Raw genomic sequence first — 56,337 nt, 5'->3', positions numbered from 1 at the left:
TCGAAGCCGTCGGCGTCGATCTGCAATGTCGATCCGCGGATGATCGGGAGCAACAAAAACGGGATGCCCACCCCGCATCCGATCGCACCCAGCCACATGAAGAAGCGTTCCAGGCCGCTGAAGTCCCAGTAGAGCGCCATCCATAACAGGCAACCGCCGAACAAGATGGTGGCAAGCAGGGTGAATATCTGCTTGCGGCGCGGCGTCCTGAGTTTGGCCGGTCCCGGAAACCGACTCGATATCGTCGCAGGTGCGATGAACCGACCCTCGATCACTTCCGGCCACAATTCGTGAACCGCCATCCCCACGACGAATCCAAAAAAAGCGACGACGAGCCATCCGCCTGAATCGCGCGTCACGGCAATGAAAAGCCCCGCCAGCACGAATGCGATTCCGATCGCGAGGGCGCCATACCATTTGAGGCGATACCAGTCGGGCATGTCCGGGGCTCGGAGCGGAAATGATGCTACGGCCGATGTTAGACGCAACAACCCGCAACGAAAAAGGGCGACCCACCGGGCCGCCCTTCAATTTCTCCGTGAACAGCAGCCTTGCGGATGCTATTCGGCGCCGCCGGCGGCTGCTTCCGGCTCCTTCTCGCGCTCGGCCTTCTGCTTGGCCTCGAGGTCCTCGCCAGTCTCCTGATCGACGACCTTCATCGACAGCCGCGTCTTGCCGCGATCGTCGAAGCCGAGCAGCTTGACCTTTACCTTGTCGCCTTCCTTGACGACGTCGGAGGTCTTCTGCACGCGGCCCTGCGCGAGCTGGCTGATATGGACGAGGCCGTCCTTGGAACCGAAGAAGTTCACGAACGCGCCGAAATCCATCACCTTCACGATGGTGCCGTCATAGATCTGGCCAACTTCCGGATCGGACGCGATCGACTTGATCCACTTGATCGCAGCGCGGATCTGCTCGCCGTTGGCGGAGGCGACCTTGACGGTGCCGTCGTCCTCGACGTTGATCTTGGCGCCGGTCTTTTCGACGATCTCGCGGATCACCTTGCCGCCGGTGCCGATCACTTCGCGGATCTTGTCCACCGGAATCTTCAGGGTCTCGATGCGCGGAGCGTGTTCGCCGAGTTCGGCGCGCGCTGCGGTCAGGGCCTTGGCCATCTCACCGAGGATGTGGACGCGACCGTCCTTGGCCTGGGCAAGCGCGGTCTTCATGATCTGCTCGGTGATGCCAGCGATCTTGATGTCCATCTGCAGCGAGGTGATACCGGCTTCGGTGCCGGCGACCTTGAAGTCCATGTCGCCGAGATGATCCTCGTCGCCGAGAATGTCCGAGAGAACGGCGTATTTTTCGCCCTCGAGGATTAGGCCCATGGCGATGCCCGCGGTCGGCCGCTTCAGCGGCACGCCCGCATCCATCAGCGCGAGCGACGAACCGCACACCGTCGCCATCGACGACGAGCCGTTCGATTCGGTCACTTCCGAGACGACGCGGATGGTGTAGGGGAAGTCGTGCTTGGCCGGCAGAACCGGATGGATCGCACGCCAGGCCAGCTTGCCGTGGCCGATCTCGCGACGCTTGGTGCCGCCGAGACGGCCGGTCTCGCCGACCGAATAGGGCGGGAAGTTATAGTGCAGCAGGAAGTGTTCCTTGTAGGTGCCCTGCAGCGCGTCGATCCACTGCTCGTCCTCGCCGGTGCCGAGCGTGGTGACCACCAGCGCCTGGGTTTCGCCGCGGGTGAACAGCGCCGAACCGTGGGTGCGCGGAAGCACGCCGACTTCGCAGACGATCGGACGAACGGTGCTCAGGTCACGTCCATCGATGCGCTTGGAGGTGTCGAGAATGTTCCAGCGAACGATCTTGGCTTCCAGTTCCTTGAACACGCCGGCAATACGCTGCTTGTCGTATTTCGGCTCCGCGCCTTCCGGAAAGAAATGCGCCAGCATCTTTTCCTTCACCGCGCCGACGGCGGCATAGCGATCCTGCTTCTTGGAGATCGAATAAGCCGACCGCAGGTCCTTCTCGAACAGCCCGAGCATTTCCTTTTCGATCTCGGAATTGTCGATGACCTTCAGCTCGCGCGGTTCCTTGGCGGCCTTCTCGGCAAGCTGGATGATCGCCTGGATCACCGGCTGGAAATGCCGATGGCCGAACATCACGGCGCCGAGCATCACATCTTCCGACAATTCCTTGGCTTCGGATTCGACCATCAGCACCGCATCGGCAGTGCCGGCGACCACGAGATCGAGGTCGGTGTCGGTCATCTCGTCGACCAGCGGATTCAAGACATATTCGCCGTTGATGAAGCCGACCCGGGCGGCGCCGATCGGGCCCATGAACGGCACGCCGGACAGTGTCAGCGCGGCAGACGTGGCGACCAGCGCGAGGATGTCGGGATCGTTCTCCATGTCATGGGAGAGCGTGGTGACGATCACTTGCGTCTCATTGCGCCAGCCGTCGGCGAACAGCGGACGGATCGGACGATCGATCAGGCGCGAGACCAGCGTTTCCTTTTCGGTCGGACGGCCTTCACGCTTGAAATAGCCGCCGGGAATGCGGCCGGCGGCGTAATACTTTTCCTGGTAATCGACGGTCAGCGGCAGGAAGTCCACGCCTTCGCGCGGCGACTTGGCCGCGACCACGGTCGCGAGCACGGTGGTTTCGCCATAGGTGGCGACGACGGCGCCATCGGCCTGGCGCGCGACCTTGCCGGTCTCGAGGGTGAGCTTGCGCCCGCCCCAGTCGAGTTCAACGGTATGCTTTTCGAACATTTTGCTTTTCTCTCATCGGTTCGGACTGAGGGAAAAAGCCATGTGCAAGACGGCGAGATATTGCCGGCGCGATGTGAGACGCGCTCAAGCGGCAATATCCGGCGATCCTGCCATGGCTCATCCCTCCGGGATGCGAGCGGGCCAATCCGTATTGTCACCGCTCGGGGTCCGGCAGATTTCGCTACCGGTCGTACAAGAACGCGATGCTTCGCGTTCGCTCAAGATTGAGCGGACGCCACAATGCGTCCGCGACAGTTGAGCACGATGTCGTCCGAAAACCGCATCACGCTTTTCGGCACCGCGCTCCTTGGAGCATGACCTTGTCCGAAACCGTTTCGCGCTTTCGGGGTCATGCCTTTTCCGCACAATGGATGCGGCAGCAATCAGCGGCGGATATTGAGCCGCTCGATCAGTTCCTTGTAGCGCGCCTCGTCCTTGCGCTTGACGTAGTCGAGCAATTGGCGGCGCAGCGACACGAGCTTGAGCAGCCCGCGGCGGGAGTGGTTGTCCTTGGTATGGGTCTTGAAGTGGTTGGTCAGGTTGTTGATCCGCTCGGACAGGATCGCGACCTGGACCTCCGGCGAACCGGTGTCGCCGGACTTGCGTGCAAACGTCTTGATGACTTCGGCCTTGCGGCCGGCTTCGATCGACATCGTCAGGTGCCTTTGTCTTTGCCGGCGCTGCCAGTCAGGCCGGCGAGGTTGAACACGCGCTTGGGAACGATCTGGCCCTGACCGGTCTCGGCAAGGGCGATCAGATCGCCCGCAACCGTGACGTAGACCAGGCCCTCAAGGATGGGAGCGTCCCGTCCGCGCAGGATGACGGCCTGGCCTCTCTGGAGCCTTGCCGCATCGGACCTGCTAACGGCCAGCGCCGGGATGTCGTCCAGCGCGGTCTCAACAGGCCATAACGCGTCGGCGAGGCTTGCCTCGCCGGCGGCGGCTCTATCGCACAAAGCCTGCAGTTGTTCCAGCGAAATCATTTCGCCCTCGCCAAAGGGGCCGACCGAGGTCCGCCGGAGCGCCGACACATGGCCCTTGCAGCCGAGGAGGCGGCCGAAATCCCGTGCCAGCGCCCTTACATAGGTACCTTTGCCGCAATCGGTCTCGAATACCGAATGGTCCGGGTCGGGGCTCTCCACCAGTTCCAGCCGGTCGATTTCGACCTCGCGGGGCTGCATCTCCACCACTTCGCCGTCGCGGGCGATGTCATAGGCGCGCTCGCCGTCGATCTTGATGGCGGAGAAGCGGGGCGGGGTCTGCTGGATGACGCCCAGAAAGGAGGGAAGGATCGCCTGGATCTGCTCGGCGGTCGGCCGGGCATCGCTCACTTCGACCACGCGGCCTTCCGAATCGTCGGTATCGCGCTCCTCGCCCCATCGCACGGTGAAGCGGTAGGTCTTGGTCGAATCCATGATGAACGGCACGGTCTTGGTGGCCTCGCCCAGCGCGATCGGCAGGCAGCCTGTCGCCAGCGGATCAAGTGTGCCGGCGTGGCCCCCGCGTCTGGCCGTGAACAGGCGGCGGATCACGGCGACCGCGTGCGTCGAGGTCATGCCGATCGGCTTGTCGAGCACCACCCAGCCGTGCACGTCGCGCTTGTCGCGGCGGTGCTGCTGCTTGCGTTTGTCCTTCGGTCTTGCACCGACGTCAGCACCTTGTTCCGACGGCCCCATCCCCCCTTGCGGGGGAGGGTTGGGGAGGGGGGTGGATTCCGAATTCGACAATGAAGAATACCCCCCTCCCGACGCGCTTCGCGCGTCGACCTCCCCCGCAAGGGGGGAGGTGACCGAATCTGTGGCGCGATTTGAATTACTCATCGTCGCTCTCCAGATCGCGCCGTACCTGCGGTGTTCGCAAAAGCTTCTCGATCCGTTCCGCTTCGTCGAATCGTTCGTCGGCGCGGAATCGAATGTCAGGTGCGAATTTCAGGTTAACGCGATGCGCGATCTCGCCACGCAGGAAGCGCTTGTTGTCGTTCAGCGCCTTGATGACTTCGGTCACGTCCTTGCCGCCGAGCGGCATCACGTAGATGGTCGCGAGCTTGAGGTCCGCAGTCATGCGCACTTCGGGGACCGTGATCATGTGTCCTTCGATGACAGGGTCATGAACCTCTCCGCGCGACAGCATCTCGGCTACCGCATGGCGGATCAGTTCGCCGACCCGGAGCTGGCGTTGCGAGGCGACCGCGGGGCCTGACTCGCGTTTCGGTTTTTTGTTTCGCATCAAAAATCTCGAACGTGGTCATGCCCGGGCTTGACCCGGGCATCCATCCATCTTCCTGAAAATGCTTCTTTGCAGATGGATCGCCGGGCCTTCAGAGCGAAGACGCGCTTCGCGCTTTTGCCCGGCGATGACAGATTGATACCGAAGCCGTGAGACTTGGACTCACAGGCTGCGCTGGATCTGCTCCACCCGGTAACACTCGATCACGTCGCCTGCGCGCATGTCCTGGTAGTTTTCGAACGCCATGCCGCATTCCTGGCCGGCCTTCACTTCCTTGGCGTCTTCCTTGAAGCGCTTGAGTTGCGACAGCTTGCCTTCGTGAACCACGACGTTGTCGCGGATCAGCCGGACATCGGCGCCGCGCTCCACGGTGCCGTCGGTGACGATGCAGCCGGCGACCTTGCCGACCTTCGACACGTTGAACACTTCCTGGATGCGGGCATTGCCCAGCATGGTCTCGCGTCGTTCCGGCGTGAGCAGGCCGGACATCGCCGCCTTCACGTCATCCACGAGATTGTAGATGATGTTGTAATAGCGGATCTCGATGCCGTCGCGCTCGGCGGCTTCGCGTGCTTCCTTGTGGGCGCGCACGTTGAAGCCGATCACCGCGGCGCCGATCGATTCCGCCAGCGTGATATCGGATTCGGTGATGCCGCCGACGCCCGACAGCACCACCCGCGCGCCGACTTCGTCGGTGCCGAGCTTGTCGAGCGCGCCGATGATCGCTTCCATCGAGCCCTGCACGTCGGCCTTGATCACCAGCGGGAATTCCTTGCGGCCCGCGGTCTTGACCTGCGCCATCATCTCTTCGAGCGAGCCGCGCATGCCGGTCTGGCGGGCGGCCTGCTTGTCGCGCTTCTGGCGCTCGCGATAGGACGTGACCTCGCGGGCGCGGGCCTCGTTCTCGACCACGGCGAGACGGTCGCCGGCAGCCGGCGTGCCGTTGAAGCCCAGAATCTCGACCGGCACCGAAGGACCTGCCTCCTGCACGGTGTCGCCCTTGTCGCTGACCAGCGCACGGACGCGGCCCCATTCGGCGCCGGCAACGATAATGTCGCCGATATGCAGCGAGCCGCGCTGGATCAGCACGGTCGCGACCGGTCCGCGGCCGCGATCGAGCTTGGCTTCGATCACGGTGCCTTCCGCCGCGCGCGACGGATTGGCCTTCAGATCCAGAAGCTCGGCCTGCAGGCCGATGGTCTCGAGCAGCTTGTCGAGATTCATCTTCTTCAGCGCGGAGACCTCGACGTCGAGCACGTCGCCGCCCATCGATTCCACCTGCACCTCGTGCTGGAGCAGTTCGGTGCGCACGCGCTCCGGCTTGGCGTCCGGCTTGTCGATCTTGTTGATGGCGACGATCATCGGCACCTTGGCCGCCTTGGCGTGCTGGATCGCCTCGATCGTCTGCGGCATCACGCCGTCATCGGCCGCAACCACCAGCACCACGATGTCGGTGACCTTGGCGCCGCGCGCGCGCATCGCGGTGAAGGCCGCGTGGCCTGGCGTGTCGATGAACGTGATCTTGCCGTGATTGGGCTCCTCAACCTGATAGGCGCCGATATGCTGGGTGATGCCGCCGGCTTCGCCCGACACAACATTCGCGGAGCGGATGGCGTCGAGCAGCGAAGTCTTGCCGTGGTCGACATGGCCCATGATGGTGACGACCGGCGCGCGCGAAACCATCGCCTCGGGATCGTCGGCTACGTCGAACAGGCCTTCTTCCACGTCGGATTCGGCGACCCGCTTCACCGTATGCCCGAGTTCTTCGGCGATCAGCTGCGCGGTATCGGCATCGATCACGTCGGTGATCTTGGCCATGTGGCCCTGCTTCATCAGCATCCGGATCACGTCGACGCCACGCTCGGCCATGCGGTTGGCGAGTTCCTGGATGGTGATGGTCTCCGGAATCACCACTTCGCGGATCAGCTTTTCCTTTGGCTCGTCGGCGTGATGGCCTTTCAGGCGCTGGGTGCGGCGGCGGAAGGACGCCACCGAGCGCTCGCGCACCTCGTCGGCGCTGCCGGCATTCACGACCGTCAGCCGCGTGCGCTGTTTCGGCGCCGCCGTACGTGTCGGCTTGACCGGCGCCGCGGGGCGGGCCGGTGCGGTGCTGCCGGGACGGCGCCCGCGTGGTGCCGACGATGATTCTTCCTCTTCGGCCTCGATTACAGGCTTGCGGTCGACGCCCAGCCGTGCGCCGCCAGGGGCGGCGGTGGTCGTCGCGGCCGCGCCGTCGCCAAAACGCTTCTTGGCTTCCTGCTCGGCCTTGCGCTTGGCTTCTTCCTCTTTGCGGTGACGCTCTTCTTCCTCGCGCTTGCGGGCCTCGGCGGCCTCGCGCTCGGCCTGTTCGATGCCTTCGCGGGACTGGCGGCGGCGCGCCTCTTCCTCGGCGATCTTGCGTTCTTCGGCTTCGCGCACGCGCGCGTCGGCCAGCGCATGGGCGCGGGCATTGCGCTCATCGTCGGTCAGCGTGCGCAGCACGACGCCGGATTTCGACGGCGCGGGAGCGGCGGGAGCCGGGGTCCTGGCGGGGGGCGGAGCCGCGCGCTTCGGCGCCACGGGCTCGGCGACGGGCTCCGGCTTGGTATCGCCGGCGCCACCGATCACACGGCGCTTCACCTTTTCGACCACGACCTGCTTGGTGCGGCCATGGCTGAAGCTCTGGCGGACCACGCCCGTTTCGGTGCGCGGCTTCAGCGTCAGCGTCTTGCCGCCGCCAACCTTCTTTTCGCCAGGTGTCTTCGTGTCGCTCATTCGTATTCCGTTCCCGAATTCGTTATTTTGGGTTCCTTGACCAACGCGCGCTTTGGCCCCGGCATTTCCATTTCGCCGGTGCGAAAGCGCATCATGCGCTGACAACGCGTGAGGAAGCCCTGGCTTGCTGGGCCGGCAAGCAGGGCAGCATGTATCACATTTGACCGCCCTAATGCCAAATCCAATTGCGCGCCCGAAAATGCGCGGATGACCGGTATTTCGGGCGCTCCGTGTTCTTCGTTGCGGCGCAGGAGCGCTTTCAGCTTGCGCAGGCCGTCCTCGGACCCGTCCGACGCATGCAGGAGCGCCGCCGGATTGTCCCGGGTCAGTGCGGCCTCGACCTTCGAGAAGCCGGTGACCACGTCGCGGGCCTTGCCCGCAATCGACAGGGAATCGAGCGCCGCGCGCTCCAGCAGGTGGTCGGTGACAGCGCCGAGATCGGCGCCGCCGCGAAGCTCCCGCTTGAAGCCCTTGGCGAACAGCTTGCGGCGTACCGCAAGATCCACCGCGGCCCGGGTTGCCGTGACCCACAGGCCCCGGCCCGGGAGATTTCGCTTCACGTCCGGCACCACCTCTCCGGTGGGGTCGACCACGAAGCGGATCAGATCCTCGACCGGCTTGACCGCGCGCTCGACCACGCAAAGACGCTCCGCCGCAACCCCCTTGTGGGGGCCGCTGTCGAGCGCCGTATCGTCGTCGAGTGCTGCGAGCATGTCCGGTGTGTCACCTCACGCGCCCGCGGCTTCGGGCTCGGCCGCTTCGTCGGCGGCCTCTTCCTTGGCCAGATCCGCCTCGGTGACCCAGCCAGCCTTCAGGCGGGCCTGCATGATGATCGACTCGTTTTCGTCGCGGGTCGTTTCGAAGCCATCGAGAATGCCGGGCTCGCGCTTGGTTTCGCCGTCCTTGCGCTCGGTCCATCCGGACAGATCGTCGGTGGCGCAGCCGGCGAGGTCCTCGACGGTCTTGATCCCGTTCTCGCCGAAGGCCACCAGCATCTGGGTGGTGACGCCCGGCACGTCCTTCAGGGCATCCTCGACGCCGAGCTCCTTGCGCTTCTCGTCGTATTCGCTCTCGATCCGATTGAGATAGTCCTTGGCGCGGCTCTGCAATTCCTCGGCGGTTTCCTCGTCGAAGCCTTCGATGCCGGCAATTTCGCGCACATCGACCAGCGCCAGTTCCTCAACGGTGGTGAAGCCTTCCGACGCGAGCAACTGACCCACCACCTCGTCGACATCGAGCGCCTCGATGAAGATCTTGGTGCGGTTCTGGAACTCGGCCTGACGGCGCTCGGATTCTTCCTGCTCGGTGAGGATATCGATATCCCAGCCGGTCAGCTGCGAGGCGAGACGCACATTCTGGCCGCGGCGTCCGATCGCAAGCGACAATTGCGCATCCGGCACCACCACCTCGATGCGCTCCTTGTCTTCGTCGAGCACAACCTTGGCGACTTCGGCGGGAGCGAGCGCATTCACCACGAAGGTCGCGATGTCCTGTGACCACGGAATGATGTCGATCTTCTCGCCCTGCAATTCGTTCACGACCGCCTGCACGCGCGACCCGCGCATGCCGACGCAGGCGCCAACCGGATCGACCGAGGAATCGCGCGAAATCACGGCGATCTTGGCGCGCGAGCCGGGATCGCGGGCCACCGCCTTCACCTCGACGATGCCGTCATAGATTTCCGGGACTTCCTGCGCGAACAGCTTGGCCATGAACTGGGGGTGCGTACGCGAGAGAAAAATCTGCGGGCCGCGCGGCTCACGCCGCACGTCGTAGATATAGGCGCGGACGCGGTCGCCGTTGCGGAACACTTCGCGCGGCAGCATCTCGTCGCGCCGCACGATCGCTTCGCCGCGACCGAGATCGACAACCACGTTGCCGTATTCCACACGCTTGACCACGCCGTTGACGATGTCGCCGATGCGATCCTTGTATTCCTGATATTGCCGGTCGCGCTCGGCCTCGCGCACCTTCTGCACGATCACCTGCTTGGCACTCTGTGCGGCGATGCGGCCATATTCCAGCGGCGGCAGCGCGTCGGCGATGGTATCGCCGACCTGTGCCGAGGGGTTCAGACGGCGCGCGTCCTCGACGCTGATCTGGTTCGACGGATTTTCAACCGCCTCGACCACCAGCATGTGACGTGACAGGCGCAGCTCGCCCTTTTTCTGGTCGATCTCGGCGCGGACCTCGGTCTCGCTGCCGTAGCGCGAGCGCGCCGCGCGGGCGATCGCATCCTCCATCGCGGCGATGACAATGCCGCGGTCGATCGATTTCTCGCGTGCCACCGCATCGGCGATCTGCAGCAATTCGAGTTTGTTGGCGCTAACCGCGGCCATGATCACTCTCCTTCGTCATAACCACCGGACCGTGCCTGTTTGGCGCGGTCCAATTGAGCCTGCTTCGGACGGGGAATCGTCCGGTCCGGTTTCTGCTTCGCCCGATCGGGCGAGGCCTTCGATTTGGCTTTCGGCTTCGGCGCGTAGTCGCGCTTTGGTGTGGCTTCCGGCTCGGCCTCGCCGCGCGCTTCGCGCTCTGCAGCCTTGCCCTTGCGCAGCGCCTCCGCAATCAACTCGTCGGTCAGGACGAGCTTGGCTTCGGCCATGTCCTCGATCGGCAGCAAAAACTCGGTCTTGTCGGCGGTCTTGGCGGCCTTGGCATCCTCGAGCCGGATGCGGGCGGCATCGCCCTCGACACCGAGCAGGATGCCGCGAAAGCGTTTGCGGCCGTCGGCCGGGACGTTCATCTCGATCTTTGCGAGATGCCCGGCATGCTTTTCGAAATCGGAGCGCCGCACCAGCGGGCGGTCGATCCCCGGCGAGGAAATCTCCAGCCGGTAGGCGCGATCGACCGGGTCGGCGACATCGAGGACCGGCGACAGCGCGTAAGAAATCTCTTCGCAATCCTCGATGGTCAGGCTGCCATCCGGACGTTCCGCCATGACCTGGACCGTACAGCCCTCGGCCGCCAGGATCCGCACGCGGACCAGGCGATAACCCATGCCTTCGATCACCGGCTCCGCGATCGCGGCGACGCGCGCAGCAAGGCCGGGCTCCGCGATCAGGCGCGGTTCGGCTTCGATCTTGGCATCGGGCAACAGGCTCATGGACGCTGTTTCTAAATCCGCGAAATTCACTTTTGCCCGGGAGTTTCCCGGAGACGCGCCATGCGCGGCTTCCGGCCGTTCAGGTAATAAAAAAGAGCGGGTCCCGGGCGGGGCCCACTCTCAAAAACCGACCCAATCGGATCGTTATGAGGTGTCTTAAGACAGCGGCAATATAGCCGTTTTCCGTCTTTTCGCAAGGGAGAAAGCCGCGGAACCGGCTAACCCTTCGTTCAGACTCAGCCGGTAAATTTTTATCGCTCCCTCTGGATTCGGGGATTTTACCCATTCGATGGCTCCTGGCTCCTCGCTGATTCCCGAACTGGAAAGCGTCGTACGACACGGTTCGGACGAGCGGCGGACGGACGCGTTGCGGCGGATCACCGCGCTGTTTCTGCACGGCTCCAACAGATTTTCCGAAGATCACGTCCGTCTGTTCGACGATGTCTTCGTGATGCTGATCAACGAGATCGAGAGCAAGGCTCGCTCCGAATTGTCGCGTCAACTCGCTCCGGTCGCCAATGCGCCGCTCGCGGTGGTGCGGCGGCTGGCGAAGGATGAGGACATCATGGTGGCTGGCCCCATGCTGGCGCAGTCACCACGGCTCGGCACCGCTGATCTGGTGGAAATCGCCAATTCGATGAGCCCCGAACATCTCTATGCGATTTCGAGCCGGGCCGAGATCGATGAGCCGGTGACCGACATTCTGGTTCGGCGGGGCGACTTTACCGTGAAGCGCAAGCTCGCCAATAATGCCGGCGCGAAGATTTCGGAAACCGGCTTTGCCACGCTCGTGCGGAGCGCCGACCAGGACGGTGTGCTCGCCGAGGCGGTCGCGCTCCGGGGCGATGTGCCCGACCACATGTTTCGCGAATTGCTGTCGCGTGCGACCGATGTGGTGCAGCGCCGGCTCCTGTCGAAGGCCCGTCCGGAGACGCAGGCTGAGATCCGCCGGGTGCTGGCCAGGGTATCCGGCGAGGTATTCGCGCCAAAGCCGGTGCGCGACTTTTCCGAAGCCCAGACGCGGATGCGCGCGCTTGCCGAAGCCGGACAGCTTGGCGAGGCCGAGCTCATGGAATTTGCGAGCAAGCAGTCCTACGACGACGCCGTCGCCGCGCTGGCGCAGCTCACCGGGGTGCCGATCGACGTGGTCGACCGGTTGATGAACGGAGAGCGCCCCGACCCGATCCTGATCCTGTGCAAGTCGGCCGGATATTCGTGGCCAACCGCGCGCGAAATTCTGCTGGCGCGCCTCGGCAGTCGCGGCAAGAGCGCGCCGTCCATCGATGCGGCCAGCGCCAATTTCGACCGCCTGTCGACATCGACCGCGAAGCGGGTGGTGCGGTTCTGGCAGGTCACGCCGGACAGTCTGCAGAGCGCGGTCTGAGCGTCGATCCGCGAAAGCGTCATTTCCTCTGGAACGTTAGATAGCAGGGCGTGCGGCCCTCGCGCTTCGCCTTGTTCTCGTAGCGCGTGCTCTGGAATTCCGGCCACGGTTTGCGCCAGTCATCGGCGCGCTCCGCGGTCCATGCGAAGTCAGGCGCGCGCAGCAGCCGGATCAGTGTCCAGGCTGTGTAGTCCTCGATATCGCTCGCGAAGCGGAATTCGCCGCCCGGCCGCAGTACGCGCGCGATCTCGGCGATGGTGCGCTCCTGTACGAAGCGCCGCTTCCAGTGCCGGCGCTTTGGCCAGGGGTCGGGATAGAGCAGGTAGACCTTGGCGAGCGAGGCATCCGGCAGCCAGGCGAGCAGGTCGACGGCGTCGCCGTGATGCAGGCGGATATTCGTCAGGCCCTTGGCATCGATGGCAGCGAGCGCTTTCGCCATGCCATTGATGAAGGGCTCGACCCCGATGAAGCCGCAATCCGGATTGGCCGCGGCTTGCGCGATCAGATGCTCGGCGCCGCCGAAGCCGATCTCGAGGCGGACCTCGCGGGGCTGGTCCGGGAACAATGCGGCGAGCGACGCCGGCGCCGAAGAATGCAGATCAACGCAGACGGTCGGCAGCAATGTGTCGAATAAACGCGTCTGTCCGGTCCTCAGGGGCCGGCCCTTGCGGCGTCCGAAGAAGGCGCCGGGATGGTCGGGGCCGGGGGGTGCTGAGGTGTCGGAATGCATAACGGCCGCATCCATGATGCGGCCGTTCGCAAAAGACAAGCCTGCCGAATGGCTTACCGGGCCGCCTTGCGGATCTGATCGGCCAGATCGGTCTTCTCCCAGGAGAAGCCGCCGTCCTTGTCCGGCGCGCGGCCGAAATGGCCATAGGCCGCGGTGCGCCGGTAGATCGGCCGGTTCAGCTTGAGGGTGCGGCGGATATTGGTCGGGCGAAGCGGGAACAGCTCGGCGAGAATCTTCTCCAGCTTGCCGTCATCGACCTTGCCGGTGCCATGGGTGTCGACCAGAAGCGACATCGGATCGGCGACGCCGATCGCGTAGGCAACCTGGATGGTGCACTTGTCAGCGAGGCCCGCGGCCACGACGTTCTTCGCCAGATAGCGCGCCGCATAGGCGGCCGAGCGGTCGACCTTGGTCGGGTCCTTGCCCGAGAACGCGCCGCCGCCATGCGGGGCGTAGCCGCCGTAGGTGTCGACGATGATCTTGCGGCCGGTCAGGCCGCAATCGCCGTCCGGACCGCCGACCACGAAATTCCCGGTCGGGTTGACGAGGAAGTCGGAGTCCTTTTTCGGCATCCAGCCCTTCGGCAGGGCGGAGGCGACGGCATCCCCGATCATGTCCTTGACCATGGACGGCGTATATTTCTTGCCATTCTTGGTGGTCGCATTGTGTTGCGTGGACACCACCACCTTGGTGCAGCCGACCGCCTGGCCGTCTTCATAGCGAACCGTAACCTGGCTCTTCGAATCCGGTTGCAGATCCGGCAGCTTCTTGGAGTGGCGAAGGTCGGCCAACACTTTCAGGATCTTGTGCGAAAAATAGATCGGCGCCGGCATGAACGAGTTCTTCTCGTAGACTTCGCTCTCGGTGCAGGCGAAGCCGAACATCATGCCCTGGTCGCCGGCGCCTTCCTCTTCGCCGCCCTTCTTCTTCTTGGCATCCACGCCCATGGCGATGTCCGGGGACTGACCATGCAGCAGCACTTCGACGTCGGCGCCATGATAGGAGAAGCCGTCCTGATCGTAGCCGATGTCCTTCACGACGCCGCGCGCGATCTCGGTGATCAGCTCACGGTTCACGACTGACTTGCCGCCGTAATTCTTGAAAAACGGGGCCTGCCCGCGTCCTTCGCCGGCAATGACGATCTTGTTTGTGGCGGTCAAAGTCTCGCAGCCAAGGCGGGTATTGACCAGGCTGTCATCAGCGATGCCGAGCTTGACGTCGTTCTCGATAAACGCGTCCAGGATCGCATCGGAAATCTGGTCGGAGACTTTGTCCGGATGCCCCTCGGAGACAGACTCGCTGGTGAAAAGGTGACTTTTGCGCGGCACTGATGGCACTCCCCCCTAGGGACGAAAACGGACCGTTCGTCGGTTGTGGAAAGCTTTTCAATGCAGCCTTGTCAAGGCGCGGTCAAGATGTGGGCTGGATGGGAGCCGGATTGGGCTGGTTGGGCTCACTCCTCGTCGGAGGCAATCTGCTCCACGAGGTCGACGATCCGCCGCCGCAATTTCGGGGTCTTGATCTTCATGAAGGCGCGGGTCAGCGCCAGGCCGTCCGAGGTCGCCAGAAAATCCGAAACATAGGACGGTGAGGGAGACTCGCTAAAACCCGATTCCGGATTCGAGTTATTGGGGGCGCCTTCGAAGAAGAACGAGACCGGTACCTGCAAGATATTGGAGATCTGCTGCAGCCGGCTGGCACCGATACGGTTGGTCCCCTTCTCGTATTTCTGCACCTGCTGAAACGTGAGGCCAAGCGCATCGCCAAGCTTTTCCTGGCTCATGGACAGCATCATACGTCGCATGCGAACGCGAGCCCCAACGTGCTTGTCCGTGGGGTTTGGTGACTTCTTAACCATCGGGTTCTCCGCAACGTGACGCACAACATCTCCTGGTGCTCAGAGGCCGCAGGGAGGTTTGCGCATGTTCCCGCCACGTGGTCAACGATTTTGCGACACGATCGTCGAGGGCGAATTTTGATACTGACACAAGTGTGCCGCTCCAAACAAATTTTGCCCGATCGAATTCAATTGGCAAGGGGGCAAATTGGGACCGCGCTCTCAATTTGCCCCGCATCGGCAAATATTGCGATTAGCAAGCAATTCGCGAACCACATTTTGGAAGTGGTCTAGCGTGTTCGTTTTGACCGATAACGCATCACTATGAGCAGAAACATAGCGACCATCAGCCCGCTGATCGTATCGCCGAATCTTGCATACATCGTGCGGGCTGCCGCCGCTGGCAGAGGCGAATCGAGAACGCCTTCGACGCCGAGTGGAAGCTGCCTGACGATCCGTCCGTAAGGATCGACGACAGCGGAGATTCCGTTATTCGCCGCGCGAACCAGAGGCAGACCTTCCTCGATGGCGCGGACGCGAGACTGCTGAAAGTGCTGATAGGGACCGGAGCTGATCCCGAACCATGCATCGTTGGTCACGTTCAGGAGCCAGCCCGGCCGCTCTCCGGACGGGACAACCGCTCCGGGGAAGATGATTTCATAGCAAACGAGCGGCAACATGCGTGGAGCGCCGGGCACAAGGTAACTGCGGTTCCGGTCACCGGACAGAAACCCGCCCGGTAGTTTGGTAAGCTGCATCAAGCCGAGCTTCTCGAGCGCGGTCTGAAACGGAAGATACTCGCCGAACGGCACCAGATGAACCTTGTCATAGACCGACAGCACGGTGCCGTCGTGATCGATGACATAGACCGAGTTGTATGCGCGCACCGGCCTGCCGGGCGCAGGGTCCGCCGCCCGCGCGGCGCCGGTGATCAGGACCGTTCCCTGAGGCAACAATTCGGCGATCTGCGCCATCGCATCGCCTTCGCGGGTCAGAAAGAACGGGAACGCCGACTCCGGCCAGATCAGATGGGTGACGTCGCGCAGTCCGGAATTCTCGGGTCCGGTCGCGCGGTCGGAGAGCGACAGATAATGCTTCATGATCCTCTGGCGCGCCGCATAGTTGAATTTTTCGTCTTGCGCCAAATTTGGTTGCATGATCCGCAGCTGCACCTTGTCGACAAGGCGCGTCGGATTCTGCGTTAGCCGCCATGCGCCGAAGCCGGCCATTGCCGCGAGTGTCAGGACACCGATCATGAGAGGTGCGGCACGGGTGCGCGCGTCGAATTGCTCGTCGGCGAGTGTCGCGGGACTGGCAAAGATTGCGACCGCAAGAAAGGTCAGGCCCCACAACCCGAAGATCGATGCGCTCTGCGCGAGCACGAGCGGTCCGGTCAGCGCGTAGCCATAGCTATTCCAGGGGAAGCCGCTGAGCATGTGCCCCCGCAGCCATTCGGCGGCTGTCAGCGCAACCGCAAGCGCGATGACCCGCATGGCGCCGCGCGGCCAGATCAGGCGAGCGAAGGCGAAGCCGGCGGCAGTGAACAGCGCCAGGCCCGCCGGTAACGCCGTTACCGCAAATGGCAGCAGCCACCCGAACGTCTTTGCGTCGACCAGGAAGGCGTGACCCACCCAATACAGGCCGGCGAGGAAATACCCAAAGCCAAAAAACCAGCCGGCAATCGCGGCTGCCGGGACTCCGTCGAGACGGCCTGCCGCCGATCCGTCAATCAACCAGACCAGGACCGGAAAGGTCAGAAACAGGACCGGCCACAAATCGAAGGGGGCGAGTGCAAGCACCGACAGCGCGCCCGCGGCGAATGCAATGGCCGCACGGCGCCAGCCCCAGAACAGTATGACGGCGTTGGCAACGGCCCTTATGCTCACGGCTGCCGCGGACCCTTGACGGGACCGTTGTCCTGCGACGTGCTCGCCGGCGACACCGGCTTCATCGGAGCAGGCGCCGGCAATTCGCGCGGCCGGTCGCTGGACCTGCTCTTGCCGCTGTGAATGCGGACCTTCTTCACCCGGCGCGGGTCGGCATCCAGCACCTCGAATTCGAAGCCGCTCGGACCCGGTACCAACTCCCCGCGGACCGGAACGCGGCCGACCTGCGAGACCAGATAGCCGGCCAGCGTATCGACCTCGTTCAATGCTTCGCCGACGTCGAAGCCTTTCCCGACCGCTTCGATCACATCTTCCAGGCTGGCGCGCGCATCCGCGACGAACGAGCCATCGGCTTGCCGCGAGATGCCGGGTGCTTCCTCGTCGTCGTGCTCATCTTCGATATCGCCGACGATCAGTTCGACCAGATCCTCGATCGAAACGATGCCGTCGGTGCCGCCATATTCGTCGACCACCAGGGCAAGGTGAATGCGAGTGGCCTGCATCTTCGCCAGCAGGTCGATCGCCGGCATCGAAGGCGGGACGAACAGCATGGTCCGGATAATCTTGGTCTTTGAGAGCGGCATCGTCAGATCGATGGCGCTGAGGTCAAGCATGCCGTCGGTGATCTTGTCTGCGCGCTTTTCGACGGCTTCCTCCGGCGGCGGGGTCTCCGTCGTCGCGGCGGCCTTCTTCCTGCGGCGCGGTTTCGGCTTGGGCGCAATCGAGGCGCGCGCGGTCATGAAGGCGATCAGGTCGCGGATGTGGACCATGCCGACCGGATCGTCGAGCGTGTCGTCATAGGCGACCAGCCGCGAATGCCCCGCTTTCTCGAACACCTTCACCAGTTCGCCAAGCGCGATGTCCTGCTGGATCGCGACGATATGCGCGCGCGGGACCATCACGTCGTCGATGCGCCGCTCGCGCAGCCCAAGAATATTCTTGAGCATCGTGCCTTCTTCCGGCGAGAAGCCAAGCTCGCTCGGAACGCTTCCCTCCAGGAATTCCTTCAGATCGGCGCGCGTCGAACCGGATCGCCATCCGAAGATCGTGCGCATCCAGCGTGTGAACGCGCCTTCGCTCTGGTCGCGCGTCTTGGCTGCGTCGAGTGTGGCCGGAAGGCCGGTGGTACTCTGGGGTTCGGCCGTTGGGCTCGGCCGTTGCTCGGTTTCGGGCATGGCTCTGTTCCGTCAGTCCACGGACGTCTGGTCTGCATACGGGTCGGCGATGCCGAGGCCCGACAGGATTTGCGTCTCCAGATGTTCCATGCGCACGGCCTCGTCGTCGGTCTCGTGATCGAATCCGACAAGGTGAAGATAGCCGTGAACCGCCAGATGCGCGAGATGATCGGCGAAGCCCTTGTTTTCCGAAGCGGATTCAGCGGCGACCGTCTCGTAGGCAATGGCGATATCGCCGAGATGCACGTGGCCTGCGGCGGCCGGCGCCGCTGCCGATGGGAACGACAGCACGTTGGTCGGCTTGTCGATCCCCCGCCATTGCGCGTTCATCACCCGGATCGCGGCATCATCGGTCAACATGACGGCGACCGCGCCGGGCTTGCCTACGGCCTGTGCCGCGGCCTCGATCGCGCGACGAACAGTTGCATCCGCGGCGGCGAAGCCGGACCAAAGCTCGCAATCCACGACCAGATCGATATCGACCGGTGCGCTTGGGCGAAGCGATGCGGCCGCGTTCGTCATTTCGACTCGCGCGGCTTGTGTGCTGGAGCCAGCCGGTCGTAGGCGGCGACGATCTTCGCCACCAGTTCGTGACGGATCACGTCCTCGTTCTTGAAGCCGACATGGCCGATGCCCTCGACATCGGCGAGCAGACGCGTCGCCTCCGCCAGACCGGAGACCTGACCGGGCGGCAGGTCGACCTGACTGGGATCGCCGGTGACGATCATGCGGCTATTCTCGCCCAGTCGCGTGAGGAACATCTTCATCTGCATCGACGTCGTGTTCTGGGCCTCGTCGAGAATGATCACGGCGTTATGCAGCGTGCGCCCGCGCATGAAGGCGAGCGGAGCGATCTCGATCTCGTTTTCTTCCATCGCGCGTTCGACCACGCGGCGGTCCATCAGATCGAACAGCGCATCGTAGATCGGTCGCAGATACGGATCGACCTTCTCGCGCATGTCGCCGGGCAGAAAGCCGAGCCGCTCGCCGGCTTCCACCGCCGGCCGCGACAGGATGATGCGATCGACCTCCTTGCGCTCGAACAGCGAAACCGCATGCGCAACCGCGAGCCAGGTCTTGCCGGTGCCGGCAGGGCCGGTACCGAACACCAGCGAATGACGCTTGAGCGCACGGATATAGGCGTCCTGCCCCGCGGTGCGGGCGCGCACCGTGCGCTTGCGCAGCGAGATATCGGCGAAGTTCGAACGCGCCGTCGCCGGATCGTTGTCGAACAGCGAGCCTTGCGCCACCGCCTGACGGATCGCGCCCTCGACATCGCCGGCGACGATCTCGCCGCCATTCTTCAGTTGCTCGTAAAGCGACTCGAGCACCCGGCGCGCCTGGTCGCAGGCTTCACGCGTTCCCTCGATGGTGACGTGGTTCCCACGCGAGTCAGCCACCACGTCGAGCTTGCGTTCGATCAGCGCCAGATTCTGCCCGTACTGACCGAACAGCGCTGAGGCGCGCTTGTTGTCATCGAAGGCGAGCATGGTCTGTATTGCGGGTTCGTCGCTCGGCTTTGGCACGACGGGAGCACCGGTACCTGGCTTGTAATTGCGCAACGGCGTCAAGCCTCCAAAGCTGCAAGGCCGGCGCGCTGAAGCGGGCGCGTGGCCGGATCCGCAGCGAGCGTTCCAAACAGACTGAAGCGGCCGGTATCGTGGATATGCACCGGCGCGATCGTGCCGATCAGCGCTTCCGGCGCGTTCACCTGCACCGGCTGCAGATAGGGCGATTTACCGGCAATCTGGCCGGGATGACGGCCCGCTTTTTCGAACAGCACGTCGAGCGTTTGGCCGACGCAAGCCTTGTTGAAGGCTGTTGTCTGCCGATCGATCAGGTGCTGCAATTCATGCAGCCGTTCGGTCATCACGGCCTCGGGCACCTGGCCTTCCATCTCGGCGGCGGGGGTGCCGGGGCGCGGCGAATACTTGAACGAGAATGCTCCCGAGAAGCCGACCTCCGCAATCAACGCCATGGTGTCGGCAAAATCGCGGTCGGTCTCGCCGGGAAAGCCGACGATGAAATCCGAGGTAAAGGCGAGTGCCGGCTGGGCGCCGCGCAGCCGTTCGATGACCCGCAGATAATCGTCGCGCGTGTGCTTTCGGTTCATCGCGTCGAGAATGCGGTCCGAGCCCGATTGCACCGGCAGATGCAGTTGCGGCATCAGTTCGGGAAGATCGCAGTGCACGGCGATCAGGCTGTCGTCGACGTCCCGCGGATGGCTTGTGGTGTATCGCAGCCGGTCGATGCCGGGGATTTGCGCGAGCCGATAGAACAACTGCGCCAGCGTGAACGTCTGACCGTCCGGCGCTTCGCCATGATAGGCGTTCACGTTCTGGCCGATCACGGTGATCTCGCGGATGCCGGCATCGGCGAGACGCTCCGCTTCCGCAACGATCTTGCTGACGGGTCGAGAAACCTCGGCGCCGCGCGTATACGGCACGACGCAGAAGGTGCAGAACTTGTCGCAACCTTCCTGGATGGTGAGGAAAGCGGTAACGCCGCGCGCGCGCATCGCTTCCCGCGTCGGGTTTTTCAGAAAATTGAATTTGTCTTCCGCCGGAAACTCGGTCTCGACCGGACGTTCGCCGCGCGCGGCCTGTTCGAGAAGCGCGGGAAGGCGGTGATAGCTCTGCGGCCCGACCACCAGATCGACCACTGGTGCCCGCCGCATGATCTCGGCGCCTTCCGCCTGGGCGACACAGCCGGCGACTGCGATCGTCACCTGGCGCCCGGCCTTCGCCGCTTCCTCTTTCAGGACCCGCAGGCGGCCGATCTCCGAATAGACCTTCTCTGCGGCCTTTTCTCGAATGTGACAGGTATTCAGCACGACAAGGTCGGCGTCGGCGACGTCGCCTGTTTCGGCAAACCCGTCCGGGGCCAGCATGTCCGCCATACGAAGCGAGTCGTAGGCATTCATCTGGCAGCCATAGGACTTGATATGGAGCTTACGGGGTCCGGTCATACCGCGTTGCGGGGCGCTGTCGGCGCGAGGGGCGTCAACTGTCCTGATCCTTGCGTGCAAATGCCACAGGCATACCGGGGTTCCTCGAACCGTCCCCTCTTACATCCAAACCGGCCAAAATGGAATTCGCCGCTGTTACGGACGGCCGTATTTTGCCGGCCGGACTGGAAATAGCCCAGATTTTAGACGGTTCAAGGGCCGCCCGGCGCGATGCCGGTGGCTAGCCGGCCTTGTCGTCCTTCAGCGGTATCGCATAGAGCTCCAGCCGGTGGTCGACCAGCTTGTAGCCCAGTTTGCGGGCAACCTCGGCCTGCAGCCGCTCGATCTCTTCGGACTGGAACTCGATCACCTCGCCGGTGCGCAGGTTGATCAGATGGTCGTGGTGCGCGTCCGAAATCTGCTCGAAGCGCGCGCGGCCCTCGCGGAAGTCATGCCGTTCGATAATGCCGGAATCCTCGAACAGCTTTACGGTCCGGTATACGGTCGAGATCGAAATGCGGTCATCGATTTTCGCACAGCGGCGATACAATTCCTCGACGTCCGGATGATCGTCGGAATCGTTCAGCACGCGCGCGATGGTGCGGCGCTGCTCGGTCATGCGCATGCCCTGCTCGGCGCAGCGCGCTTCGATATTGGTCAATTGTGTCAGGTTCGAAGCCTTGCCGACCACGTCTGTCTCCGATCGTTAGCGCATTGTAGTCAGCCCGCCGGAATCCGTCCATTGCCCTTGCGGTCACATCAGATTTCGTCGCAGCACCAGCGCGGTAGCGGGCTCTCCCGTTGGATTCGGGTAATACCCTTTGCGTCGTCCGGCTTCGACAAATCCGGCGCGGCGATAAAGCCGCAGCGCCGAAACGTTTCCTTCGTCGACTTCCAGAAAGACCGTGCGAACGCCGAGTGCCGCCAGACGGCCGAGATGGTGACGCAGAAGCGCGCGCGCAACCGCGCGGCCGCGATAGGTCTGAGCAACGGCGACCGACAGGATTTCTGCTTCGTCGGCGGCCATGCGCGACATCACGAAGCCTGCGACGTTGCGCCCGATCGTGGCCCGATGCGACACGACATTGCGGTCGAGCAGCATGCCTTCGATCTCGCCGTCGCTCCAGCCGCGGCGAAACGATGCCGCATGAATTTGCGCGATAGCAGCAACGTCGCGCGCCGCCGCGTCGGAGACGATCGGCGGACGGGCCGGCGAGAACATGTCGAACAGCCATCTCATCAGCGGCGCGACAGAATTGATGCGGTTTGCGGATGCGCGTCGGGAGGACGCAGATAGAGCGGCTTCGGCAGCGCCTCGCGCGGAAGTGCTTCCGCACCAAGACGTGCGACCCAGTTTATGTCAGGAGCGCGTCGTTCGTCGATTGGCGGTAGGTGCATGGGATCCGGCCAGATATCGGCCATCATCCGGGCTCCGGATCCCACCAGCCGTGCCGACGCGCCTGCCGCTGCATGCGCCGCATCCTCGACCGGAATGATTCGCGGTGACAGCAGCACGCGGCCCTGCGCGCCATAGAGTTCGAAATAGACGTGGCGATGACGGCCGTCGATCGCGGCTGCGACGGGAATTTTCGGTTCCGCTGCGATATATGGTGCCGCAAGCGCTGCCAGCGTGGTGATACCGACGACCTCCTTCTTAGCAGCGAGCGCGATGCCGCGGGCGGCGGCGATGCCAACGCGCAGACCTGTGAAGCTGCCCGGCCCAACCGTCACCGCGATGCGGTCTAATGCGAAGAAGTCGAGCCCCGCTTCGCGCATGATGCGCTCGACCAGCGGCATCGATGCTTCCGCATGGCCGCGCGCCATGATTTCGGATTCGGCAGCAAGCATCGCCTGCTGACCGGAATCGAAAATTGCGGCCGAGCAGGCTTCAAGCGCAGTATCGATGGCAAGGACGAGCATGCTGCCAACTATAGTCGTCCCAGCGAAGCGGACCCAGGCTCAGAGCGGTTGCTGAAACCCCGCGGGTTCGTGGAGACAAGCCTCAGACCGGGCGGACTTCGGTGACGTCCGGCACGAAATGCCGCAGCAAATTCTGGATGCCATGTTTCAACGTTGCGGTCGAGGACGGACAGCCGGAGCACGCGCCCTTCATCGACAGGAAGACAACGCCTTCCTTGAAGCCACGGAAGGTGATGTCGCCGCCATCGTTGGCGACCGCCGGACGAACGCGGGTTTCGATCAGTTCCTTGATGGTCTTGACTGTTTCCGCGTCGGCTGCGTCGAAAAACTCGGCTTCGTCGGAGTCGCCAGCCTCTTCGCCGTCCCGCAGGAGCGGGGCGCCCGACATGTAATGCTCCATGATCGCGCCCAGGATCAGCGGCTTCAACTGTTGCCACTCGCCGTCGCTCTTGGTCACGGTGATGAAATCGGAACCGAAGAACACGCCGCTGACATTCGGGACGTCGAACAGCTTTTCCGCCAGAGGCGACTTCGCCGCCTGCTCGCGGCTGGTCATTTCCAGCGTGCCGTCCAGCACAGTCCGGCCGGGCAGGAATTTCAGCGTTGCCGGGTTCGGCGTCACTTCGGTCTGAATAAACATCGAATCCGCTCCAGGGAGGCCGGTTCGCAGGCCTGTTCCCGCTATAGATGGCGTTTTGGCGGGCGAGGTCAACCGGCAAGCGGCGCCCGGGCAAGCCCTTTCCGGTCAGGACAGGGCGTCCAGTTCCTCGTCGGAAAGATGGCCGGGTACGATCGCAACCGGGATCGGAAATTCGCCGGCTGTCCGCGCGATGGCCGAGACCAAGGGGCCCGGGCCTTCTTTAGCGGTTCCGGCCGCCAGGATGAGGATGGCGATATCCTCGTCCTCCTCGATCAGCTTGAGAAGCTGCTCGATCCACGAGCCTTCCCGGATGACCCGGTCCGGCGTGAGCCCGGCGATGCCATTGGCGCGCCCGGCGGCGCGGTCGAGCGCTTCGTTGGCCTCCTCATAGGCCTCCGCGCGCATGATGTCGGCGACGCCAAGCCATTGCTGGTTGCGGTCCTCGATGTCGATGACGCGCAGCATGATCATGTCGACGCCGATGCGCGAGACGCGGCGCGCCGCGTAATAGATGGCGCGATCGCATTCCGGCGAATCGTCCACGACGACGAGATATTTCGGCTTGTGGCCGGATTCGTAGGAGCGGCGTCGGCGGCTCATCGGCTATCCCCCCGCGCAATGGATGGTGGCACGGCGCGCGCCGGCATGACAAGGACGGGCAACGCGGCTTCCAATCTGCGAACGGATTCAGCGCCGTACAAGACCGACGATGTCCTTGACAGAGATCATTGTCTTCGCTGCAAGCGCTCGGGCGCGATCGGAACCGTCGGCCAGAACCGAATCGATATAGGCCGGATCGGCGACCAGCCGCTTCATCTCGCCGCCGATCGGACCGAGTTTGGTGACCGCCAGATCGACCAGCGACGACTTGAACGCGGAAAATTGCGCGCCGCCGAATTCGCGAAGAACGTCGGCCTTGCTGGTACCATTGAGTGCGGCATAGATGCCGACAAGATTGTCGGCCTCCGGGCGCGGCTCGAGCCCTTTTTCCTCGCTCGGCAGCGGCTCGGGATCGGTCTTCGCCTTGCGAATCTTCTGCGCGATCGCGTCGGCGTCGTCGGTGAGGTTGATGCGTGAATAATCGGAGGCGTCGGACTTCGACATTTTCTTCGAGCCATCACGCAACGACATCACACGTGTTGCCGGTCCCTGGATCAGTGGCTCGGGCTGCGGGAAAAACATGTCGCCGAAGCCATGCTTGGCGATCGAAGCCGCATAGTCGTTGTTGAATTTCTGCGCGATGTCGCGCGACAATTCGAGATGCTGCTTCTGGTCCTCGCCGACGGGAACATGGGTCGCGCGATAGACCAGAATGTCAGCCGCCATCAGCGTCGGATAGGCGAACAGCCCGACCGAGACATTCTCGCGATCCTTGCCGGCCTTTTCCTTGAACTGGGTCATGCGGTTCAGCCAGCCCATGCGGGCGATGCAGTTGAACACCCAGGCAAGCTCCGCGTGTTCGGCGACTTGACTCTGGTTGAAGACGATGTGCTTTTTCGGATCGATGCCGCAGGCGATGAACGCGGCCGTGACCTCGCGGATCGCGCGCGGCAATTCTTCCGGATCCTGCCAGGTAGTGATGGCATGCAGATCGACGACGCAATAGATGCAATCAAAATTATTCTGCAACTCGACGAACTTGACGATGGCGCCAAGATAATTGCCGAGATGCAGGTTTCCGGTCGGCTGCACGCCGGAAAATACCAGTTGTTTGAAAGCCATGTCGGTGTCCGCGGGGTGGCGTGCGCGATCGGGAAATTCGGTCCGGTCCTGCGTCCGACCGCGCATCGATGGAAAAGCCGCGCGTGCATGCCACGGCGCGGCGGCGCATGGCAAGGCCTTCAGCCGCGCCGGAACAGAGCGCGCCATTCATGCGGCCGCACGATCCCGGACAGCCACAGGCAGGCGGCATAGACCGCGAGGCTGAAACCGATCACGCCGCCCAGCAGAGCAACCTGCGTTAGACGGCTTTCGAGCAGCGACAGGTTCAGGAACTCTGCCATGAGGCGCGCGAACAGCCCCATGACCAGCGCCGAGGCGAAAATCAGGATCAGCCGGCGCCATTCTCCCCAACCGAAATGGAGCATGCCGCGCCGTTCCGCGAGCAGCCACAGCATCGCGGCGCTGAGCCATCCGGACAGCCCGACCGACAACGCGATACCGGTCGGCCTGCCGATCGCCATGAAGATGATGCTGCCGGCAAGGGCCGCGACCAAGCCGATACCGGCGGCGATCATCGGCGTGCGGGTATCTTCGCGGGCGAAAAAGATCGGCGACAGCGCCTTTACAAGAACATGGCCGGGCAGCCCGATTGCGAGCGCGCTGAGCATCGCCGATGTCGAATTGCTGTCCAGTATCGTGAAGGCGCCGCGCTCGAACAGGATGCGCACGATCGGCGATGCCAGTAATGCCAGCGCAATGGCCGCCGGCAAAGCAAGCCCAAGCGCCATCTCGATGCCATGCCGAATGGTGCGAGGCGCCAGTTCGCCGTCGTCGCCGCGCATCGCGTGAGTGAGTGCTGGCGTCATGACCGTGCCGATCGCGATGCCGACGATGCCGAGTGGCAATTCGACCAGGCGATTGGCGTAGTACAGCCAGGACACCGCTCCCGGCCAGTCCGACGCCACCATCACCGCGACGATCATGGTGAGTTGCGGGATGCCGCTCGCGATCAATCCCGGAATCGCGAGCGCGGCAAAGCGTCTGGCTTCGCCAGGGGGAAGAAATCCCAGCGGCGTCGATTTTTCAGGACCGATCCAGACCGCGCATGCCACCAGGGCCAACTGGCACAGGCCGGCACAGGCGATTGAGAACGCAACGATGCGCGCGGAGGCATCGCTGTCGCCGGCGCGTGCAAGGAAAATCCCGGCAAGCGCCGTCAGGATGACGACATTGAATATCACCGCGGCGAGTGCAGCCGTGTGGAAGCGGTGATTGGCGTTGAGGACACCCATCAGGACCGCGACCGGACCGGCCAGCACGAGATAGGGCAGCATCAGACGAGACAACTCGATCGACAGGCTCAGCGACTGCGGGCGATCGGCAAAGCCGGGCGCCAGCGCTAGCATCAAAAGCGGCATGGCGAAGGCGAGCACGAGTGACACGCCGAGCGATGCCACCGTGACGGTGCCGATCAGTCTCCCGGCAAAGGCGCCCGCTGCGTCCTCACCGCCTTCGTCGCGCCGGCGCAGATAGAGCGGCACGAAGGCTGCGTTCAGCGCGCCTTCGGTCAGCAGCCGCCGGATCAGGTTCGAAAACTGGAACGCGACCACGAACGCGTCGGCGCGCGCGCTGGCGCCGAACAGCGCTGCGATCGTCACGTCGCGGACGAATCCGAGCACGCGCGAGGCGAGCGTCGCTGCGCCGACGATGGCGACGTTCCGGGCGATCGACATCCTTACCTGGCCTTTGGGATAGAGCCCCTCCGGGTCCCACTTTAGCGGGCGAAACGAGGTGCGGTCACGCGCGCGCTTGGATTTGCCCTCCCGGGATGCATCGCTATAGTGCGCCGCCCTTCGCCATGAGGCATTGACGCATTTTCTGCACGAAACCGGTATGCACGTCGCGCGAAAGCGCCATGAGAGGAACCATTGATGACTGCTCCCCGCTACGACGTTCTTGGAATCGGCAATGCGATTGTCGATGTCATTGCCCGCGCCGAGGACGATTTCCTGATCAAGCAGAACATGCAGAAGGGGGGCATGGCCCTGATCGACGAGGCGCGCGCCAGCGCGATCTACGAGGCGATGGGCCCGGCAACCGAAAGCTCCGGCGGCTCCGCGGCCAACACCATTGCAGGCATCGCGAGCCTCGGTGGCAAGGCCGCATTTGTCGGCAAGGTACGCGATGACGTGCTGGGCAAGGTGTTTGCCCATGACATCGGCGCACTCGGCGTCGGCTTCGATACGCCGCGCGCCAATGACGGCCCCTCGACCGCGCGCTGCTACATCATGGTGACGCCGGACGGCGAGCGCACGATGAACACCTATCTCGGCGCGGCGCAGAACCTGTCGCCGGCCGATATCGACCCGAAGCTGATCGGCGATGCGGCCATCACCTATCTCGAAGGCTATCTCTGGGACCCGCCGCACGCCAAGGAAGCGTTCCTGAAGGCATCGAAGGCCGCGCACGACGCCGGACGCATGGTGGCGCTAACGCTGTCCGATGCGTTCTGCGTGGGTCGCTATCGCGACGAGTTCCTCAAGCTGATGCGCGACAACACCGTCGATCTCGTGTTCGCGAACGAAGCGGAGCTGAAGAGCCTGTATGAAACCTCCGATTTCGATTCTGGCGTCACGGCTATCCGGAACGACGTGAAGCTCGCAGTGGTCACGCGCAGCGAGAAGGGCTGCGTGGTGGTCAGCAAGGACAAGACGCTGGCGGTGCCGGCGGCGCCGATCGACAATCTCGTCGACACCACCGGGGCGGGTGACCTGTTCGCGGCCGGCTTCCTGTACGGGCTTGCGACTGGGCGCGACCATGCGGCCTGCGGCAAGCTGGCTGCACTCGCGGCGGCGGAAGTGATCCAGCATATCGGCGCGCGTCCCGCGGTCTCGCTGAAGGCGCTGGCGCAGGAAAACGGTCTGCTCTGAAAACACGAAGGGCGCGGGTTTGTCCCGCGCCCTCGTTACTGAATTCCGATTGCCGGGCGGTTCAGGACTGCCAGGCAAAGGCGACCTTATCCAGCACCTTGGTGCCGAACCGCTCCGATGAGCGCGCCACTGCGCGTCCGCCCAGCGCGCGATAGAATTCCACCGCCGGATCGTTGTCGGAGAGCGCCCAGATCACCAGGCTCTTCAATCCGCTTTGCGCAAGGTCGCGCCGCGCCGCAGTGAACAGGCGACGGCCGAAGCCGAGCCCCTGGAATTCCGGCTTCAGATAAAGCTCATAGATCTCGCCGTCGTAATACAGGCTGCGTGCACGGTTGCGGCCGTAATTGGCGTAGCCGGCGATCGTATCGCCGAACTGCATCAGCGCGATGCGGCTGCCCTTGCGGATGGCGGAGTGCCACCATTCCGGGCCGCGGCGATTGACCAGCTTTGTGAGTTCGGTGCCGGGAATGATGCCCTGGTACGCTGCGTGCCATGCTTCGTCATGAGCGACCGCCACGTCGCTTGCATCCGAAGGCTTTGCGCGTCGAATCTCGATAAGGGTCGTGCTCATGGACACCATAAGAGCAAGCGCCGACTCGCCGTTCAAGCCCCATGATTAACGATCGGTAAAGGTGTGGACTTTTTGCACCGGTTGGTTCCGTCAAAAATTAGAACCGGCCCGGACCGACCTGCAATTGGCGCTGATTTTATTGGTCTTTTCGCCCGCCCGTCCCGGCTGTCCCGTCACGGGACAGCCCCTGTGTCACACCGTCTCGGCTTCCTTGCGCCGCTCTTCCCGCTTGCGATCGTTCGGATCCAGCAGCTTCTTGCGCAGCCGGATGGACTTCGGCGTGACCTCGACCAGTTCGTCGTCCTGGATGTAGGCGAGCGCACGCTCCAGGGTCATGCGGATCGGTGGCGTCAGGCGTACCGCCTCGTCCTTCGAGGTGGTGCGGATGTTGGTGAGCTGCTTGCCCTTCAGCACGTTGATTTCGAGATCGTTGTCGCGGGTATGTTCGCCCACGATCATGCCGCGATACACCTTCCAGCCCGGCTCGATCATCATCGGACCGCGGTCTTCCAGTTTCCACATCGCGTAGGCGACGGCCTCGCCCTGTTCGTTGGAGATCAGCACGCCGTTGCGGCGGCCGGCGATGTCGCCCTTGAACGCGGCATAGTCGTGGAACAGCCGGTTCATGATGGCGGTGCCGCGGGTGTCGGTGAGCAATTCGCCCTGATATCCGATCAGGCCGCGGGTGGGTGCGTAGAACACCAGACGGATGCGGCCGCCGCCGGACGGCTTCATCTCGATCATGTCGGCCTTGCGCTCCGACATCTTCTGCACGACCACGCCGGAATGCTCTTCATCGACGTCGATCACGACTTCTTCGATCGGCTCTTCGAGTTCGCCCGCCTCGTTGCGGCGGATCAGCACCTTCGGCCGCGACACCGACAGTTCGAAGCCTTCGCGGCGCATGGTCTCGATCAGGATGCCGAGCTGCAATTCGCCGCGGCCGGCGACTTCCATCGCATCCTTGTCGTCGGACTCTGACACTCGCAGCGCGACATTGCCTTCGGCTTCGCGCAGCAGGCGGTCGCGGATCATGCGGCTCGTCACCTTGGAGCCTTCGGTGCCGGCCAGCGGGGAATCGTTGACGCGGAACGTCATCGCCAGCGTCGGCGGATCGATCGGCTGCGCCGGCAGCGGCTCCATCACCTCCGGTGCGCAGATGGTATGCGCCACCGTGGCTTCCGGCAGTCCCGCGATCGACACGATGTCGCCGGCAACGGCCTCGTCCAGCGCCACGCGCTCAAGCCCGCGGAAGGCCAGCACCTTGGAGATGCGGCCCTGCTCGACGACATTGCCGTTCGCGTCCAGCACCTTGGCCGGCTGGTTCGGCTTCACCGAGCCGGAGAAGATGCGGCCGGTGACGACGCGTCCGAGATAAGGATTGGATTCCAGGATGGTGCCGAGCAGGCGGAACGGACCGTCCTCGACCGTCGGCGGCGGCACATGCCGCAGCACGAGATCGAACAGCGGCTTCATGCCATTCTCTTGAGAGCCTTCGAGGCTGTCGGCCATCCAGCCGAGTTTGGCCGAACCATACAGGATCGGGAAGTCGAGTTGCTCGTCGGTGGCATCGAGCGCTGCGAACAGATCGAAGACCTCGTTCGCCACTTCGGTCGCGCGTGCGTCTGGACGGTCGACCTTGTTGATGACCACGATCGGCTTCAGGCCGAGCTTGAGCGCCTTGGCGACCACGAACTTGGTCTGCGGCAGCGGGCCTTCGGCGGCATCGACCAGCACCAGGGCGCCGTCGACCATGTGCAGGATGCGTTCGACCTCGCCGCCGAAATCGGCGTGGCCCGGCGTATCGACGATATTGATGCGGGTGTCGTTCCAGAGGATCGAGGTCGCCTTGGCGAGAATGGTGATGCCGCGCTCGCGTTCCAGATCGTTGGAATCCATCGCGCGTTCGGTAACGCGCTGGTTCTCGCGGAAGGTTCCGGATTGCTGCAGCAGGCGATCGACCAGGGTGGTTTTGCCATGGTCGACATGCGCGATGATCGCGACGTTGCGGAGATTCATATGTTGGGTCCGGAAACAAAGCGCGGGCCGGAGGAGGGGTTCTTGTGAAGCTCCCGGGCCCGCTTATTGCGGCGCAATATAGTCAGGAAAGCCGCGGAAGCAACCGAGGTCTCGTCCTCTGCGATCTTCCTTTTCCCTCCCCCGCGAAGCGGCGGGGAGGGTCGATCGACTGAGCGAAGCGAAGGAGATCGGGGTGGGGGGCCTTTATCGTCTTCCGAATTTGGCCGCTGCTGGTGCTTCTCCCCCCACCCGGCTCGCGCTTTGCGCTCGCCACCCTCCCCACCATTTCGCTTCGCTCATGGGGGGAGGGAAAGGACAACGGCTTCGCCGGCCCTGTTGTTTGGCCGGCGCGGGCACGCCGTAGACGGGGGAGAAATGTGAGGGGAATGATGCGCCGAAAGACGCAGGGCATTCCTGATAAGCCGGATTCTGGCGAATCCGGCCGCCTTACGGCGCACCACTGGCGACGTTTTCCTTCGGCATGGGGCCGCGCTTTGCCTCCATGCGCCTTGATCTGCGCATGGCGTCAGCCGGCTCCCGGCAGGGGTCCCTAGTGACCCCGGGCGGTGCCCCCATGCAGCCCGAGTGCCGTGGCGACGAACCACGGCCCGCAGGCGCCGCACCCCGCTCCATCAACAGACGTCACCGGTTGACGCCCCTCATGAGCGAGGTGACGGCTATATATGCTTTTATTCCTAAAGTGTCAACCATCGACCGCGGCGGGCCATTACGTCTTCATCAACATTGCACGGCGTTCGCCAATGGCGCGGCGCGCCTGGTCGGCGGCGAGCGTCACGGCGGATGAGCGGTTGTGCTGGATTTCGCCCGATTCGATCTGGCGGATTGCGCGTTCGACGATGTCGTCGATCTCGATGCACATCAGATCGAGTTCTTCGGCGGCGGCACTCCGCGCGCGCTTGATGACCGCGATCAGGGCTTCGAGATCGTTGCGCCGTTCGTATTTCGACGGCGTGCTGCGGGCGTAGCTGACGAGCCACGCCGCGCCCGAGCCGAAGAACGACACCAGCATCAAACCCCAATACAGCGCTTCGCTGTAACGCTCGAAGAAGCCCTTTTGCTCGCCTTCGAGATAGGCGAGAGCGCCCGGATGCACCGCGAGCGTCGCCGCCTTGTCGGTGTCGGGGCTTTCCAGCTTGGTGAAGGCGGGGAAATCGGCGCCCTGGGCCTGCTTGGCGTTGAACAGCCACTTGGTGAAGTTTCCGGCGACCTGATCGTCCAGCGAGCGGCGGGCGACGATGTAATGCGACACGCCGATGGTCTCGACCGCTTCCGCCGGACGTGAACCGCCGAACGCGCCGGCCGGAATTTCGGTCGCTTCATAGACCGGGTTCTGCTGCTCGATGGCCTCGGACGAGCCGATTTCGAGAAATACCGGCGGCTCCTTGCCACGGGTGAGGGCGGTGACGGCTTCTGCGGTAATCTTGCTGCCAACCGGCCCGACCGCCAGCAGCGCGTCGAACTTCGCCGCCTTCAATTGCGTGGTGAGATCCTCGGTGCTGAATTGCACCGTGGTGATCTTGTCGGCCGGCACGCCGTATTGCCCGAGGATGGTGTTGAGCAGCGCGATATTGGCGCGCGAGCGCCCGACCACGGCGATGGTCTTGCCGTAGAGGTCCTCGATCTTCTCGATCGGCTTTGCTTTGACCGGCTCCTCGGCCGGTTTCTGCGTCTTCGCTTTGGCGGCCTTGGCCGCCTTGGCGGTGCTGGCGGTTTGCTTGGCAGCGCTCTTGCCGGGCGCGGCTTTGGCCTCCGCGGATGCGGCAGCAGTTTCCGGCGCGGGTACGATCAGCACCGCGACGTTGTGGCGATGAACGGCGATCACCTGGCCGGACTTCGGCATGGCCACGTCGCGGCGGACCACAGCAAGGTCGGCGGCCCCGGTATCAAGCGCTTCGGCACTGTTCTGAGGACCGTCCTGCCAGCGCACGTTCAGGCGGACCTGCGCGCGTTCGCGTGCCAGATATTGCGCGAGCATTTGAACCAGCCGGGCATCGTCGCTCTGACGCGGACCGACCGCGATCTTCAGCGTGACCGGCTTCGACTGGATATACGAGACGACGACGGCGATACCGGTCACCGCCAGGATCAGTCCGATTGCGATCAGCAACGGATGGCGGAGCATGCGCCGCAACCGCTCACCCACGGAGAGGGGCTCCAGCGTGGGCTGGGCCGGGGAGATGCTGCGATTGGCAACGTTCATGGGCGGGCGCGTGGCCCTTCGATTACCGGATGGAACTTCAATACCGGATCAATTGTGACTTTATCATGCTTCCGAAAACTTGGTCAGACCGGCGGCGACGCGCCTGGGCCGGGCGCAGCGCCCGCCGGGCGGCTCCACGGACCGGTTTTTGGTCCGGTAGGCCCGGTCGGTCCGCCGCCCGGTCCACGCCGGCCGCCGAGCCGGAAGCCTTCCGGCATCGCCTGGCTGACCATCATCAATTCGCCGATGGTTTCGGTGGTGATCAGGCCGACCAGACGCCCGTCCGGTTCGATGACGGCGACGGCGGGCGCCGAGCGTTCCTGCAGCAGCTTCACTGCCTCATCAAGCGGACGGCGGCGGTCGATGGTGAGGATGTCGGTGGTCATGGCTTCGCTCACGCGCGCGTCCGGGCCAAGCTCCTTCAAGGCGCGGATGATGTCGTTGCGCGCCAGCAGGCCGATCGGCTTTGACTCGAAATCCACCACAGGGAATTCGCTCTGGCTCGTTTGCAGCAGCACCTGCACCGCGTCCTCGATCGGCGCGTCGGGCTTCAGGGTGGCGATCTTGGTCATCGTCGCCGACACCACCGGCACGCCGCGCGACACCGCGCGCAGCGCCACCATATGCGCTTCCGAGGAGGCCGCGAGATAGACGAAGATCGCGATGAAGATCAGGATCGGATTGTAGAACAGGCCGATGAAGCCGAGCAGGAACGCGGCGCCCTGGCCGATGGTGGCGGCGATTTCGGTTGCGCGCACGAAGCCGAGCCGGGCGCTCAATGCGGCACGCAGGACGCGTCCACCATCCATCGGGAAGGCCGGGATCAGATTGAAGATGGCGAGGAACAGGTTCACCGCGGCGAGCTTGTCGACCATCGGCACCGTGGTGTTGTCGAGGGCTGCGACCGCGGCATTGGAGGAGACATCGGCACCGCCGATGGTGAGCAGGAGGCCGGCGATCACGACATTCACCAGCGGGCCGGCAATGGCGATCAGGAATTCCTCGGAGGGCTTTTCCGGAATGCGCTCCAGCCGCGCGACGCCGCCGATCGGCAGCAGCACCACGTCCGGCGTCACCACGCCGAAGATGCGCGCCGTGAAGATATGGCCGAATTCATGGGCCAGCACGCAGAGAAACACGAGCAGGATGAAGATCACGCTGGTCCATGCGGCGCTGGAGCCGCCCGAGGCATACGAGGCGCCGAATATCCAGACCAGGAACAGCAGGAACGTGATGTGGATGCGGACCGCCGTACCCGCAATCGATCCGATGGTGATGGACCAGCCCATGAATGCCCTCGCGCGCCCCCGCAAAGCTTCGATGCGGTCACGAAGGAAGCTAATATCGAACCGGGCCCTTTAGAAGGGTGTTGGTTTCTCCGCTCATGCCCGCGAAGGCGGGCATCCAGCATTTATGCGCTGGGTCGCCGCTTTCGCGGGGACGAACGGTTCAGGCAGGAGTGCGGAAAATGACTGACAAACTCACCGGCGACGCCCGCAAGGCCGCGCTCGCCAAAATCCCCGGGTGGACCGAGCTGATGGAGCGCGACGCGATCTTCCGCAAATTCGTGTTCAAGGATTTCAACGAAGCCTTCGGCTTCATGACGCGCGCGGCGCTGATCGCGGAAAAGCACGATCATCATCCGGAATGGTTCAATGTCTACAAGACGGTGGAGGTGACTCTGTCGACGCACGACGCCGGCGGGCTGACTGACAAGGATATCGCGCTGGCGCAGGCGATGGACAAGCTGGCGGGGTAGTTTTTTTTCTTTCCTCTCCCCGCTTGCGGGGAGAGGTCGACCGTCGCAGACAAGTTTACGCAGTCTGCGCAAGCTTGACTGCGCGCGGAGCGAATAAGGTCGGGTGAGGGGGAGTTTCCACACTCCGCGCGCTGCCGAGACTCCCCCTCACCCGGCTCGCATCTTCGATGCTCGCCACCCTCTCCCCGCAAGCGGGGAGAGGGAAGGAAAGGTCAGCTATACATCACCTGCACGTTGGTGTTCTCGAACAGGCCTTCCTCGCCGAATTCGACGCCGATGCCGGAGCCCTTGACGCCGCCGAAGGGTGCGTTCGGCTGGATCGCGCCGTGCTTGTTGATCCACACCGTGCCGCATTGAAGCTGCGCGCCGAGTTCGCGGGCCTTGTCGATATTCTTCGACCACACCGAACCGCCGAGGCCGTTCGGATTGTCGTTGGCGCGCACGATCGCTTCATTCACGTCGGAATAGCGGATGATAGGCAACGCCGGACCGAACTGCTCCTCGTCGACCAGCGGATTGCCGTTATCGAGGCCGCCGATCAGCGTGACCGGATAGAACAGGCTGCCCTCTTGCGGCTCGCCGCCCATCAGCACCTCGCCGCCGGCCTTCTTCGCCGCTTCGACCAGGCGCGCGACCTTGTCGTATTGCATGCGGTTCTGCACCGGGCCGAGCTGGGAATCGTCCTTCAGGCCGTCGCCCATCGGGATCGACTTCGCGAACGCCACCAGCTCCTTGCAGACCTCGTCATAGACGTCGTCATGCACATAGAGCCGCTTCAGCGCGGCGCAGGTCTGGCCGTTATTGATGAAGCCGCCCCAGAACAGACCCGGCGCGATCTGTTTCGGATCGACATCCGGCAGCACGATGCCGGCATCGTTGCCGCCGAGTTCGAGGGTGAGACGCTTCAGCGTATTCGCCGCACTCGACATCACCTTCTTGCCGGTCGAAGCCGAGCCGGTGAACACGATCTTGCCGATGCCGTCATGCGACGACATCGCAGCGCCGATGGTGTCCTCGCCGGCGATGCCGTTGACGACGCCCGCTGGCAGTACCTCGTTCATCAGCTCGATCAGGCGCAGCGTTGACAGCGGCGTAAACGGCGAGGGCTTGTTCACCACCGTATTGCCGGCGCGGATCGCCGGGATGATGTGCCAGATCGCGATCAGCACCGGCCAGTTCCACGGCGTGATCGAGCCGACGACGCCGATCGGGCGGCGATGCAATTCGATGCGGCCCTCGTTGTTGTCCTGGATCACCTTCACCGGGATATCGAGATCGGCGGTGTAATGCGCCCAGGCGCCGGCGCCGCCCATCTCGAAGCGCGAGCCGAGCCCATTCAGTGGCTTGCCCTGTTCGAGCGTGATCAGGCGCGCGATTTCTTCCGAATGATCGGCGAGCTTCTGCGCCACCGCGTGGCATAGCTTCTTGCGCTCGTCCTGCGAGGTCTTCGACCACGACGCGAAAGCGGTCTGCGCGGCGTCGACGGCCTGGTCGAGCTGTTCGGATGTCGCCTTCGGCGCAAGGCCGACGACTTCGCCGGTCGAGGGATTGCGGACCTCGAAGTGATCCCTTGTGGGGACGGACTTGCCGCCGATGGTGAGATTGTACGTTTCCTGCACGTGGTCGTTCCTCGCTTGTTATTCCGCCGCGAAATGGAAGATGGTCGCGCCCTTGGGCGAATAATTCGGCACGTCGGCCCCGACTTTCTTGCCCAGGTCGGACTGCATGGCCTGTCCCATCGCATCGGGCGACTCGAACCAGGCCTGGAAGATGCAGAACGGCACGTGGTCGGCGGGACCGATCGCCGCAGGATACGCGTAGTGGCAGGATTTCAGGCCCGGCAGTTGCTTGGCAAGCGGGATGTGGGTCTCTTTATAGTATTTCTTGAAATGCGCTTCGTCGTCGGGACGCGGATAGATGACGGTCAGGCAGTGCATGGCGTTTCCTCGGCATGATGCTTCGTTGATTGGCGGTACCTCGCGCCGTCATCCTGAGGTGCGAGCGTAAGCGAGCCTCGAAGGATGATCGGCCGAGATACTGCCACCTCGGCCGTCGCCCTTCGAGGCTTGCGCTTCGCGCAAGCGCCTCAGGGTGACGGCGAAAGGTTGTCGCAGGTCGAGCGGGTTTCGACCAGTCGTATCACGCGGCCGCGATTGCGGCCTGCGGCGAGGATACACGATTGAGCCAGGCGTGGATGCGCTCCGGTGACGCAATGTGGTCCCACTGGCGTTCGGGATAATTGAAGTTCTCTGTGAACTCGTCGGCGAGCGTCTTGTTCTGGCTCATCGTCCCAATCAGCGCGCCCATCGCCTCCGACGGCGGCGCCAGCATGATGTTGGTCCAGCGCGAGGCCGCGAGCACGCGATCCTGCCGCTTCATGTCGACCTTTTCGCAGAACCGCGCGTCGAGCGCGTCGGCGGCGACGATCTCTTCGCCCAGCACGAAGGCGGCGTAGGAGGCCATGTTGGCGCCCTGGCCCATCATGGGATCGACCACGGAATGCAGGTCGCCCAATGCGATCGCGCATTTGCCGCCGTCGAATTGCACCATGGTGTTGCGCACAGTGGGCACGACCCCGCCCTGCAGGATGTCCTGCGGCTGGGCAAGATCGAAGGTCGAGGTGTCGATCCGGTCATAGGTGGTCGGATGATGCTTTTCGAGCTTGCCGAGCAGCACCTTGAGGAAGCGCTTGCGGTCCTGCTCGTAGTTCAACGTCGCCAGCTCTTCCATGTCGCCGCCCGGTACGTTCTCCATCAGCAGCGCATTGGCGATGCCGTCGAAGGTCACGGTCGGGATCACGATCATCTCGCCGTGGCCGGGCGAGACCGAGAGCGTGACATTCATCGGGTCGGGCTGGCGCACGCCCTTGTAGAGGCCGACGCAGAGCCGGCGCTGCGGCTGCGTATAGGGCGAGTGTTCGGGGCGATAGGAAAACAGATCGCCCAGCGCGCCCTTGCCGGTGGAGACGACGAGAAGATCGAAGCGGTTCACCAGCGCAGGGATGTCGTCTTCCTCGATCTTGCGGATCTCGATCTTGCCGCCGCGCCGCGCGAAGTCGTTCATCAGCGTCGGCAGATAGATGCGGTAATCGACGGCGCGGCTCGGATTCTTGAAGTCGCCGCGGAAGCGCAGCGGCTGCGGGAAATTGAAGACGTGGTCGTGGTAGTAATAGAACAGCTTGGGATCGTCCCAGTGATGAATCCCAAGCTCGTGCTCGCGCGCGATCGTCACCGAATGATGCGCGACGGTGTTGAGCAGGCGCGAGTGGCGATAGTCGTCCGCCGCGCGGTCGGTGATGATGGTGGCGTCCACACCGTGCTTCTGCAGGTACAGCGCGAGATGCAAGCCGCCGATGCCGGCGCCGACGATTCCGATCGATCGCTTCAAGTGACCCTCCCGATTTTCAGATTTCTTGCTTGTTGCGGCGAAGCTTAGGGCAGCGCCGGGGCTTCCGTATAGGGAATGAACAGAATAAGATTTATTCCGAACGGGAATTATTCGGATGGACCGGATCGACTGTCTGAGGGCGTTCGTGCGGGCGATGGAGGGCGGCAGCTTCTCCGCCGCCGCGAAGGAACTCGGGCTCGGCCAGCCCGCCGTCAGCAAGCGCATCGCCCTCCTGGAAGAGGAGTTTGGTTCGCAGTTGTTCATGCGCACCACCCGCAAGCTGACGCCGACGCGCGAGGCGCACCGGGTCTATGACCTGGCGCGGCAGGTGCTCGGCACCTTCGAGGCGGCGCGGGCGAGCATTCGTGAGGCGCCGGCGCGCCCCTCGGGCACGTTGCGGATCAGCGTGCCGTCATCCTTCGGACGGCACTACCTGATGCCGATCGTGCGCGATTATGCGCGCGACTATCCCGACGTGAAGCTCGATCTTCGTTTCGACGAGCGCACCATCAATCTGGTCGAGGAGGGGATGGAGTTGGCGCTGCGGATCGGCCAGCTCGAGTCGAGTTCGCTGATGGCGCGCCGCATCGGCACGGTGCGGCGTTTTCTGGTGGCGACGCCCGCTTATCTGCGCGAGCGCGGGACGCCGCGCAATCCGGACGATCTGAGGGAGCATCACTGCATCGCCTATGCGCGGATGGCGCCGGCCAATCAGTGGACATTCGAATCCGACGATGGCCGGCATGTGGTGAGCGTGTCCGGCGCGGTGATGGTCGACGATGCCGATGCCATGCGGGAGGCCGTGCTGCAGCATCTCGGCATCGCCATCGTGCCGGCCTGGTGTGCATCGGAGAGCTTGCGCAACGGCCAGATGAAGACGCTGCTGCCGGATTATGGCGTCTCGTCGCTGCCGCTGCATGTGGTCTATCCGGAGACGCACTGGATGTCGGCGCGGGCGCGCAGCTTTCTCGATTTCATCGTCGCCCGGGCCGAGCGGTTCAATGCGTGAGCCTCTTTCGCTCCAGCTTGACCCTTTCCACCACTCGCTTCGCTCGCGGGGGAGCGGAGCCGAACGGCTTGCTCCGGCGCTCGCCAGACACCACATGACTGCCGAAACATTCCTGGGAGCCCGCGCCATGGCCCGCACCCGCAATGTCGACGACTTCCTGAAGGCCGCCGCCGACGAGCGGACGGTTCGCGACGGATTCTGGCCGAAAGTCACGCGCCTGGCGGGCAAGCTGCCCTTCGCCGAGGATCTGCTGGCCGCCTATTACTGCGCCTTCGATCGCAACACGCCGCACCAGGTCCGGATCATCCTGCTGGGCGCGCTGGCCTATTTCGTGATGCCGGTCGACGTGGTGCCGGATTTCCTGCCGCTGTTCGGCTTCGCCGACGATGCGGCCCTGCTCGCCGCCGCCATCAAAACGGTGGCCGACGCGATCCAGCCGGAGCACCGCGAAGCCGCGAAGCGGAAGCTGGCGGATTGACCGGCCAACTCCGTCACCCTGAGGTGCCCGCGCGCAGCGCGGGCCTCGAAGGGCGACGGCCCGATCGGTGGCCGTGCATCCTTCGAGGCTCGCCGCTACGCGGCTCGCACCTCAGGATGACGGGGCAAGAGCGGCCGGAAATCCACACGAAGCCGTGATCTGCGCGGACCGTCCCGAGGCTTTGAACCTCCCCGGAGGCCGGCGCGACTGATGTGCAGGATGCGATGATCGTATCCCTCACACAGGAGAGACCCCCATGTTCCGCAAGACCATCCTCGGCCTCGCCGCTGGTGCCGCCCTCGTCACCGCCGCTCTGGCCCCGACCGCTGCTTCCGCCGGTTATTACGGTGGCTATGGCTACAAGTCGTATCACTACGCTCCGTCCTACAGCTACTCCTACAAGTGCTACGACTGCGGCTACCGCTCGTATGGCTACAAGTCCTACGGCTACGGCTACCGCTCCTACGGCTACTAATCGCTCCTTGGGTTCACCTGTGTGATCCCGGCGCCGTGACAGGCTGCCAGCCCGGTCTCCGAAAGGGGACCGGGTTTTTTCTTTCCTCTCCGCACTCGCTCTCTTTTCTTCACCTCCCCCTTGCGGGGAAGGTCGACCGCCGAAGCGCAAGCGAAGGCGGTCGGGAGGGGGGTGAGCTACAACGACACGGTCTGCGTTTGCCCCCCTCCCAACCCTCCCCTGCAAGCGGGGAGGGAGCGCACCGAGTACGCGGCGAGTAACGTCACGGCTTCAAGATCGCCTTGCCCATGATCTTGCGCGCGGCGATGTCTTTCAGCGCCTGCGCGGTCTCGCTCAGCGGATAGACCGCATGCACATGCGCGGACAATTTGCCCTCCGCGCACCAGCGCACGATCTCGCTCATGTTGCGGGCTTCGGCGTCCGGGTCGCGCGCGACGAATGCGCCCCAATGCACGCCGACGATATCGCAGCCCTTCAGCAGCACCAGGTTGAGCGGGATTTTCGGGATGTAGCCCGCGGCGAATCCGATCACCAGATAGCGGCCCTCCCACGCCATCGAGCGCAACGCGGGCTCGGCATAGCTGCCGCCGATCGGATCGTAGAGCACGTCGATACCGTTCGCGCCGCCGAGACGCTTCAATTCGGCGCGCAGGTCGCCATCGCCGTAATTCACCGTTTCGTCCGCGCCATGCTTCTTCGCAAACGCGCATTTCTCGTCGGACGAGGCGCAGGCGATCACGCGCGCGCCCATCAATTTGCCGATCTCGATGGCCGCGAGACCCGTGCCGCCGGCGGCGCCGAGCACCGCTAGCGTCTCGCCGGCTTTCAGCTTGGCGCGATCTTTCAGCGCATGGATGGTGGTGCCGTAGGTGACGGACAATCCGGCGGCGCGGTCGAGATCGAGCGTGTCGGGAACCCTGACCAGACGCGCGGCCTTCTGGACGTAGTATTCGCGCGCGGCGCCATAGGCGGCATAGCTCATGACGCGGTCGCCCGGTTTGAAGCCGGTGACGCCTGGGCCGATCGCATGCACGGTCCCCGCAAACTCCGCCGCGGGCGAGAACGGGAAGTCCGGCTTGATCTGATATTTTCCGGCGATCAGCAGCGTGTCGAAGAAATTGAGCGCGGCGGCGGCGACCTTCACCACCACCTCGCCGTCACCCGGCTCCGGCATCGGCAGATCGCGCAATTCGAGATCGTCGGCACTGCCGTAGCGGCTGCAGAGAATGGCTTTCATGTCCGGACTTCCGTGTGGAGACTGCGACGAATGTGCACAGCGGGCATGGATGCTGCCCGATGGTCATCACATCGCCGGTTTTCACTTATTATTGCAAATCCTCGTTTGTGCTAACCTGCTGTCGGCCATTCCGAATCTGTCTGGATCTCGAAGATGCGCAAAAAATTCGTCCTGTTTTTCAGCGTGCTAGGCGCGGTCGCGCTGTTGTCGGCTCATGCGGCGACCGATTCGGCGCGGGCGCAATCGGCGGCGCAGTTGCTGGGAGAATTCGGCGACTGGGGCGCGTATACGGCGACCCCGGGCGGCAAGAAGGTCTGTTTCGCCCTGGCCAAGCCGGCGGCCTCGGAGACCAATCCGCCGAATCGCCCGCGCGATCAGGCCTGGCTGTTCGTCTCCACCCGGCCGTCGGAAAAGGTGCGGGAGGAGGTCTCGGTCATTTTCGGCTATCCGCTGAAGGCCAATTCCGACGCCACCATCGAGATCGGCTCCACCAATTTCGCCATGTACACGCAGAATGACGGGGCGTGGGTGAAGAACGCCGCCGAGGAGGCGCGTCTGGTCGATGCGATGCGCAAGGGCGCCGACGTCACGGTTCGCGGTGAATCCGGCCGTGGCACCAAGACGATCGATAAGTTCTCGCTCAAGGGCGTGGCCCAGGCGCTCGACCGCGCTGCGTCGGAGTGCCGGTAGTTTCCCGAGCTTAAGCAAGGTCGCGGGGACGACCATGATTCGGCAAATCGCGGCCGCTCCCCTATATACCGGCCCATGACCGCCGCCACCGCCAGTGCTCCGCTCGAAAAGACCGCGCTCGAGGTCTATGTCGCGCCCGACAAGCCATCGCTGATCGGCGCCTCGCGCGCGCAACTCGCCGACATGCTCGGCGGGATCGGTGTCGGCGAGCGCGAGCGCAAGATGCGCGCGCAACAGATCTGGCATTGGCTTTATGTGCGCGGCGCGCAGGATTTCACGCCGATGTCGAGCATCTCGAAGGAGGTGCGCGGCGCGCTGGAGCAGCATTTCACGCTGGAGCGGCCGGAGGTCGTGACCGAGCAGGTGTCCGCCGACGGCACCCGCAAGTGGCTGTTGAAACTCGCGGGGGAAACGCCCGGCGAGCGGCCGCATCTGGTCGAGACCGTCTACATCCCGGAAAGCGATCGCGGCACGCTGTGCGTCTCGAGCCAGGTCGGTTGCACGCTGACCTGCTCGTTCTGCCACACCGGCACGCAGCGGCTGGTGCGCAATCTCACCGCCGGCGAGATCGTCGGCCAGATCATGGTCGCGCGCGATCGGCTCGGCGATTTTCTCGGGCACACACGCGCCACCGGGCCGGGCCTGCCGACCGAAGGCGAGCGCTGTGTCTCCAACATCGTGATGATGGGGATGGGCGAGCCGCTCTACAATTTCGAGGCGGTGCGCGACGCGCTGCATGTGGCGTCGGACGGGGACGGGCTGTCGCTGTCGAAGCGTCGGATCACGCTGTCGACGTCGGGGGTGATCCCGAATATCGCGCGCACCGGCGCCGAAATCGGCTGCATGCTGGCGATCTCGCTGCATGCGGTGCGTGATGATCTGCGTGATGAACTGGTGCCGCTCAACCGCAAATATCCGATCAAGGACTTGCTGCAGGCGTGCCGTGATTATCCCGGCGTATCGAATTCGCGCCGCATCACCTTCGAATATGTGATGCTGAAGGGCGTCAATGACTCGCTGTCCGAGGCGAAGGAACTGGTGCGACTGCTGAAGGGCATTCCGGCAAAGATCAATCTGATCCCGTTCAATCCCTGGCCCGGCTCGCGCTACGAATGCTCCGACTGGGAGCAGATCGAGAAATTCTCCGAGGTGGTGTTCAATGCCGGCTATGCCTCGCCGGTGCGCACCCCGCGCGGGCGGGATATCTTCGCCGCCTGCGGCCAGCTCAAGAGCGAGACCGAGAAGCTCTCGGCGCGCGAGCGGATGGCGCTGCGCGCCATGGCGATGACGGATTAGGATTTGTTGCACCCTAACCCTCCCCTTGTGGGGAGGGTCGCCTGCGAGCGAGGCAGGCGGGGTGGGGGCCTTGTTGCGACGAAGCCACCTGCGCGCCGACCCGATGCCCCACCCCGATCTTCTTCACTTCGTTCAGTCGATCGACTCTCCCCACAAGGGGGAGGGTAAAGGGCGGCGAGTCGCGCCCGTGCAGTTCCTTTGCAGGCGATCAGGGAGGGAGTCGACAGATCGGCACCTGCGGCCCTAAACAGGGCGACGGCGATTCCTGGGGCCCCGCATGTTCATCACCCGATTCTTCGTCATCCTGTTTTCGCTGTTGTTTGCGCTGCTGGCCGCCAGCATCGCGCTGGCCATCGGCATCATGGCGCCGGAACTCGTGACCATGAGTTCCGACCCGATCGAGAAATTCGCATTCTTCGCGATCGCCTTCTTCTCGACCAGCTTCGTCGGCGCCACCGCCTTCATACCGGCGGTGATCCTGATCGCCATCGCAGAGACCTTCGATATCCGCTCGATCTTCTATTACGCGATCGGCGGCGGGCTGATCGCGGCGGTGATCTGGTACATGTCGGATATCTCGCTGCAGCTCGAGAACACCACCGACCTCTCGCCGATCACCTATGGGCTGCAACTCGTGACGGCGGCGGGCATTGTCGGCGGCTTCGTCTATTGGCTGCTGGCGGGGCGAAAGGCCGGGCGCTGGAAGGATCCGTTTGCGGCGACCTAGCCGCAGTGGACACGCTGCTCGCGATCAAGCTTGCATACACCGCCTTCATGGCGGTGCTGGTCCCGGTCTATCTGTATCGTTACGGCTGGACCAACTTTCTCTATTTCTGCGATCTCGCGCTGCTGCTGACGCTGGCGGGCCTGTGGCTCGACGATCCGCTGCCGATTTCGATGAGCGCGGTCGGCATCCTGTTGCCGCAGACGCTGTGGGTAGCCGATTACATTCTCAATCTGTTCGGGCTGCGCACCACCGGGCTGACAAATTACATGTTCGAAAGCCATCGCTCGCGATTCCTGCGCGGGCTGTCGCTGTTTCACGGCTGGCTGCCGTTCCTGCTGCTCTATCTCGTCTGGGAGATGGGCTACGACAGCCGCGCATTCGTGGCGTGGACGGCGCTATCCTGCGTGGTGCTGCCGGTCTGCTATTTTCTGATGCCGAAGGCGCAGCCCGATCCCGGCATGACACCGGTCAACATCAATCTTGTCTGGGGCTTCGACGATCGCAAACCGCAGACCTGGATGTCGCCGAATGCGTGGTTCGCGCTTTTGTTTTTCGGGCTGCCGGTCGCGATCTATTGGCCGACGCATCTCTTGCTGCAGTATCTGTTCAGGCCGGTGGGGTGATGCGCGGTTGCCGCGAATTTGCGGCGCTTGTTGTTGTGCCCTCTCCCCTTGAGGGAGAGGGCTACTCGGAAGGTCCACGCGCGATGATGGGTGAGGGGTGAGATCGTTGACCGCGACCCCTCACCCATCACGACTCGCGTGCACGACATCGCAGCCCTCTCCCTCAAGGGGAGAGGGCACAAATGCTCGCGCCGTTTTTGCGGATACGAGTGCAGAGACGGCGGGGCTCAATCCGGCTTGATGCCCGCGTCTTTCGCGACCTTGCCCCACTTGTCGATCTCGCTCTGGATATAGGCTGCGAATTCGTCCGGCGAATTGCCGACCAGGATCGCGCCCTGCGGTGCGAGCTTGTCGCGTACCTCGGCGCTGTTCAGCGCATCGACGGTGGCCTTGTGCAGTTTTGCAATCACCGCCGGCGGCGTCGCGGCGGGCGCCACCATGCCGTACCAGTTCTCGGCTTGTATCTGCGGCAGGCCGACCTCGCCGGTGGTCGGCACGTCCGGCAGCGACGGCACCCGCTGCGTGCTGCCGAGCGCGATCGGCTTCACCTTGCCGGCCTTCACCTGCGGCAGCAGTACCGGGATGTCGAGAAACACCATGTGCACCTGATTGCCGATCACGTCGTTCACGGCCGGTGCCGCGCCCTTGTAGGGCACATGCACGATGTCGATGCCCGCTGCGCTCTTGAACAATTCGCCGGCGAGATGCGGCATCGAGCCCGGACCGGTGGACGCGAAGTTGAGCGACCCCGGCTTGGCTTTCGCGAGCGCCAGCAATTCCTTCATCGAGGTGGCCGGCACATCGGTCGCGACCACAAGCAGTTCCGGCACCTTGGCCACCAACGTGACGGGCTTGAGATCCTTCAGCGTGTCGTAGGGCAATTTCTGCTGCAGGCTTTTCGAGATCGCGAGCGCGCCGGCGCTGGTGATGGCGATGGTGTGGCCGTCCGGTTCCGCCTTGGCCACCGCATCGGTGCCGATGACGCCGCCGGCCCCGCCGCGATTGTCGATCACCACCGGCTGGCCGAGAAGCTCCGACATTTTCGCGCCGACGACGCGCGCGATGATGTCGTTCGGCCCGCCGGCCGGGAACGGGACGATCAGCTTGATCGGCTTCGAGGGGAAATCCTGCGCATGGGCGGGAATGGCAAAGGCAAACAGAACTGCAACGATCCGCAACAACACGCGCATGAAAAATCCTCCCTTACGCGCCTTGGGACCAGCGCTTGCAGGCATCATGCATCGTCAATCAGGTGTTGGCCAGTGCCACCGCCACTTGCACGCGATCACCACAGGACGTGCGGGTCACTTCAGCCGAAGATCTTTTCACCGGCGACCCATGTTTCCGACACCTTCGATTTCATGATCTCGTCCGGCGCGACCTTGAACGGATCCCGTTCCAGAATGACAAGGTCGGCTTCCTTGCCCGGCTCCAGCGATCCGATGCGGTCGCCCTGACCGATCTGCGCCGCTGCGGCCGAGGTCACCGCCTTGAGCGCCTCTTCGACGCTGACGGCCTGATCGGGACCGATGACCGAATTGTCAACGGTGCAGCGCCGGGTGACGGCGGTCTGGACCAGGCGCAGTGAGCCAAGCGGCGAGCACGGAGCGTCGGTGTGCAGCGTGAACGGAATCCCGGCCTTCACGCAGGCTCCGGCAGGATCCATGAATTTCGTGCGCTCCGGTCCGAACAACTGATCGCGATAGGCTGCGCCGTAGAGATAGACGTGGTTCATCAGGAATGTCGGCTGCACGCCGAGCTTCTTCATCCGATCGAGCTGGTCCTGCCGCACCATGGTCGAATGCTCGATCCGGTTCATGCCGGTGGTTGGATTGGCGCCGTAAGCCGCCTCGATGGCATTCAGGGCGTCATCGATGGTGGCATCGCCGTTGCAGTGGATCTGCACCGGCCAGCCCGCCGCCTTGACCGCTGCGACCATGGTCATGAGTTCCGAGGGCGGATAATTCGGCGCACCCTTCTGGTTCGTATTCAGATAGGGGATGGTCTGCGCGCCGGTCTTGGTCTGGTTCGAGCCGTCGCCGACGATCTTGATGCCGAACAGCGAGAAGCGCGAGTTGGGAAACAGCGTCGCCTTGGCGCCACGGCCAAAGGCCTTGTAGGCATCGCCGCCCTGCATCTCGTTATACATCAGGCTCGCGCTTAGTCTCCCGGTGCCGCTGGCCGTCATCTTGACGAGCCCGTCGATCCATTCGGGCTGCACCGTGCCCGGCTCGTGCGTGGTTGTGTTGCCGAGCGCGGCGCTCTTCTTGAAATAGTCGGTCATCGCTTTCGCGAACACGGCCGGTGTAATTTTCGGCAGCGCGTGCGCCACGAATTTCAGCATGGCGCTTTCTTCGTAGACGAGCCCGTTGAACTTGCCGTCGGGCCCGCGTCCGAAATGACCACCACCCGGCAGGACGCCGACATCCTCGGGAATCTGCGCAATCCTGAAGGCCGCCGAGTTGGCGGCTCCGTCATGCATGTTGATGTACCAGATGAAGATCGGGCGATCCTTGGACACGCCATCAAGCTCTGTCATCGACAGGTCGCCGCCCTGCAGCAGGTTGTCGAAGTTATAGGCCGTGAGCCACTGGCCTGGCGGCAGCTTGGCATCGAGCGCCTTCAGGCCGGCGATGAGTTCGGCACGGGTCGGATAGATCGCGTAGCCGACATCGGTCAGCAATTCGGCAAACAGCGCCACGAAGCAGGAATGCTGGTGCGGGTCGACGAACCCCGGCAGCAGGGTGCGCCCGTCGAGATCGATCACCCTGGTGCTGCCGGTCCGCAGTCCGGACAGCTCCGATGCCGTGCCGGCCGCAACGATCTTGCCGCCCCGCAGCGCCAGCGCTTCGACATTCCTGGGGCCTGCCGCCGCCATGGGGATGATCGTGCCGCCCTGGAAGATGATGTCCGCCCCGGCCTGCGCCTGCGCCGCCACCTGTCCGGCGGACAGGCCGAGGCCAGCGATGCCGGCCGCGCCGGCCAGCGTCATGAAGGCGCGTCGCGATGGTCCTTCCGGCAGCGCCGGCGCAACGGCGGACGCCTCCCAGCCAGTGTAAAGGCTGCGATTGGTGAAAAGCTTTCCGACACAAACGTGGCACATGAGGTTTTGTCCGGCTGTTTTGAATTGCCGTCGGACGCTTTAGCCGACGCGAGATTTCAATCCGGTCAAATTCACGTTTCAAATCAGTCGGTGCGGTAAACGCACTATGACCGGGCGGATGTCGTTTCTACACTTCCCGGCATTTGCATCGCCGGAAGCGGGCCATGCCTAGGCGTTGCGGCGCTCAACCCGGTTACGCCCGCGCCAACAGCAGCCGCGCCGCGAAGGCGCCCATCAGGCCGGCGAAGCTCCAGTCGAAGGCGCGCATCAGGCGCGGTGAGTTGCGCATCGTAGCCGCGAAGCGTTCGGCGCCGAGAATCATTGGCGCGCAGAGGGGTGGCGTGAGCAGCGTATAGAGCAGCCCCAGCATCAGAAGCTTGGCCGGCGCCTCCGGATCGGACGCCGACACGAATTGCGGCAGGAAGGTCAGGAAGAACATCACGATCTTCGGATTGAGCAGGTTGACGCCGAGCCCCATCGCGAAGGCGCTGGCAAGGCCGCCGCGCACCGGCGTGCCCTGCCGGAGCGACAGCGACGAGCCATGCCGGACCGCCTGCACCGCAAGCCAGAGCAGATAGCCCGCGCCCACGATCTTGATCGCGGTGAAGGCGGTCGCGGAGGCGACCAGCAGCGCCGACAGGCCGAATGCCGCGAGCATCGAATGCACCATCAGTCCCGCAGTGGCGCCCAGCATCGAGGCGAAGCCGCGCGCGCGTCCGCCATTGATGGTCTGGCCGAGAAACAGCGTCATGTCCGGGCCCGGCGTGACGATCAGGATCAGGGAGGCTGCAATGAACGCGGCGAGAATGGCGGGTTCGGGAAGGATGGTCATCGGAAGGATCGGTCCGGTCTCACGGCGACGCCGACAGGTCGCATACGGCACGCTCAAATGAAAACCGCCGCGCGTCAAGCGCGGCGGTTCACGTGACGCGACCGCCCGCCAGCAGTCCGGCGGTCGCGTGACAACACGGCGTGCGTCAGCTCTTCATCTTGCTGAACTTCGCTTTCTGCTGATCGTCGAGTGCGGCGTAGAAGTCTTCCAGCGCCGGCTGGATCGCCTTGGCCGCTTCGATCATCGCTTCGATCCGGGTCTGGGTCGCGGCCAGCCGCTCGCTCGGCGAGACCGGCGGATCCAGCGGACAGGCGGCCTTCAGGATATCGAGGGCCTTGAAGGTGGCGTCTTCCAGCGCGTCGAGCAGATCGAGCTGTTCGTCCGTCGGCGACACCGTCTCCTGGATCTTCGCGATCGGGAAATTGGCGAGACCGGGCTTGTCGGTGCCGCAGGCATTGGCGTCATCGGCACCGCCGCGGCCCTGCGCCTGCGCGCTCGCGATCTTCGGACCGAGCGCTTCGAACCGCCGCTGCTGATCGGCCGACAGCGAATCGTAGAAGCGCTCGAGGGCTGGCCGCACGATCTTGAGGGCTTCGAGGGTCGCCTCGATGCGCTCCAGCATGGTCTGCAGGCGTTCGACCGGATTGCGCGGCACGCTTTGCGGACACGAGTCGCGCATGGCCTCGGCGGCCTCCAGCGCTGCATCGCGCAGCGCGTCCAGCAGATCCTGCTGGTCGGCACTGAGATTCAGCGACGACTGGATGCGGTCGAACGGCCACGCGGTGATGCCCCGTCCGGTCTCGCCGCAGGCGCCTTCTCCCGCAGTCGGCGCGGTGCGGCGGCCCGGAGCGGCACGGTCCTGCTCCTGACCCTGATCCTGGACGCGGCTCTGCGTCTGCGGACGCACCGGGGCTGCGGCCGGTGCGCCGCCGGTAGCCGGGGCGGGCGCATAGCCCAGCGCTTCCGTCGCGTATTCCGGCTCCGAGTCCCACCAGATGCCGTCGAACAGGTCATCGTAGGCGTAGGCCCAATAGCCACCGTAATAGCCGTCGGCCAGAAGGTGTAATTGAACAGATCGGCATAGGCATAGGGCCAGAACACCGCTCCGCCGACGCCAAGGCCGATACCCCACGGAACGAAGCCGGCGAGCAGGCCCCGCCGCCAGGCGCGATCCGGCGCCCAGCGCGCGTAGCGCACCCGCGCATAGTCGCGGTTGCGATAGCGGTTTGCGAAACGGCCCTGGCGCGCGGCATCGCGGCTGAACCTGTTCTTCATGCGATGCTCGGCGCGGTCTTTCGACCGGCGCGTGTCGGCGATCCGTCTGTTCTGATCGCGCTCGGCGCGCTGCCGCTGGCGATCCTGCCGCGCCTTGTCACGCTGCGCGCGCTCCTGGCTCTTCTTCTGCTGACGGTCGCGCTGCTGTCCCTGACGATCGCGCTGGCGCTGTTGCGCATCGCGCCGGCGCTGTTGCTGGCGATCCTGTCGCTGTTGCCGGTCGGTTTTCTGGCGATCGCGCTGTTGCTGCTGACGCTCCTGGCGCTGCTCCCGCTGCGCTTTCTGGCGATCGCGTTGCTGCTGCTGACGGTCCTGCCGCTGTTCCCGCTGTGTCTTCTGACGATCGCGCTGCTGTTGCTGCCGATCCTGGCGCTGCTGCTGCTGCTGACGATCGCGTTGCGAGCGTTGCCGGTCCTGCCGTTGTTGCTGGCGCTGCTGCTGCTGACCACGCCGCTGTTGCTGGCGTTGCTGCTGCTGGCCGCGTTGCAGTTGCTGGCGCTGTTGCCGCTGCGCGCGATGCATGTCCTGCCGCTGCCCGCGCTGCTGTTGCCGAATGACCCTCTGCTGCTGACGCTGCTGCACCCGCGGTTGCTGGATACGCCGCTGCTGCTGCATCTGACGGCCGCCGCCGCCGCCGCCGCCCATGCCGCCACCGCGTCCTCCGCCACCCTGTCCATCCCTGCGCGCGCTAAAATCAATCGCGCGATCGGCATCTGCGCCGTGTTGTGCCGCGAGAGCGGATGGGGAGATTGCAAGCGACGGAATGCAAAGGAACGCGGCCGTGACGATCGTCAGGCTCGCTAGACGCACCAATCGCCTTAATCGCAGGATCGTAGCCATTTTCAGGTCCCGTTAAACGCCCCGTTCGATTACTGCCGATCGCGGACGGGTCTGGTTTGACATCGGTCAAAATCCGCCCCGGAACGAATATTATTTTTTGAATATAAAAATCGCCGCGCTCACTGGACGGCAGGGAGGGCGCGAACAGGGCAGGGCCCATCGCCATGCGCTGGAGGGAGTCCACAAAGGGGACCATATCGGGGTACAAGCGTGCAGAACGCAGGAGTTGCACGTGGCCCTCGAGATACCCTTCACCCTGACCGACCTGGCCGCCATTGTCAGCGAGCGCGCCACCGCGAGCGCCGAGGCATCCTATACGCGCAAGCTGCTGGACCGCGGGGTCGAGCATTGCGCGAAAAAGCTCGGCGAGGAGGCGGTCGAGATGGCGCTTGCGTCGGTGACCGAGGATCGCGAGCGGGTGATCGGCGAGGCCGCCGATCTGCTGTTTCATTTTCTCGTGGTGTTGAAGGCGCGGGGCATCGAGCTGACTGAAGTCGAGGCGGTGCTGAAGAAGAGAACCGTCCAGTCGGGTCTGGCCGAGAAGGCGTCGCGAACGCCGGACCGGCGCCCTGCGGATTTGTAGGTTGGCGAGCATGGAACAGCGGGTCGAACCGGAAGTCTCCCCCTATCGCTCGTTCAGCCGCGCCAACTGGGCGGCGTTGCGTGCCGACACGCCGATGACCCTCAATCCGGAGGAAGTCTCGACGCTGCGCTCGGTGCATGACCGCCTCGACATGAAGGAGGTGGAGGACATCTATCTTCCGCTCTCGCGTCTCCTGTCGATGTATGTCGCGGCCTCGCAGCGGCTGTTCCGGGTGCAGCAGAGCTTCCTCGGCACGGAAGATTCCAAAGTGCCCTACATCATCGGCGTTGCAGGGTCGGTCGCGGTCGGCAAGTCCACGACTGCGCGCGTGCTGCAGGCGCTGCTGGCGCGCTGGCCGAATACGCCGAAGGTCGATCTCGTCACCACCGACGGCTTCCTGCTGCCCAATGCGGTGCTGGAACGCGAAGGACTGATGGAGAAGAAAGGCTTCCCGGAAAGCTACGATCTGCCGGAACTGCTGCGCTTCCTGTCCGGCATCAAGGCCGGACGGCGGCCGATGCGGGCGCCGATCTATTCACACATCGTCTACGACGTGGTGCCGAACGAATGGGTCGAGATCGACCGTCCGGACATCCTGATCGTCGAAGGGTTGAACGTGCTGCAGGCCGGGCGTTTGCCGAAAGACGGCAAGGCGGTGCCTTTCGTATCCGACTTTTTCGACTTCTCGGTTTATATCGATGCGTCGGAGGAGGTGCTGGAGCGCTGGTATGTCGACCGTTTCCTGGCGCTGCGGCTGACCGCGTTCCGCGATCCGATGTCGTATTTCCATCGCTATTCGCGGCTGTCGGATTCGGAGGCGGTGGCGACCGCCAAGAGCATCTGGGACCGCATCAACCTGGTCAATCTGCGCGAGAATATTTTGCCGACGCGGCAGCGCGCCGACCTGATCCTCACCAAGAATGAAGGTCACCTGATCGACGAGGTGGCGCTGCGGCGGCTTTAGAGCCTGCGCAGCGATCAGGCTACCGCATCATCCTCTTACGCGGCGCGCTGCGCCATCCCGCGGACTTCCGCCAGGATCGTCGCGAGCTTTTCGCGGTCGAGCGGCTTCGACAGGAACGCATCCATGCCGGCGGCGAGGCAGGCCTCGCGATGCTCCGGCAGCGCGTTGGCGGTGAGCGCTACGATCGGCGTGCGGCGGCTGCCGGCCTTCGCCTCGATCGCCCGGATGCGGCGCGTCGCTTCGATGCCGTCGATGCCGCTCATGCGCACATCCATCAGGATCAGGTCGAACGGCAAACCCGCACCGTTCGCGGCGAGAAAGGATTCCATCGCCGCATGACCGTTCGCCACCACCTGCGGGCGGTGCCCGAGCTTCTGCAACAGCGCACGGGTGAGCAGCGCGTTGATCTCGTTGTCCTCGGCGACCAGGATCGACAGGCCGTCCTTGCGCGGCCTGCCGAAATTCGGCAGCTCGCTCAGTTCGTCCGCGATCTGCGCGAAGCCGTCGCCGTCCATGCGCAGACGTTCGGCCAGCGAAGCTGCCCGGATCGGCTTGACCAGATAGCCGCTGAAGCCGCGCGCCCTCAGGTCGGCGAGTTCGGACCGCGCCGCCGGCGTGATGGTGACCAGCCGGCACGGAATGCTGCGGGTCGCGGCGAGCAGCGCGTCGATCGCGTCATTGCCGAGCACATGGTCGATCAGCACGGCGCTCCATTCGCGCTCCGGCAGCAATGCCTGCGCAACCGCCTCGTTCGGCGCGATCGCGACCCGCGCGCCCCAGCGCGTCAGCCGCCGCGCCAGCAACGCGGCTTCGACATGCGACGGCGCGACGATCATGATGGCGCGCTGCGTCAGGTCTGGCGCAACGAAGGCCGGCATGCGTTCGGCATCCGCAGCGGGCTGCAGCGGCACCGCGACCTCGAACAGGCTGCCGGTGCCGGGGGCGCTTTCAAGCCCGATGCGGCCCTGCATGCCCTCGACGATGCGGTTGACGATCGCCAGACCAAGACCGGCGCCGTCCGCCTGGCTCGCGCCGGTTTCGGTCTGCTCGAATTCCCTGAAAATCTTGTCGTGATCCGCCGGCGCGATGCCGATGCCGGTATCGCGCACCTTGAACAGGATCTCTCCCGGCCATTCGCCCGGCTCGACCACGATCGCGACGCCGCCTTCGGCAGTGAACTTGACGGCATTGCCGGCGAGATTGAGCAGCACCTGTTTGAGCCGCGTCTCGTCGCCGATGACGCGCGACGGCAGCCTTTCGTCGACATAACTGGCGATTTCGAGGCCCTTGCCCTGCGCGCGCACGGCGAGCAATTCGGTCAGGTCTTCGATCATGGCGGCCAGCGGGAACGGCCGCGCTTCGAGATCGAGCCGGCCGGCTTCGATCCTGGAGAAGTCGAGGATTTCCTCGATCAATGCCAGCAGCGTTTCGCCGGATGTTTTCACCGCACGTGTATAGGTGGCCTGTTCGGGGCTGAGCCTGGTATCGAGCAGCAGATCGGCCATGCCGATGATGCCGTTGAGCGGCGTGCGGATTTCGTGACTCGCCATCGCCAGGAAGCGCGACTTCGCACGGTTCGCGGCCTCCGACAGGTCGCGCGCTTCCGCCAGCGCGTGTTCCGACATCACTCGGTCTGTAACGTCGCGGCCGACGCTCTGGATTTCAGTTTCACCATTCGCGCCGCGGACGGCGCCTTCGCGCCAGGCGATCCAGCGCGGGCCGGTGGTCGTGTCGATCTGCTGATCGAAGACGCGGCTGCCGTTCGGCAAGGTCGCGGCATCGCCCTGTTCGAGGACGGCGAAGGAGAAATCCGAGCCAAGCAGCGCATCGGCGGTCTTGCCCGCGAGCTGGCAGACGGCTTCGTTGGCGAAGGTGACCGTGCCGTGCGCATTACGGCGCACGATCAGGTCGCCCTGCATGTCGAGGAACGACAGGGCGCGCTGCTCCGCCTCCTGCAATGTCCAGATCCGGTCGGACAGGTTTTCGTTGCGCTGTTCAAGCGCAAGCGCACGGCTGCGCCACACGCGGTTGCGATAGATCAGAAACGCCGCGAAGGTGCAGACGAAGGCGAACAGCGCCGCAAGCCCGATGGCGAACAGGGCCGGATTGTAGGTCGATGTCCCGGTCGTGGTGGATGCGAGAAGCCCAAGCCCGATCCAGACACCCGCCATCAGGAAGAACGCCATCCGCGCGAAGCTGAACAGAATCGAACGCACTCCGCCTTCCGGCCTGGAAATCGAAAGCATGCCTGACGTCCCGTATCGGCCGTCCGCACATGACGGAACGGCTCCTTGCCCTTGCGACGAAAGGTGACGGAAGGCGGTTGCGATTGGATTGATGCCGGGGTGTCCGACAGCTTTCGCTTGCGCGGAGCGTTAGCGGCGGCTTGCGCTATTGCAGACAATTTTAGCGATCGGCGGCAGGTGCGTTACGCGGCGCGCCGCATCTCGTCGGTGAGTGCGCGATAGGACAGAGCCTCCGCCAGATGGATGCGGCCAACATGCGCAGCGCCGTCGAGATCGGCGAGCGTGCGCGCCACCCTCAGCACCCGGTGATAGCCGCGTGCCGACAGCCGCATCGCGTCAGACGCATCGCGGAGAAGAGCAAGACCGTTCTTGTCCGGCTGCGCCACCTGCTCCAGCACGCTGCCGGAGACCTGCGCATTGGTTCGGATCTGCGGCAGGCCAAGCGCCGCATAACGCTCCGCTTGGATGTCGCGGACGCGCGCCACACGTGCAGCAACCTGCGCCGAGCCTTCAGTGGGCGGCGGCAGGATCAGGTCGGCGGCGGTGACCGCCGGAATCTCGATATGCAGGTCGATACGGTCGAGCAGCGGACCGGACAGTTTCCCTTGGTAATCGGCGGCGCAGCGCACATTCATGCCGCGCTTGCAGATATAGCCCGGGTCGCTGGCATGTCCGCAGCGGCAGGGATTCATCGCCGCGACCAGCATGAATCGCGCCGGATAGGTGATGCGATGGTTGGCGCGCGCGATCGAGACTTCGCCCGTCTCGAGCGGCTGGCGCAGCGAGTCGATCGCCTGCCCGGAAAATTCGGCGAACTCGTCGAGAAACAGCACGCCGTTATGCGCGAGCGAGACTTCGCCCGGCCGCGCCCGCAGGCCGCCGCCGACCAGCGCCGGCATCGATGCGGAATGATGCGGCGAACGGAACGGGCGACGGTTGGTGAGCGAGCCGCCCTCGATCTCGCCCGCGACCGACGCGACCATCGAGATTTCGAGCAATTCCTCCGGCGTGAGCGGCGGCAGGATCGACGGCAGCCGGGCCGCCAGCATTGACTTGCCGGCGCCGGGCGGTCCGACGAGCAGCAGATTATGTCCACCGGCAGCGGCGACTTCGAGCGCGCGCTTGCCGCTCTCCTGTCCCTTGATGTCGGCGAGGTCGAGCAGCGTGGCCTCGGTTTCGCGGATCTGCGGTTGCGGGCGCGTGAGCACCTGCGTGCCCTTGAAATGATTGGCAAGCTGGATCAGCGATGCGGCGGCAACGATCTCCATTTCCGGGCTGGCCCAGGCGGCTTCCGCACCGCAAGCTTTCGGACAGATCAATCCTTCGCCGCGGGCATTGGCGCCGATCGCCGCCGGCAGGACGCCAGCGACCGGCGCGATGGAGCCGTCGAGCCCGAGTTCGCCCAGCACGGTGAAGCCCGCGACCGCGTCGTGAGGGATCGCGCCGATCGCAGCCATCAGGCCGAGCGCGATCGGCAGATCGTAATGGCTACCTTCCTTGGGCAGATCGGCCGGCGCGAGATTGACGGTGATGCGGCGCGCCGGCAGCGCCAGCCCCGACGCGATCAGCGCGGAGCGCACACGCTCGCGGGCTTCGGACACCGCCTTGTCGGCGAGCCCGACCACGCTGAAGGCCGGCAGGCCGGGCGCGACCTGGACCTGCACATCGACCGCGCGGGCCTCGATCCCCTGAAACGCAACCGTGGAAACCCGCTGAACCATCACCCAAGCCGCCCGCTTGCAGTCTACGCGTTCAAGTAGATTGTGGATGAAGTCTAGCGTATCCGGATATTTTTCACAAGAACATTTGCAGAACAAAACGACTCACGCTAGCTTTTCCTCAACAGGGATGGAGTTGCGAGATGGTCGACCTGAAAACCTTGCAGATGGAGCTTGCCTTCGCCCGCCGTGCCCGCCGCGAAGCGCAACTGGCCGGATCCGACATCGAACGTCTGATCGAGCGCATGCAGGCGGGACGCACGCTGCAGCAGATCGAGCTGGAAGAGGCGGTCGCGGACGACGACTTCGCTGCGATCGAAGAGTTTCGCCAGGCAGCCTGACGTTTAGTCGGGCTTCGCCGC

At 64.2% G+C, this 56,337-nt stretch carries 53 protein-coding genes (2 of these 53 running past the window's edge); 14 read left to right on the top strand and 39 right to left on the bottom strand.

Annotated features, from left to right (window positions below; all coding sequences use genetic code 11):
• From AC5I5I_RS11970 to rimP, 9 genes are all read right to left on the bottom strand, one after another.
• Window positions 1-440 carry the 5' portion of a hypothetical protein gene (locus AC5I5I_RS11970; protein ID WP_495973222.1) on the bottom strand. The gene continues 277 nt to the left of window position 1, outside the view, so the window shows 440 of its 717 coding nt (coding positions 1-440); it begins with the start codon at window positions 438-440; the stop codon falls past the left edge of the window.
• Window positions 441-560: 120 nt separating this feature from the next.
• Window positions 561-2,726 carry a polyribonucleotide nucleotidyltransferase gene (pnp, locus tag AC5I5I_RS11965; RefSeq protein ID WP_495973220.1) on the bottom strand — a complete coding sequence of 722 codons (2,166 nt, stop codon included), beginning with the start codon at window positions 2,724-2,726 and terminating at the stop codon, window positions 561-563.
• 383 nt (window positions 2,727-3,109) lie between these two features.
• Window positions 3,110-3,379: a 30S ribosomal protein S15 gene (gene rpsO / locus AC5I5I_RS11960; RefSeq protein WP_495973218.1), complete on the bottom strand. Its 270-nt coding sequence runs from the start codon at window positions 3,377-3,379 to the stop codon at window positions 3,110-3,112.
• A gap of 2 nt (window positions 3,380-3,381) precedes the next feature.
• Window positions 3,382-4,401 carry a tRNA pseudouridine(55) synthase TruB gene (gene truB, locus AC5I5I_RS11955; protein ID WP_495973216.1) on the bottom strand — a complete coding sequence of 340 codons (1,020 nt, stop codon included), beginning with the start codon at window positions 4,399-4,401 and terminating at the stop codon, window positions 3,382-3,384.
• Window positions 4,402-4,537: 136 nt separating this feature from the next.
• Entirely contained in the window at window positions 4,538-4,951 is a 414-nt protein-coding gene (rbfA, locus tag AC5I5I_RS11950) for a 30S ribosome-binding factor RbfA (RefSeq protein WP_495973214.1), read from the bottom strand.
• 162 nt (window positions 4,952-5,113) lie between these two features.
• Window positions 5,114-7,705, bottom strand: coding sequence for a translation initiation factor IF-2 (gene infB, locus AC5I5I_RS11945; protein ID WP_495973212.1), 2,592 nt, complete (start codon window positions 7,703-7,705; stop codon window positions 5,114-5,116).
• Window positions 7,702-8,418, bottom strand: a complete 717-nt coding sequence (locus tag AC5I5I_RS11940; RefSeq protein ID WP_495973210.1) for an RNA-binding protein — start codon at window positions 8,416-8,418, stop codon at window positions 7,702-7,704. The genes infB and AC5I5I_RS11940 overlap by 4 nt, the downstream gene beginning before the upstream one ends.
• A gap of 15 nt (window positions 8,419-8,433) precedes the next feature.
• Window positions 8,434-10,044, bottom strand: a complete 1,611-nt coding sequence (gene nusA / locus AC5I5I_RS11935; protein WP_495973208.1) for a transcription termination factor NusA — start codon at window positions 10,042-10,044, stop codon at window positions 8,434-8,436.
• Window positions 10,045-10,046: 2 nt separating this feature from the next.
• A complete protein-coding gene (rimP, locus tag AC5I5I_RS11930; protein WP_495973206.1) occupies window positions 10,047-10,811 on the bottom strand; it encodes a ribosome maturation factor RimP in 765 nt (254 codons plus the stop codon).
• 289 nt (window positions 10,812-11,100) lie between these two features.
• Here rimP and AC5I5I_RS11925 point away from each other — a divergent pair, with 289 nt between their 5' ends.
• The gene (locus tag AC5I5I_RS11925) at window positions 11,101-12,195 is read left to right on the top strand and encodes a DUF2336 domain-containing protein (RefSeq protein WP_495973204.1); all 1,095 of its coding nucleotides are present in this window, start codon (window positions 11,101-11,103) and stop codon (window positions 12,193-12,195) included.
• A 19-nt stretch (window positions 12,196-12,214) separates the two neighbouring features.
• Here the strand turns inward: AC5I5I_RS11925 and trmB are convergent, their stop codons facing one another.
• The 15 genes from trmB to murJ all read right to left on the bottom strand — a co-directional run bounded on the left by trmB (window position 12,215) and on the right by murJ (window position 26,725).
• Complete coding sequence (gene trmB / locus AC5I5I_RS11920) at window positions 12,215-12,940, bottom strand: tRNA (guanosine(46)-N7)-methyltransferase TrmB (protein ID WP_495973202.1); 726 nt, start codon at window positions 12,938-12,940, stop codon at window positions 12,215-12,217.
• A gap of 38 nt (window positions 12,941-12,978) precedes the next feature.
• Window positions 12,979-14,253 carry a methionine adenosyltransferase gene (metK, locus tag AC5I5I_RS11915; protein ID WP_495973200.1) on the bottom strand — a complete coding sequence of 425 codons (1,275 nt, stop codon included), beginning with the start codon at window positions 14,251-14,253 and terminating at the stop codon, window positions 12,979-12,981.
• A gap of 125 nt (window positions 14,254-14,378) precedes the next feature.
• A complete protein-coding gene (locus AC5I5I_RS11910; protein ID WP_495973198.1) occupies window positions 14,379-14,783 on the bottom strand; it encodes a helix-turn-helix domain-containing protein in 405 nt (134 codons plus the stop codon).
• Window positions 14,784-15,052: 269 nt separating this feature from the next.
• The gene (lnt, locus tag AC5I5I_RS11905) at window positions 15,053-16,648 is read right to left on the bottom strand and encodes an apolipoprotein N-acyltransferase (RefSeq protein ID WP_495973196.1); all 1,596 of its coding nucleotides are present in this window, start codon (window positions 16,646-16,648) and stop codon (window positions 15,053-15,055) included.
• Window positions 16,645-17,823, bottom strand: coding sequence for a transporter associated domain-containing protein (locus AC5I5I_RS11900; RefSeq protein WP_495973194.1), 1,179 nt, complete (start codon window positions 17,821-17,823; stop codon window positions 16,645-16,647). Before AC5I5I_RS11900 ends, lnt begins: the two co-directional genes overlap by 4 nt.
• Before the next feature lie 12 nt (window positions 17,824-17,835).
• Entirely contained in the window at window positions 17,836-18,345 is a 510-nt protein-coding gene (ybeY, locus tag AC5I5I_RS11895; RefSeq protein ID WP_495973192.1) for an rRNA maturation RNase YbeY, read from the bottom strand.
• Entirely contained in the window at window positions 18,342-19,313 is a 972-nt protein-coding gene (locus tag AC5I5I_RS11890; RefSeq protein ID WP_495973880.1) for a PhoH family protein, read from the bottom strand. Before AC5I5I_RS11890 ends, ybeY begins: the two co-directional genes overlap by 4 nt.
• 77 nt (window positions 19,314-19,390) lie before the next feature.
• Complete coding sequence (miaB, locus tag AC5I5I_RS11885; RefSeq protein WP_495973190.1) at window positions 19,391-20,791, bottom strand: tRNA (N6-isopentenyl adenosine(37)-C2)-methylthiotransferase MiaB; 1,401 nt, start codon at window positions 20,789-20,791, stop codon at window positions 19,391-19,393.
• A gap of 220 nt (window positions 20,792-21,011) precedes the next feature.
• Window positions 21,012-21,395, bottom strand: a complete 384-nt coding sequence (locus AC5I5I_RS11880) for a Fur family transcriptional regulator (RefSeq protein WP_495973878.1) — start codon at window positions 21,393-21,395, stop codon at window positions 21,012-21,014.
• Between the two features lie 129 nt (window positions 21,396-21,524).
• A complete protein-coding gene (gene rimI / locus AC5I5I_RS11875; RefSeq protein ID WP_495973188.1) occupies window positions 21,525-22,010 on the bottom strand; it encodes a ribosomal protein S18-alanine N-acetyltransferase in 486 nt (161 codons plus the stop codon).
• Window positions 22,010-22,690 (bottom strand): tRNA (adenosine(37)-N6)-threonylcarbamoyltransferase complex dimerization subunit type 1 TsaB, encoded by a 681-nt coding sequence (gene tsaB / locus AC5I5I_RS11870; protein WP_495973186.1) that lies wholly within the window; start codon window positions 22,688-22,690, stop codon window positions 22,010-22,012. Before tsaB ends, rimI begins: the two co-directional genes overlap by 1 nt.
• Window positions 22,691-22,772: 82 nt before the next feature.
• Entirely contained in the window at window positions 22,773-23,330 is a 558-nt protein-coding gene (locus AC5I5I_RS11865) for a NifU family protein (protein WP_495973184.1), read from the bottom strand.
• A 105-nt stretch (window positions 23,331-23,435) separates the two neighbouring features.
• Window positions 23,436-23,930 (bottom strand): universal stress protein, encoded by a 495-nt coding sequence (locus AC5I5I_RS11860; RefSeq protein WP_495973182.1) that lies wholly within the window; start codon window positions 23,928-23,930, stop codon window positions 23,436-23,438.
• An 87-nt stretch (window positions 23,931-24,017) separates the two neighbouring features.
• Entirely contained in the window at window positions 24,018-25,052 is a 1,035-nt protein-coding gene (gene trpS, locus AC5I5I_RS11855) for a tryptophan--tRNA ligase (RefSeq protein ID WP_495973180.1), read from the bottom strand.
• Between the two features lie 119 nt (window positions 25,053-25,171).
• Window positions 25,172-26,725 carry a murein biosynthesis integral membrane protein MurJ gene (gene murJ, locus AC5I5I_RS11850; protein ID WP_495973178.1) on the bottom strand — a complete coding sequence of 518 codons (1,554 nt, stop codon included), beginning with the start codon at window positions 26,723-26,725 and terminating at the stop codon, window positions 25,172-25,174.
• Window positions 26,726-26,923: 198 nt separating this feature from the next.
• On the opposite strand from murJ, the gene AC5I5I_RS11845 reads away from it, so the two are divergent.
• The gene (locus tag AC5I5I_RS11845; RefSeq protein WP_495973176.1) at window positions 26,924-27,922 is read left to right on the top strand and encodes an adenosine kinase; all 999 of its coding nucleotides are present in this window, start codon (window positions 26,924-26,926) and stop codon (window positions 27,920-27,922) included.
• A 61-nt stretch (window positions 27,923-27,983) separates the two neighbouring features.
• On the opposite strand, the gene AC5I5I_RS11840 is transcribed toward AC5I5I_RS11845, so the two are convergent.
• From AC5I5I_RS11840 to AC5I5I_RS11825, 4 genes are all read right to left on the bottom strand, one after another.
• A complete protein-coding gene (locus AC5I5I_RS11840) occupies window positions 27,984-28,493 on the bottom strand; it encodes a GNAT family N-acetyltransferase (RefSeq protein WP_495973174.1) in 510 nt (169 codons plus the stop codon).
• Between the two features lie 192 nt (window positions 28,494-28,685).
• Entirely contained in the window at window positions 28,686-30,512 is a 1,827-nt protein-coding gene (gene typA / locus AC5I5I_RS11835) for a translational GTPase TypA (protein ID WP_495973172.1), read from the bottom strand.
• A gap of 727 nt (window positions 30,513-31,239) precedes the next feature.
• Window positions 31,240-32,733 (bottom strand): TAXI family TRAP transporter solute-binding subunit, encoded by a 1,494-nt coding sequence (locus AC5I5I_RS11830; RefSeq protein WP_495973170.1) that lies wholly within the window; start codon window positions 32,731-32,733, stop codon window positions 31,240-31,242.
• 83 nt (window positions 32,734-32,816) lie between these two features.
• Entirely contained in the window at window positions 32,817-34,022 is a 1,206-nt protein-coding gene (locus AC5I5I_RS11825; protein WP_495973168.1) for a site-2 protease family protein, read from the bottom strand.
• Window positions 34,023-34,117: 95 nt separating this feature from the next.
• Between AC5I5I_RS11825 and AC5I5I_RS11820 the strand changes: the two genes are divergently transcribed.
• Window positions 34,118-34,492 (top strand): 4a-hydroxytetrahydrobiopterin dehydratase, encoded by a 375-nt coding sequence (locus AC5I5I_RS11820; RefSeq protein WP_495764896.1) that lies wholly within the window; start codon window positions 34,118-34,120, stop codon window positions 34,490-34,492.
• 212 nt (window positions 34,493-34,704) lie between these two features.
• Here the strand turns inward: AC5I5I_RS11820 and AC5I5I_RS11815 are convergent, their stop codons facing one another.
• The 3 genes from AC5I5I_RS11815 to styA form a co-directional block, all read right to left on the bottom strand.
• A complete protein-coding gene (locus AC5I5I_RS11815) occupies window positions 34,705-36,111 on the bottom strand; it encodes an aldehyde dehydrogenase family protein (RefSeq protein WP_495973166.1) in 1,407 nt (468 codons plus the stop codon).
• A gap of 18 nt (window positions 36,112-36,129) precedes the next feature.
• Window positions 36,130-36,429 carry an EthD family reductase gene (locus tag AC5I5I_RS11810; RefSeq protein ID WP_495973164.1) on the bottom strand — a complete coding sequence of 100 codons (300 nt, stop codon included), beginning with the start codon at window positions 36,427-36,429 and terminating at the stop codon, window positions 36,130-36,132.
• A gap of 202 nt (window positions 36,430-36,631) precedes the next feature.
• Window positions 36,632-37,879, bottom strand: coding sequence for a styrene monooxygenase subunit StyA (gene styA / locus AC5I5I_RS11805; protein ID WP_495973162.1), 1,248 nt, complete (start codon window positions 37,877-37,879; stop codon window positions 36,632-36,634).
• 115 nt (window positions 37,880-37,994) lie between these two features.
• Here styA and AC5I5I_RS11800 point away from each other — a divergent pair, with 115 nt between their 5' ends.
• From AC5I5I_RS11800 to AC5I5I_RS11790, 3 genes are all read left to right on the top strand, one after another.
• Window positions 37,995-38,888: a LysR family transcriptional regulator gene (locus tag AC5I5I_RS11800; RefSeq protein ID WP_495973160.1), complete on the top strand. Its 894-nt coding sequence runs from the start codon at window positions 37,995-37,997 to the stop codon at window positions 38,886-38,888.
• 127 nt (window positions 38,889-39,015) lie between these two features.
• Entirely contained in the window at window positions 39,016-39,366 is a 351-nt protein-coding gene (locus AC5I5I_RS11795) for a YkvA family protein (RefSeq protein WP_495973876.1), read from the top strand.
• Between the two features lie 256 nt (window positions 39,367-39,622).
• The gene (locus AC5I5I_RS11790) at window positions 39,623-39,841 is read left to right on the top strand and encodes a hypothetical protein (RefSeq protein ID WP_495973158.1); all 219 of its coding nucleotides are present in this window, start codon (window positions 39,623-39,625) and stop codon (window positions 39,839-39,841) included.
• A 262-nt stretch (window positions 39,842-40,103) separates the two neighbouring features.
• Here the strand turns inward: AC5I5I_RS11790 and AC5I5I_RS11785 are convergent, their stop codons facing one another.
• Window positions 40,104-41,078, bottom strand: coding sequence for an NADPH:quinone oxidoreductase family protein (locus tag AC5I5I_RS11785; RefSeq protein WP_495973156.1), 975 nt, complete (start codon window positions 41,076-41,078; stop codon window positions 40,104-40,106).
• 153 nt (window positions 41,079-41,231) lie between these two features.
• Between AC5I5I_RS11785 and AC5I5I_RS11780 the strand changes: the two genes are divergently transcribed.
• From AC5I5I_RS11780 to AC5I5I_RS11765, 4 genes are all read left to right on the top strand, one after another.
• The gene (locus tag AC5I5I_RS11780; RefSeq protein WP_495973154.1) at window positions 41,232-41,768 is read left to right on the top strand and encodes an invasion associated locus B family protein; all 537 of its coding nucleotides are present in this window, start codon (window positions 41,232-41,234) and stop codon (window positions 41,766-41,768) included.
• A gap of 75 nt (window positions 41,769-41,843) precedes the next feature.
• The gene (rlmN, locus tag AC5I5I_RS11775; RefSeq protein ID WP_495973152.1) at window positions 41,844-43,064 is read left to right on the top strand and encodes a dual-specificity RNA methyltransferase RlmN; all 1,221 of its coding nucleotides are present in this window, start codon (window positions 41,844-41,846) and stop codon (window positions 43,062-43,064) included.
• Window positions 43,065-43,341: 277 nt separating this feature from the next.
• Complete coding sequence (locus AC5I5I_RS11770) at window positions 43,342-43,791, top strand: hypothetical protein (protein ID WP_495973150.1); 450 nt, start codon at window positions 43,342-43,344, stop codon at window positions 43,789-43,791.
• A gap of 5 nt (window positions 43,792-43,796) precedes the next feature.
• A complete protein-coding gene (locus AC5I5I_RS11765) occupies window positions 43,797-44,414 on the top strand; it encodes a hypothetical protein (protein WP_495973148.1) in 618 nt (205 codons plus the stop codon).
• Window positions 44,415-44,641: 227 nt separating this feature from the next.
• On the opposite strand, the gene AC5I5I_RS11760 is transcribed toward AC5I5I_RS11765, so the two are convergent.
• The 4 genes from AC5I5I_RS11760 to AC5I5I_RS11745 all read right to left on the bottom strand — a co-directional run bounded on the left by AC5I5I_RS11760 (window position 44,642) and on the right by AC5I5I_RS11745 (window position 49,481).
• The gene (locus tag AC5I5I_RS11760; RefSeq protein WP_495973146.1) at window positions 44,642-45,604 is read right to left on the bottom strand and encodes a Bug family tripartite tricarboxylate transporter substrate binding protein; all 963 of its coding nucleotides are present in this window, start codon (window positions 45,602-45,604) and stop codon (window positions 44,642-44,644) included.
• A 119-nt stretch (window positions 45,605-45,723) separates the two neighbouring features.
• Window positions 45,724-47,517, bottom strand: coding sequence for an amidohydrolase (locus AC5I5I_RS11755; protein WP_495973144.1), 1,794 nt, complete (start codon window positions 47,515-47,517; stop codon window positions 45,724-45,726).
• 193 nt (window positions 47,518-47,710) lie between these two features.
• A complete protein-coding gene (locus AC5I5I_RS11750) occupies window positions 47,711-48,349 on the bottom strand; it encodes a LysE family translocator (protein ID WP_495973142.1) in 639 nt (212 codons plus the stop codon).
• Between the two features lie 145 nt (window positions 48,350-48,494).
• A complete protein-coding gene (locus AC5I5I_RS11745; protein ID WP_495973140.1) occupies window positions 48,495-49,481 on the bottom strand; it encodes a Spy/CpxP family protein refolding chaperone in 987 nt (328 codons plus the stop codon).
• A 146-nt stretch (window positions 49,482-49,627) separates the two neighbouring features.
• Between AC5I5I_RS11745 and AC5I5I_RS11740 the strand changes: the two genes are divergently transcribed.
• The 3 genes from AC5I5I_RS11740 (at window position 49,628) to coaA (ending at window position 52,011) form a co-directional block, all read left to right on the top strand.
• Window positions 49,628-50,428 (top strand): hypothetical protein, encoded by an 801-nt coding sequence (locus AC5I5I_RS11740; protein WP_495973138.1) that lies wholly within the window; start codon window positions 49,628-49,630, stop codon window positions 50,426-50,428.
• Between the two features lie 268 nt (window positions 50,429-50,696).
• Window positions 50,697-51,047: a phosphoribosyl-ATP diphosphatase gene (locus tag AC5I5I_RS11735; protein WP_495973136.1), complete on the top strand. Its 351-nt coding sequence runs from the start codon at window positions 50,697-50,699 to the stop codon at window positions 51,045-51,047.
• A gap of 10 nt (window positions 51,048-51,057) precedes the next feature.
• Window positions 51,058-52,011 carry a type I pantothenate kinase gene (gene coaA, locus AC5I5I_RS11730; protein ID WP_495973134.1) on the top strand — a complete coding sequence of 318 codons (954 nt, stop codon included), beginning with the start codon at window positions 51,058-51,060 and terminating at the stop codon, window positions 52,009-52,011.
• Between the two features lie 35 nt (window positions 52,012-52,046).
• On the opposite strand, the gene AC5I5I_RS11725 is transcribed toward coaA, so the two are convergent.
• Together AC5I5I_RS11725 and AC5I5I_RS11720 are read right to left on the bottom strand one after the other, a co-directional pair.
• A complete protein-coding gene (locus tag AC5I5I_RS11725) occupies window positions 52,047-54,257 on the bottom strand; it encodes a response regulator (protein ID WP_495973132.1) in 2,211 nt (736 codons plus the stop codon).
• A 182-nt stretch (window positions 54,258-54,439) separates the two neighbouring features.
• Window positions 54,440-55,978 carry a YifB family Mg chelatase-like AAA ATPase gene (locus AC5I5I_RS11720; RefSeq protein ID WP_495973130.1) on the bottom strand — a complete coding sequence of 513 codons (1,539 nt, stop codon included), beginning with the start codon at window positions 55,976-55,978 and terminating at the stop codon, window positions 54,440-54,442.
• Between the two features lie 140 nt (window positions 55,979-56,118).
• Here AC5I5I_RS11720 and AC5I5I_RS11715 point away from each other — a divergent pair, with 140 nt between their 5' ends.
• Window positions 56,119-56,316 (top strand): hypothetical protein, encoded by a 198-nt coding sequence (locus tag AC5I5I_RS11715; protein WP_495973128.1) that lies wholly within the window; start codon window positions 56,119-56,121, stop codon window positions 56,314-56,316.
• 3 nt (window positions 56,317-56,319) lie between these two features.
• On the opposite strand, the gene AC5I5I_RS11710 is transcribed toward AC5I5I_RS11715, so the two are convergent.
• On the bottom strand, window positions 56,320-56,337 hold the 3' end of the coding sequence (locus AC5I5I_RS11710; protein ID WP_495973126.1) for a peptidoglycan recognition protein family protein. It continues 981 nt past the right edge of the window; the window shows 18 of its 999 coding nt (coding positions 982-999); the start codon falls outside the window, past its right edge — the gene reads right to left on this strand; it ends in the stop codon at window positions 56,320-56,322.

The organism is Pseudorhodoplanes sp. (assembly GCF_059499825.1).
Note: the sequence above shows the minus strand (reverse complement) of the source record. Positions and strands in the feature narration are given on the sequence as shown.

What these genes read in the sequence shown, in the direction of transcription:
- rpsO (WP_495973218.1), bottom strand. Translation starts at nt 3,379, where the DNA reads ATGTCGATCGAAGCCGGCCGCAAGGCCGAAGTCATCAAGACGTTTGCA.
- AC5I5I_RS11810 (WP_495973164.1), bottom strand. Translation starts at nt 36,429, where the DNA reads ATGCACTGCCTGACCGTCATCTATCCGCGTCCCGACGACGAAGCGCAT.
- pnp (WP_495973220.1), bottom strand. Translation starts at nt 2,726, where the DNA reads ATGTTCGAAAAGCATACCGTTGAACTCGACTGGGGCGGGCGCAAGCTC.
- tsaB (WP_495973186.1), bottom strand. Translation starts at nt 22,690, where the DNA reads ATGCTCGTCCTTGCCATCGATACTGCGCTTGAAGCCTGCTCGGCCGCA.
- AC5I5I_RS11760 (WP_495973146.1), bottom strand. Translation starts at nt 45,604, where the DNA reads ATGCGCGTGTTGTTGCGGATCGTTGCAGTTCTGTTTGCCTTTGCCATT.
- AC5I5I_RS11860 (WP_495973182.1), bottom strand. Translation starts at nt 23,930, where the DNA reads ATGAGCCGCCGACGCCGCTCCTACGAATCCGGCCACAAGCCGAAATAT.
- AC5I5I_RS11840 (WP_495973174.1), bottom strand. Translation starts at nt 28,493, where the DNA reads ATGAGCACGACCCTTATCGAGATTCGACGCGCAAAGCCTTCGGATGCA.
- AC5I5I_RS11770 (WP_495973150.1), top strand. Translation starts at nt 43,342, where the DNA reads ATGTTCATCACCCGATTCTTCGTCATCCTGTTTTCGCTGTTGTTTGCG.
- AC5I5I_RS11830 (WP_495973170.1), bottom strand. Translation starts at nt 32,733, where the DNA reads ATGAACGTTGCCAATCGCAGCATCTCCCCGGCCCAGCCCACGCTGGAG.
- AC5I5I_RS11720 (WP_495973130.1), bottom strand. Translation starts at nt 55,978, where the DNA reads ATGGTTCAGCGGGTTTCCACGGTTGCGTTTCAGGGGATCGAGGCCCGC.
- AC5I5I_RS11900 (WP_495973194.1), bottom strand. Translation starts at nt 17,823, where the DNA reads ATGCCCGAAACCGAGCAACGGCCGAGCCCAACGGCCGAACCCCAGAGT.
- AC5I5I_RS11910 (WP_495973198.1), bottom strand. Translation starts at nt 14,783, where the DNA reads ATGGTTAAGAAGTCACCAAACCCCACGGACAAGCACGTTGGGGCTCGC.
- AC5I5I_RS11865 (WP_495973184.1), bottom strand. Translation starts at nt 23,330, where the DNA reads ATGTTTATTCAGACCGAAGTGACGCCGAACCCGGCAACGCTGAAATTC.
- AC5I5I_RS11750 (WP_495973142.1), bottom strand. Translation starts at nt 48,349, where the DNA reads ATGACCATCCTTCCCGAACCCGCCATTCTCGCCGCGTTCATTGCAGCC.
- miaB (WP_495973190.1), bottom strand. Translation starts at nt 20,791, where the DNA reads ATGACCGGACCCCGTAAGCTCCATATCAAGTCCTATGGCTGCCAGATG.
- trpS (WP_495973180.1), bottom strand. Translation starts at nt 25,052, where the DNA reads ATGGCTTTCAAACAACTGGTATTTTCCGGCGTGCAGCCGACCGGAAAC.
- AC5I5I_RS11890 (WP_495973880.1), bottom strand. Translation starts at nt 19,313, where the DNA reads ATGCTCGCCTTCGATGACAACAAGCGCGCCTCAGCGCTGTTCGGTCAG.
- rbfA (WP_495973214.1), bottom strand. Translation starts at nt 4,951, where the DNA reads ATGCGAAACAAAAAACCGAAACGCGAGTCAGGCCCCGCGGTCGCCTCG.
- AC5I5I_RS11820 (WP_495764896.1), top strand. Translation starts at nt 34,118, where the DNA reads ATGCCCGCGAAGGCGGGCATCCAGCATTTATGCGCTGGGTCGCCGCTT.
- infB (WP_495973212.1), bottom strand. Translation starts at nt 7,705, where the DNA reads ATGAGCGACACGAAGACACCTGGCGAAAAGAAGGTTGGCGGCGGCAAG.
- trmB (WP_495973202.1), bottom strand. Translation starts at nt 12,940, where the DNA reads ATGGATGCGGCCGTTATGCATTCCGACACCTCAGCACCCCCCGGCCCC.
- AC5I5I_RS11845 (WP_495973176.1), top strand. Translation starts at nt 26,924, where the DNA reads ATGACTGCTCCCCGCTACGACGTTCTTGGAATCGGCAATGCGATTGTC.
- nusA (WP_495973208.1), bottom strand. Translation starts at nt 10,044, where the DNA reads ATGGCCGCGGTTAGCGCCAACAAACTCGAATTGCTGCAGATCGCCGAT.
- AC5I5I_RS11880 (WP_495973878.1), bottom strand. Translation starts at nt 21,395, where the DNA reads ATGCGCATGACCGAGCAGCGCCGCACCATCGCGCGCGTGCTGAACGAT.
- truB (WP_495973216.1), bottom strand. Translation starts at nt 4,401, where the DNA reads ATGGGGCCGTCGGAACAAGGTGCTGACGTCGGTGCAAGACCGAAGGAC.
- rimI (WP_495973188.1), bottom strand. Translation starts at nt 22,010, where the DNA reads ATGAGATGGCTGTTCGACATGTTCTCGCCGGCCCGTCCGCCGATCGTC.
- AC5I5I_RS11940 (WP_495973210.1), bottom strand. Translation starts at nt 8,418, where the DNA reads ATGCTCGCAGCACTCGACGACGATACGGCGCTCGACAGCGGCCCCCAC.
- AC5I5I_RS11800 (WP_495973160.1), top strand. Translation starts at nt 37,995, where the DNA reads ATGGACCGGATCGACTGTCTGAGGGCGTTCGTGCGGGCGATGGAGGGC.
- AC5I5I_RS11740 (WP_495973138.1), top strand. Translation starts at nt 49,628, where the DNA reads ATGCTCGGCGCGGTCTTTCGACCGGCGCGTGTCGGCGATCCGTCTGTT.
- rimP (WP_495973206.1), bottom strand. Translation starts at nt 10,811, where the DNA reads ATGAGCCTGTTGCCCGATGCCAAGATCGAAGCCGAACCGCGCCTGATC.
- AC5I5I_RS11795 (WP_495973876.1), top strand. Translation starts at nt 39,016, where the DNA reads ATGGCCCGCACCCGCAATGTCGACGACTTCCTGAAGGCCGCCGCCGAC.
- AC5I5I_RS11790 (WP_495973158.1), top strand. Translation starts at nt 39,623, where the DNA reads ATGTTCCGCAAGACCATCCTCGGCCTCGCCGCTGGTGCCGCCCTCGTC.
- rlmN (WP_495973152.1), top strand. Translation starts at nt 41,844, where the DNA reads ATGACCGCCGCCACCGCCAGTGCTCCGCTCGAAAAGACCGCGCTCGAG.
- murJ (WP_495973178.1), bottom strand. Translation starts at nt 26,725, where the DNA reads ATGTCGATCGCCCGGAACGTCGCCATCGTCGGCGCAGCGACGCTCGCC.
- coaA (WP_495973134.1), top strand. Translation starts at nt 51,058, where the DNA reads ATGGAACAGCGGGTCGAACCGGAAGTCTCCCCCTATCGCTCGTTCAGC.
- ybeY (WP_495973192.1), bottom strand. Translation starts at nt 18,345, where the DNA reads ATGACGAACGCGGCCGCATCGCTTCGCCCAAGCGCACCGGTCGATATC.
- AC5I5I_RS11715 (WP_495973128.1), top strand. Translation starts at nt 56,119, where the DNA reads ATGGTCGACCTGAAAACCTTGCAGATGGAGCTTGCCTTCGCCCGCCGT.
- AC5I5I_RS11755 (WP_495973144.1), bottom strand. Translation starts at nt 47,517, where the DNA reads ATGTGCCACGTTTGTGTCGGAAAGCTTTTCACCAATCGCAGCCTTTAC.
- AC5I5I_RS11825 (WP_495973168.1), bottom strand. Translation starts at nt 34,022, where the DNA reads ATGGGCTGGTCCATCACCATCGGATCGATTGCGGGTACGGCGGTCCGC.
- AC5I5I_RS11925 (WP_495973204.1), top strand. Translation starts at nt 11,101, where the DNA reads ATGGCTCCTGGCTCCTCGCTGATTCCCGAACTGGAAAGCGTCGTACGA.
- AC5I5I_RS11725 (WP_495973132.1), bottom strand. Translation starts at nt 54,257, where the DNA reads ATGCTTTCGATTTCCAGGCCGGAAGGCGGAGTGCGTTCGATTCTGTTC.
- typA (WP_495973172.1), bottom strand. Translation starts at nt 30,512, where the DNA reads ATGAATCTCCGCAACGTCGCGATCATCGCGCATGTCGACCATGGCAAA.
- AC5I5I_RS11785 (WP_495973156.1), bottom strand. Translation starts at nt 41,078, where the DNA reads ATGAAAGCCATTCTCTGCAGCCGCTACGGCAGTGCCGACGATCTCGAA.
- AC5I5I_RS11780 (WP_495973154.1), top strand. Translation starts at nt 41,232, where the DNA reads ATGCGCAAAAAATTCGTCCTGTTTTTCAGCGTGCTAGGCGCGGTCGCG.